The sequence below is a fragment of the Bradyrhizobium sp. NBAIM03 genome (assembly GCF_020194055.1).
GTDB classification, from domain to species: domain Bacteria; phylum Pseudomonadota; class Alphaproteobacteria; order Rhizobiales; family Xanthobacteraceae; genus Bradyrhizobium; species Bradyrhizobium yuanmingense.
On record NZ_JADYVS010000013.1, the window covers coordinates 170,458 to 223,187 of the forward strand.

The following is a 52,730-nucleotide window of genomic DNA, read 5'->3' on the forward strand; positions in this document are numbered from 1 at the left end:
CCTGGTCCGACTCGGACTCGACGGCAACCGCTTCCGCCTGCTGATCGGGCTCGGCTTCCTCGCCATCGTGTTCTGGTCCTCGGACGGCGTCATCGGCCTCTGGCAGCGCTGGCGTCAGCATCAACGGCGCGAGGCGAGCCGCTCCGGTGGAGGGCGCGGCCATGGATAGCGTCGCCCAACGCCTCTCCGCCGTCGGTGCCGGCGCCGCGCTGGAGCTGCGCGGCGTGACGCGGCTGTTCGGCGCGCTCGCAGCGCTGACCGACGTCACCATCACCGTGCGACCGGGCGAGCGGCGCGCCGTACTCGGCTCCAACGGTGCCGGCAAGACCACGTTGTTCAACTGCATCACGGGCGACTTCCCGCCCTCCTCCGGCACCATCCGCTTCTTCGGCGAGGACGTGACGCATTTCCCGCCCTATGAGCGTATCCGCCGCGGGTTGCGCCGCACCTACCAGATTTCGGCGCTGTTCCCCGGCCTCACCGTGCAGGACAACGTCTATCTCGCCTGCCGCGGCGTCTCGCGCGGACGCTTCTCGTTTCTGCGTCCGGGACAGAATGATGCATTGATGCATGCGGCCGACAACCTGATCCAGGCCGTGCATCTGTCCGCCGTGAAGGACCAGCGCGTGGGCGAGCTCGCGCACGGCCAGCAGCGCCAGCTCGAGATCGCGCTCGCGCTCGCCGGTGCGCCGCGCTTCGTGCTGTTCGACGAGCCGGCCGCGGGTCTGTCGCCGACGGAACGGGCCGAGCTGATCGAGATCCTGACCTCCCTGCCCGCGCATATCGGCTACATCATCATAGAGCACGACATGGACGTTGCGCTGCGCGTCGTCGAGAGCGTCACGATGATGCACAACGGCCGCGTCTTCAAGGAAGGCCTGCCGGAAGAGATCCAGTCCGACCCTGAAGTGCAGGAGCTCTATCTCGGAGGCGGCCATGAATGAGATCCGCCGCAGCAATCCGGCGCTCGAGGTTCGCGGCCTCGACGTCTATTACGGCCACTCGCATGCGCTGCAAGGCGTCGATCTCACGTTGGAGAGCGGCGTGTTCTCAGTCGTCGGCCGCAACGGCATGGGCAAGACCACGCTGTGCAAGGCGATCATGGGGCTCGTCGGCGTGAGCGGCGGCTCGATCCGCGTGCGCGGCGAGAATGTCACGCGGCGGCCGCCGGCCCAGATCGCCCGGCTCGGCGTCGGCTACGTGCCGCAAGGACGCCGCCTCTGGCGCTCGCTCAGCGTCGACGAGCATCTGCAGCTCGCCGGCGGTCTGCGTTCGGGCGTCTGGACCGTCGAGCGCATCTACGACACATTCCCGCGCCTCGCCGAGCGCAAGGGCCACGGCGGCGGCCAGCTCTCCGGCGGCGAGCAGCAGATGCTGGCGATCTCGCGCGCGCTGCTCACCAATCCGCATTTGCTCATCATGGACGAGCCGACCGAAGGCCTCGCTCCCGTCATCGTCGCGCAGGTCGAGGAGATGCTGCTGCGGCTGGGCGAAGACGGCGACATGTCCGTGCTCGTGATCGAGCAGAACATCGGCGTCGCCACCGCGATCTCGCGCAACGTCGCGATCATGGTCAACGGCCGCATCAACCGCATCATCGACTCCGCGCGCCTTGCCGCCGATCGCGAGCTGCAGCAGCGCCTGCTCGGCGTCGGGCTTCATGCGGAGCTCGAACCGGATATCGAAATCGCCGCATCCGGCGCTGAAACGAAGCCGGCGCCGGCGCCACGGCGCGACGGGCCTGTACGCATCTACATCTCCAATCCGACGCTGCCGACGCGATGGTCGCAACCGGTGCCGATCGCCCGCATCGAGGCCGCGGCGCGGACGCTCTCGACGCAGGTCGCCCGGCTCGACGAGACGGCGCGGCGCAAGCACGAACCGGTGCCGGCGCAGGCTTCGGGCCCGCCGGTGGTGCTGGTCGTCGGCACGCTCGATACCAAGGGCCAGGAGCTGCGCTACATCCGCGACATCATAGCCGAAAGCGGCCTGCGCACGCGGTTGGTCGACGTCTCGACCAGCGGCAAGCATTCCTCCTGCGATGTCTCCGCGCAGGAGATCGCCCTGAACCACGGCCGCGGCGGCTCCGCCGTGTTCGGCACCGACCGTGGTGCCGCCGTCACCGCGATGGCCGATGCGTTCGCGAATTGGCTGCGGCGCCAGGGCAATGTCGCCGGCGTGATCTCCGCCGGAGGCTCGGGCGCGGCCTCGCTGGTCGCCCCGGGCATGCGCGCGCTCCCAGTGGGCGTGCCCAAGCTGATCATTTCCTCCGTCGCCTCCGGCGATGTCGGGCCCTATGTCGGCCCGGCAGACATCACCATGATGTACTCCGTCACCGACGTGCAGGGGCTGAACTCGATCTCGCGCGCGGTGCTCGCCAACGGGGCCAATGCGCTCGCCGGCATGGTCAAGGCGCGGCTCGACACGCGTGCCGCAACGGCGCGCGAAGCCCGCGGGCTGCCCGCAATCGGCATCACCATGTTCGGCGTTACCACGCCGGCCGTGCAGAAGATCGCGGCCGAGCTGCGCGATGATTTCGAATGCCTGGTCTTTCACGCCACCGGCATCGGCGGCCGGTCCATGGAGAAGCTCGTCGAATCCGGTCAGCTCGCCGGCGTCATCGACCTCACCACGACCGAGATCTGTGACCTCATGATGGGCGGCGTATTTCCCGCCGCCGAGGACCGCTTTGGCGCGATCATCCGCAGCCGCCTGCCCTATGTCGGCTCGGTCGGCGCACTCGACATGGTCAATTTCGGCGCGCCTGACACCATTCCCGAACGCTATCGCGGCCGCAAATTCCACGTCCACAATCCACAGGTGACGTTGATGCGGACGACGGCGGAAGAGAACGAGCGCATGGGCCGCTGGATCGGCGAGCGGCTCAACCAGATGGATGGCCCGGTGCGTTTCTTCCTGCCCGAGGGCGGCGTCTCGGCCCTCGACGCGCGAGGTCAGCCGTTCTGGGATCCGGATGCCGACGCCGCGCTGTTCCGCACATTGGAGCGGACCGTGCGGCAGACCGGCAACCGCCAGCTCATTCGCATCCCCAAGAACATCAACGATCCCGATTTCGCCGCCGCCATCGTCAGTGCGTTCCGAAACCTGTTCGGGCGGACCGGTGTGCGGCGGAGACTCGCGAGGTGACCGATGGCCAGGTTTGAACGCGCGGCGCTGCTGAAAAAGTTTCGCGACATGGCAAGGCGCGGCGAGCCGATCGTCGGCGGCGGCGCCGGCACCGGGCTCTCAGCCAAATGCGAGGAAGCCGGCGGCGTCGACCTCATCGTCATCTACAATTCCGGCCGCTATCGCATGGCCGGGCGCGGCTCGCTCGCGGGCCTGATGGCGTATGGCGATGCCAACGCCATCGTGCTGGAAATGGCGAACGAAGTGCTCCCCGTGGTCGGCCAGACCCCGGTGCTGGCGGGCGTCAACGGCACCGATCCCTTCCGCGACATGGACGTCTTTCTCGACCAGCTGAAGGCGCTCGGGTTTGCCGGCGTCCAGAACTTTCCGACCGTCGGCCTGATCGACGGTACCTTCCGCGCCAATCTCGAAGAGACCGGCATGTCCTACGCGCTCGAGATCGACATGATCGCCAAGGCACACGACAAGGACATGCTGACCACGCCCTACGTGTTCAGCGAGAAGGAAGCGGCGGCGATGGCGATCGCCGGCGCTGACATCATCGTCTGCCACATGGGCCTGACGACCGGCGGCACGATCGGTGCGCAAACCGCCTTGAGGCTCAAGGACTGCCCGGCGCGGATCGACACCTGGGCCAGCGCCGCGCTCAGCGTCAATCCGGACATCCTGGTGCTGGCGCATGGCGGCCCGATCGCCGATCCCGCGGACGCCGATTTCATCATGAAGAACACCCGTCATTGCCACGGCTTCTACGGGGCGTCCTCGATGGAGCGGCTGCCGGTGGAGCGGGCGCTGACGGAACAGGTGCGGCAATTCAAGGCGATCGGCGCGCGATAAGGCCTGATTGGTTCGAGGGAGGGAAAGATGTCAGGGATGTTGGTCGGTGAATTGATCCTCTGGCTGATCGTCGCGATCATCGTAATCGTGGTTGGCGTCTATATCGTGAACTGGCTGTACCACCGCTCCTCCAAGGAGACCTCGTTCGTCCGCACCGGCTTCCTCGGCGAACGCGTGGTGATCAATGGCGGCGCCTTCGTGCTGCCGTTCATCCACGACTACACCCCCGTCAACATGAACGTGCTGCCGATGGGCATCGTGCGTTCGAAGCAGGATGCCGTGATCACCCGCGACCGCATGCGCGTCGACATCGAGGCCGACTTCTATGTCCGCGTGCAGCCGACCCGGGAGGCCGTCTCGATTGCCGCTGCGACACTCGGCCGCCGCACCCTGGAACCCGGGCAGCTCCACGCGCTTCTCGCCGGCAAGTTCATCTCCGCGATCCGCTCGGTCGCTTCCGAGATGACCATGGAGGAGATGCACGAGCGTCGCGGCGACTACGTCGCGCGGGTCAAGACCGAAGCGGCGGAAGCTCTCGCCCAAAACGGCCTCGAGCTGGAATCGGTTGCGATCACCGATCTCGACCAGACCGATCTCGAGTTCTTCAACCCTTCGAACCGCTTCGACGCCGAAGGCCTGACGCGGTTGATGGAGGACATCGAGGCCAGGCGGAAGCTGCGCAACGACATCGAGCAGGATTCGATGATCAAGATCCGCTCCCGCAACCTGGAAGCCGAGCGGCAGGCGCTGGAGATCGAGCGCGAGAGCGAGACCGCACGCCTGGAGCAGGAACGCGACATCGAGATGCGCCGCGCGCTTCAGCGCACCGAAGTCGCCCGCGAGCGGGCCCTGCGCGAGACCGAGGCCGAACAAGCACAGATTTCCGCCCGCGAAGCCATCGAGCGCGCCCGCATCGCCAATGAGCAAGCGATCGCCGAGGCCCGCATCGCCTCCGAGCGCGAGACCCGCCAGAAGGAGATCGAACGGACCCGCACGATCGAGGAGAAGGAGCTGCTGGCGCGCGAGGAGATCGAGAAGACAAGGATCGCCAACCAGCGCTCGATCGATACCACACGCATCGCTTCGGAACGCGAAGTCCGCCAGCGCGAGATCGAGCGGATGCGCACAGTCGAGGAAGCCGAGATCGCCGCGCGCGAGGCAATCGAGAAAGCCCGCATCCAGCAGGACCGCGTCGTCACCGACGCCCGCATCGCCAACGAGGAAGAGACGCGGCGCCGCGAGATCGAGCGGACGCGCGCGGTCGACGAGGCCGAGATTGCCGCACGCGAGGCCACCGAAAAGGCGCGCATCGCCCAGACGCTGATCGTCAATGTCGAGCGTATCTCCTCGGACGAGCGCACCCGCGCGCTGGAAATCCAGCAGGTGCGGACCATCCAGGAGGCCGAGATCGAAGCGCAGCGCGCGGTCGAGGCCGCCCGCATCGCCCGAGAGCGGACGCTCGCCGCCGAGCGCATCGCCGCCGAGCAGAGCACGCGGCAGCTGGAGATCGAGCGCAACCAGGCGCTCGATGTCGCCGGCATTGCGGCGCGCGAGACCACGGAAGCCTCGCGCATCGCCCAGGAGGAGCGCGTGCGCTCCCTGGAGATCGCCCGCAACCGCGCCGTCGAGGAAGCTGACATCGCCTCGCGCGAGGCGATCGAGGCGGCCCGCATCGCCCAGGAAAAGGCGGTTGCGGCCGAGCGCATCCAGGCCGAACGGGAGACGCGCGCGCTCGAAATCGAGCGGACCGGCGTCCTCGAGGCGGCCGAGCTGAAGCGGCGCGACGCCATCGAGCGGCAGCGCATCACGGTCGACCTGGCGCTCGAGGCCGAGCGCATCAATTCCTCCAAGAAGCGCGAAGTGCTCAACATCGAGCAGAAGAAGGCGATCGAGATCGCGGACGAGGACCGCGTCATCGCGCTGTCGACCAAGAAGTCCGAGCGGATCGACGCCGACCGCCAGGTCCGGCAGGCCGAGATCGTGGCGCGCAAGGAGGTCGAGACCACCGACGTTTCGCGCGAGCAGGCGCTGGAGGCCGCCCGCATCGAGCGGCGCCGCGCCATCGAGCAGCTCGAGGTCGCCCGCGTCCAGTCGCTCCAGGAGGCCGAGATTGCTGCGCGCGAGGAAGTCGAGCGTGCCCGCATCGCCTCCGACCGCGGCCTCGACGAGGCCCGCATCGGCCGCGAGCGCGAGCTGCGCAAGCTCGAGGTCAATCGTGAGAAGGACGTCGAGACGGTGCTGATGGAGAAGGCCATCGCCATCCATCAGAAGTCGCTGGAGGAGTCGGCCGCGCGCGCAGCCGCCGAGGAGGCGCGGATCCGGGCGACCGAAGCCGCCGAGCGCGTCGTCACCGCCCGCGAGAGCGAGATCGCCAAACGGCGCAAGACCGTCGAGGTTCTGCTGGCGGAGAAGCAGGCCGAAGAGACCCGCATCGCCGCCGAAGCCGAGCGCGTGCGCGCCGCGGTCGAAGCCGAAGCGCAACGCATGCTGAACGAAGCCGAGAACGTGCTGACCGACCAGGCACGCTACTCGCTGTTCCGCAGAAAGCTGCTCGACCGCATCGAGGGCATCGTGCGCGAGAGCGTCAAGCCGATGGAGAAGATCGAAGGCATCCGCATCCTCCAGGTCGACGGCCTCAACGGCAACGGCCACGGCAACGGCAATGGCGGCCGCAGCGCCACCGACGAGGTGATCGACTCGGCGCTGCGCTACCGCGTCCAGGCGCCGCTGATCGACTCCATCCTGTCCGACATCGGCGTCGAAGGCGGCAGCCTGGCCAAGATGCCGGGACTGATCCGCGAGGCCCGTGACATGCAGGGCATCAAGGAGGCCGCGCGCAAGGGCGGCGGCGGAGGTGGTGGCGGTGGTGACAAGCCGGCCGCCGCTCCGCCTGCGACTGAGGGCGGCGAGCCGCCCGCCGAGCGCGGGCCACGGAAGAAGAGCTGAGGTCTTAAGCAATGGCCCGCGTCTACGTCTCCACCGTCGTCAACGCCCGCAACGACCGCGTCTGGGCGCGGGTGCGCGATTTCAATGGCCTGCCGAACTGGCATCCGGCCATAGCCGAAAGCCGGATCGAGGGCGGCGAGCCCGCCGACAAGATCGGCTGTGTCCGGGATTTCCGCCTGCGCAACGGCGACCGCATCCGCGAGAAGCTGCTCGGCCTCTCCGATTACGACATGTTCTGCACCTACTCGATCCTGGAATCGCCGATGGGCGTCGAGAACTACGTCGCCACCCTGCGCCTGACGCCCGTCACCGACGGCGACCAGACCTTTGTGGAATGGACCGCGGAATTCGACTGCGCGCCGGAACGTGAAACCGAGCTCGTCAACAACATCGGCGGCGGCGTGTTTCAGGGCGGTTTCGACGCCCTGAAACGCGTGTTCGGAGGCTAGCCGTGCCGCATATCGTCAAGAGCACGATCCTGAACGCACCGACGGACGCGGTGTGGGACGTGCTGCGCGATTTCAACGGGCACGACCGCTGGCACCCGGCGGTTGCGACCTCCTCCATCGAACGCGCGCAATCCGCCGACAAGATCGGCTGCGTGCGACGGTTCAAGCTGAATGACGGCTCGGAGCTCCGAGAGCAGCTGCTGGCACTGTCCGACCTGGAACAGACCTTCAGCTATTGCCTGCTCGATACGCCGGTCCCGATGTTCAACTACGTCGCGCATGTCCGGCTGCTGCCGGTGACCGACGGTGACCGCACCTTCTGGCACTGGGAATCGCGGTTCACGACGAAGCCGGAGGACAAGGACCGCATCACCCACATGGTCGCGGAAGACATCTATCAGGCCGGATTCGAAGCGATCCGCCGCCATCTGAAGGAGGCCGCTTAAGCCATGGCCGTGACGGTAAAGACCTTTACGAATGCGAGCGAGGCGGCTGGCGCGCTGTCGTCGGACCGGAGCGCGCGCTATCTCGGCGGCGGCACGCTGGTGATGCGGGCGCTGAACGAAGGCGACGTCTCGATCTCGACGATCGTCCGGGCGCAGGACCAGGCGCTGACCCGGATCGATGCGTCCGGTCCGCGCATCACGCTCGGTGCCGGAATCACCTTCGCGCGCGTGCTCGCCGAGCGCGACCTCGCCTTCCTGCATGCGCCTGCCCGATCGATCGGCGGTCCCGCCGTGCGCAACATGGGCACGGTCGGCGGCAATCTGTTCGCGCCGAACCCTTACGGCGATTTCACCGTGGCGCTGCTGGCGCTGGATGCCACGGTCGCCGTGCAAGGCGGCTTCGGCTCGCGCGATATTCCGATCGAGGAGTTTCTGCAGGGGCGCGAGCGTCAGGCCGGAACTTTGGTGCTGTCGGTGTCCTGCACGCGGCCGGCAAGCAGCGAGGCGTTCCGATATCGCAAGATCGCGCGCATCAAGCCGAAGGGCGGCTCGGTGATCACGCTTGCCGCGCATCTGCCGGTCAGCGGCGGACGGATCGCGGGTGCACGGATTGCGCTAGGCTCGATGGCGCCGACCCAGATCCGCGCTCGCGCCGCCGAGCGCGCGCTGGAGGGCCGCTCGCTGGATGCGGCGACCATCGCAGCTGCGGCCTCTGCCGCCACAGAAGGAACATCGCCCTCAGACAACGCGCTCGGCAGCGCCTGGTATCGCCGCGAGATCGTCGGCGTGCATCTGCGGCGCCTGCTGTCGGGACAGGAATAGCTCGCCATGACAAAAATCCCTCTGCAGTTTCGCCACAACGGCCGCGACGTCGCGATCTTCGTCGACGGCGGCACCAACCTGCTCGTCGCGCTGCGCGAGCTGATCGGCGACATGACGCCGAAATTCGGCTGCGGCCAGGGTGGCTGCGGCACATGCAGCGTGCTGATCGATGGCGAGCTTCACCTCTCCTGCCTGACGCTCGCCGAGACGGTCGCGGGCCGCTCGGTCGAGACGCTCGACGGCATGAAGCAAGGCCCGAACCTGCATCCGCTGCAGCGCGCCTTTGCCGACAATTTCGCCGCCCAGTGCGGCTATTGCACGCCGGGCATGCTGATGGCCGCAAAGGCGCTGCTCGACCGCAATCCCGCCCCAAGCCGCGCCGACGTGATCGAGGCGATTTCCGGCAATATCTGCCGCTGCACCGGCTACGAGCCGATCATCAATGCCATCCTCGCCGCCGCGGGCGGCCGGGCAAGCGCCTGAGGTCAGACCATGCTGGAACTGCGCAAGGACATCTTCGCCGACGAGCGCGACGACAATCTCAAGGAGATCGGCAAGGGCACGCAGCGTCAGGACATGCTCGGCCACATCACGGGCACGTCCAGCTATTTCAACGACCACAAGCTGCAGGGCATGCTGCACCTGAAGGTCGTGCGTTCGACCCAGGCCCATGCAAGGCTGCGCCGCATCGATACCACCGAGGCCGAGCGCTCGGCCGGCGTGCGCCGGATCATCCGCGGCGCGGACGTGCCGCGCAATCTCAACACGCTGCTCAGCCTGATCAACTTCGGCAAGGATGACGAGCCGTCGCTGGCGGTCGACAAGGTCCGCTACAAGGGCGAGCCGATTCTCGCCATCGTCGCCGACAGCGAGCGCGAGGCGTTCGAGGCGATCGCAAAGATCAAGATCGACTACGAGCCGCTGCCGACCGTGTTCGACGTCGAGGACGCGCTGAAGCCCGGCGCCCCTGTGGTCAACGAGACCTATCCGAAGAACGCCTTCATCTATCACGACGTCTATGATCACCAGCGCCTGCGCTTTGGCGATGCCGATGCGGCGCTCGCGGCCGCCGACCACGTGCTCGAGCAGCGCTACCAGATGTCGCCGATCGAGCACGCGCCGACCGAGACGAACGGCGCCATCGCCGCACCCGACACCAACGGCCGCTACATCGTCTACACCTCGACGCAGGCGTTGTTCTTCTCGGTCGACACCTGCGCCAAGATTTTGGACGTGCCCTCCAACACCTTCCACTTCATCGGCGGCACGGTCGGCGGCGGCTTTGGCGGCAAGGTCGATACCTTGACCGAACCGCTCGCGATCCTCGGCGCCATGCTGACAGGGCGCCCGGTGCGCTACGTGTTCGGTCGCGAGGAGGAGATGCAATACGGCCCGCCGCGCGGCGCCGAGCGCATCTACATCAAGGACGGCGTGATGCGCGACGGCCGCATCGTCGCCCGCAAGATCCGCGCCTATTTCGACAGCGGCGCCTATACGCGGCTGTCGAGCTATGCCGCCGTGAAATGCGCCGCGCACCTGCCGGGCCCCTACACCATCCCGAACGTCTATGGCGACGTCTATTGCGTCTTCACCAACCGCACGCCGGCGACCGCCATGCGCGGCTTCGGCGTCACTGCGATGGACTTCGCCATCGAATGTCAGATGGACAAGCTCGCAAACCTCGTCGGCGTGGACCCGATGGAGTTCCGGATCCTGAACGCCTATCGCGACGGCGACATGAAGGCGCACCGGCGCGAAGCCAAGAACACGGCTCTGATCGAGTGCGTCCAGGTTGCGGCGGAAAAAGCCAAATGGCCAATCCGCGACGAGTTCAGGCGCGCCTCCTCGCGCAAGGACGGCGGCGGCAGCCGCGCCGTGATCCCGCCCACACCGACGGATTCGCGCAGCCGGCCCGCTGCGCCTGCGCAGCAGCGAACGAGCTATGACCGCGCCCCGATGACGGCGACACGGGAGCCACCGCGCGAGCCACCGCCGCCGGCGCCGCCTCCTCCCGCGCCGCCTCCTCCCGCGCCGCCTCCTCCCGCGCCGCGCCCGGCCGCGCCGTCGCACGGCGCCACCCGTTTCTCCTCCGTCTTCGGCACCAGGAGGCGCTAAATGACCCGGCATCGCGGACGCGGGATGGCGTCGATCAATTATCCCATCGGCATGAATCTCGGCGGCGATCCGAGCCAGGCGCTGGTGCATTCCAATCCCAGCGGCAAGTTCACCGTAGCGCTGTCGTCGATCGACCTCGGCCAGGGCATGAAATCGGTGACGCGGCAGATCTGCGCGGAGACGCTCGGCGTGCCGGTCGAGGACGTCTATGTCGACACCGCGGATTCCGACACCGGCCCGCATTGCATGGGCTCGTTCGCCTCCCGCGGCACCCATCGCGTCGGCAACGCCGTGATGGCTGCGGCGCGCGAGGCGCGCGGCGTGATGATGGAGGCCGCCGCCGAGGAGCTCGAGGTCAACGCCGCCGATCTCGAGACCGACGGGCGCGGCAACATCCATGTCAAAGGCGCGCCGCACCGCTCGATCTCGACAAAGGACGTGGCCATTGCCGCGCAGTTCAAACAGGGCAAGACCATCTCCGGCCGAGGCATCTTCCTGGTGCCGCTCTCCAACGTCGACCCTGAAACGGGCGAGATGTCGCCGGCAACCTGCTATGCCCATGCCTGCCTTGTCGCCGAGGTCGAGGTGGACGATGAGACCGGCGAGGTCGCGATGGTCCGGATGGACTCGGCTTACGAGCTCGGCCGTGCGCTCAATCCGCGCCTCGTCGAGCAGCAGCTGGTCGGCGGCGCTTGGATGGGCGTCAGCCACGCCCTCTACGAGACGCCGGAGCCGTACTATCCCGATCCTGTCCACGGGCCCCGCGACTTCGTCGAATATCTGATGCCCGGTCCCGGCGACATCTGTCCGCATGATATCGCCGTGCTGGAGCGCCCCGCCCCTGACGGTCCGTTCGGGGGAAAAGGCCCTGGCGAGATGTGCGCCAATCCGGTGCTGCCCGCGGTGGCGAATGCGATCTTCAACGCGGTCGGCGTGCGGATCGACGACCTGCCGATCACGCCCGAGAAAGTGCTGCGCGCGATCAAGGCCCAAGGCGGCGCGCGGCCGCAGGCGCGGCGTTAGAGGATCGGCCGTGGCGGTTCGCAGCAACATCGTCGGCATCGACAGCCCGGAGGCGCTGGAGCGGGCGCTGCGGGCGGCCTATTATCTCGCCGACGAAGGGCTCGCGACCGCCGCCTATCTCGGCCTCGCGCTCGGCAAGCCGCTGCTGCTCGAAGGCGCGCCCGGCGTCGGCAAGACGGAGGCCGCCAAAGCCATCGCCGCCGTGCTCGGCCGCCGCCTGATCCGCCTGCAATGCTACGAGGGCATCGACGCCTCTGCCGCGCTCTATGAGTGGAACTATCCACGCCAGATGCTGGCGATCCGTCAGGCCGGGGACGAGAGCATCGACATCTATGGCGAGACGTTCTTGATCGAGCGGCCGATGCTGGCGGCCCTGCGCGCACCTGATTCCACCGTGCTCCTGATCGATGAAATCGACCGCGCCGATCAGGAGTTCGAGGCCTTCCTGCTCGAATTCCTCTCCGACTTCCAGATCTCGATTCCCGAGCGCGGCACGGTCCGCGCGGCCGAGCGGCCGGTGGTCGTGCTCACCTCGAACCGGACCCGCGATCTGCACGAAGCCTTGCGCCGCCGCTGCGTCTATCACTGGATCGATTATCCGACGGCGGAGCGCGAGGCACGCATCATCATGATGCGCGCCTCCAGCGTCGCCGAAACCACGGCCCGCGCCGTCGTCGCGGCCGTCGAGAGATTGCGGCGTGAACCGCTGAGCAAGGCCCCCGGCATCGCCGAAGCCGTCGACTGGGCCGAGGCCGCGACCCTCCTCAACAAGGGCGGCGCGCGCTGGCCTGATGCCTTCAAACGCTCGATCGGCGTGGCGCTGAAGGACGAAGAGGACCTGCACTTCATCGCGCCGCGGATCGATGCCATGCTCGCGGAGGCGACCGCATGAGAAACGAGCCGCAGCTCCCGCGCGCTGCCCGCACCTTTGTTTCCTTCGTCGCCCTGCTGCGCGCCAACGGCTTCGCCGTCGCGCCGGAGCAGACCACCGCGTTCCTCGCCGCGATCGCGCTGCTCGGACCGCGCAAGCTCGAGGACATCAAGCAATCTGCGCTCGCCACCCTCGCCCCTCCGCCCGAGCGCCGCGCCACCTTCGATCGGCTGTTCGACCTGCATTTCCGCGGCAGCGAGGCGATCGAGCGTGCCGACGACGGCGAGGACGACGAGACCGTCCGTCTGCAGGAGGAAGGTCGCGGCGACGAGGAGCCCCTGCTCTCCGACGAGGCCAACGAATCCGGCCTGACTGCATCGCGCACTGAGGTGCTGGTCGAGCGCCGCTTCGTGCAGCTATCCACGACCGATGCCCTCCGACGCCTGGCACGCGAGGCCCCGCGGCGCCTGCCGCGGCGGCGCGGGCACCGCCGCATGCGGGCGCGCCGCGGCCCCTTTGCCGACCTCCGCCGCACCTTACGCGACTCTGTCCGCAGCGACGGCGAGATCCTGCGGCTCGGCCACATGAAGCGGCGGCAACGGCCGCGCAAGGTGTTGCTGCTGATCGACGTCTCCGGCTCGATGAAAAGCCGCACCGAGGAGAATATGAAGCTTGCGCATGCGCTGGTGCAGGCCGCGCCCAATGTCGAGGTCTTCACCTTCGGCACGCGGCTGACCCGTGTCACGCGTGCACTGCGTCTGAAACGGCGCGAGCAGGCGCTGAGCGCCGCGGCACATCTGGTCAGCGACTGGGACGGCGGCACTCGGATCGGCGACGCGCTGCAAGCGTTCCTGGCGGTCCCGCGGTTCGGCGGCTACGCCCGCGGCGCCGCTGTGATCATCATCTCCGACGGGCTCGAGCGTGGAGAGCCGGACGCCCTTCGCGACGCTGTCGCGAAACTATCGCGGCGGGCCTGGCGCCTGAGCTGGCTGACGCCGCTCGCGACAGGCCCCGCGTTCCGTCCGCAGACAGAAGCGCTGGTCGCGATCGAACGCTTCGTCGACGATCTCGTGGACGGCGGGTCGAGCGCATCGATCGTCGCCCACGTCCTGGCACTGGGAAGGAGAGCTGCGTGAGCAAGATTGTCGACGGCCATCATCACATCTGGCGGCAGGCCGATCTGCCCTGGCTGACCGGTCCCATGCAGCCCCGCATCTTCGGACCGTACGAGCCAATCCGGCGCGATTATCCGATCCAGGAATATCTCGACGATCTCAAGGACAGCGACGTCACCCGTTCCGTCTATGTGCAGACCAATTGGGCGCCCGAGCATTTTGAGGAGGAAGCAGCGTGGGTACAGCGTACCTCCGACGAACATGGCTGGCCGCACGCCATCGTTGCCTACGCCAATTTCGCGGCCGAGGACGTCCGTCCGCAGCTCGACCGCCTCAATCGTTATCCGCTACTGCGCGGGGTGCGCATGCAGCTGCATTGGCACGAGAACCCGCTCTATCGCTTCGCAGCGCGTCCGGATCTCTGCACCGACCCGACGATCCGTCGCAATGTCGCACGTCTTTCCGATTACGGCTGGAGCTTCGATTTGCAGGTGTTCACGCCGCAGATGCCGGATGCTGCGCAGCTGGCCGAATCCTGTCCCGGCGTGACCTTCATCCTCCAGCATGCCGGCATGCTCGAGGATCTCTCGCCGGCTGGACGGGCGGCCTGGCGCGCCGGGATGGCCCGGCTCGCGAGTTGTCCGAACGTGGTCTCGAAACTGTCCGGGCTCGGCACCTTCATCCATCGCAACGATCCCGCGCATATCGCCGCCGTGCTCACTGATACCGTCGCGATCTTCGGCGCCGAGCGCTGCCTGTTCGGCTCCAATTTTCCGATCGAGAAATTGTGGACCAGTTATCGCGAGCTCGTCGCAGCCTTTCGCGACGCCGCCGCCCCGTTCAGTGCGGAGCAGCAGGATGCGATCTTCAGGACGACGGCGACGCGCGTCTATCGGCTTTGACAGACAAGAAACGAGACGGGAGGGAAACGAATGGCGCTGGAGATCAAGATCCTGGACTACGGCGATATCGAGCTGGAATCGAGCTTCCTGGTGCTCGGCCGCGACTGCGGCCGCACCCGCCGCGTCCTCACGCTCGGCTTTTTGATCCTCGGCGGCAAATATCCTGTCGTGGTCGACACCGGCTATCGCTCCAACCAGATCATGGAGACGCTGGGCATGCGCGGGCTCCAGTATCATGAGAACATGATCGAGAACCAGCTCGCGCGCCACGGCGTTCGCATGGGCGACGTTCGCTTCGTCTGCCACACGCATTTGCATATCGACCATGCCGGCAAGGACGACCTGTTTCCGATGAACACGACCGTCGTGCTCAACCGCAAGGAGCTCGAATATTCCGTCTCCGGCCTGATGCATCCGCAATATCCCGCGCCAGACATCAAGCACCTGATCGACCGGCTGCATACCAAGAGCGCACTGCGCTTCCTGGACCTCGAGATCACCGGGCCGATCGAGCTGATGCCCGGCGTCTATTGCGACGCCGCCAACGCGCACACCGAGGGCTCGATGAACATCATCGTCGAGACCGCCGACGGCATCGCCACCATCTGCGGCGACGTGATCTACGACTTCAACGACCAGATCGTCACGCCCTTCCATGAGATCCACGATTGGGAGCCGCGTACCACCGGCAACCATGGCACCACCAAGCGCGCGGAAAAGGCGGCGATCAAAAAGCTGCTGAGCAGCTCGCGTTACCTGCTCCCGGTCCACGACCGTCCCGCCAAGATCGAAGGCGGCAATGTCGTGGGGCGTCTGCACGATCAAGTCCCTGGCCCGATCGTGCAGTCGCTGCCCGAGCGCAACTGGTTCCCGGCTTGACGTTGTCGAGGATCGACCGATGACGCATGTGACGTTGCGAAGCGAGTTCGAAACCCTGATCGACCCCTATGCGCCGGTCGCACAGATCGGCACCGGCTTCGACTTCACGGAAGGGCCGATCTGGCATCCGGTCGATCATTATCTGCTGTTCTCGGACATGCCGGCCGACGTGCGGCGGCGCTGGGATGCGCGGCGCGGGGTCGTCGAGGTCAAACGCCCGTCGAACAAATGCAACGGCATGACCTATGACGCCGAGCTCAATTTGATCGTCTGCGAGCACGCGACCTCGTCGCTGATCCGCGAACGCCCGGACGGACGGCGCGAGGTGCTGGCCTCGCATTTCGGCGGCCAGGAGCTCAACAGCCCGAACGACGTCTGCGTGCACTCATCCGGCGCGATCTATTTCTCCGATCCATGGTATGGCCGCATGCCGGTCTATGGCGTCGAACGGCCGCGCCAGCTCGGCTTCCAGGGCGTCTACCGCGTCGTGCCGGGCGGCGAGCCGAAGCTCGTGGTCGAGCGCAATCTGTTCGACCAGCCGAACGGGTTGTGCTTCTCGCCGGACGAGAGGCTGCTCTATGTCAACGACACCGTGCAAGCCCTGATCCGCGTGTTCGACGTCAACAGCGATGGTTCGCTGTCCAATGCGCGCGTGTTTGCGAGCGGCATCAAGTCCGAGCTCGAGCTCGGTCTGCCCGACGGCATGAAGTGCGATCAGCACGGCAATGTCTGGGTCACCGCGCCCGGCGGCGTCTGGGTCTATTCGCCGCGCGGCGAACTGCTCGGCAAGGTCCGCGTGCCGGAGCTGGTCGCCAACCTCGCCTGGGGCGGGCCGGATTTCCGCACGCTCTATCTCACCTCGACGCACTCGGTGTATGCGATCCCGACCCGGGTCGGCCCGCGGCATGAGCCCTATATGAGCGGCAGGCGCGCTGGCGGCGGAACAAGCCCGGGCTCATCGCCAGCCGCACCTATTCTGACCGAGGGCGAGATGCGCCTCGATCCGCAACGCTGCGCCATGATCATTCAGGATCTCCAGAACGACGTCATCATGGACGGCGGGGCTTTCGCCGAGTCGGGCGCGCCGGGTCACGCCAAGCAGCAGCATGTCGTGGAGAATGTGCGGCGCCTGGCGGAAGCCGCCCGCGCCCGCGGCGTCACCATCATCCATGTCTGGTTCGTGGTCGAGCCCGGCGCGCCCGGCGTCACACTGAACGCTCCGCTGTTCGAAGGTCTCGTCGACAGCAAGGCGATGGTGCGCGGAAGCTGGGGCGCGGCTCCCGTTTCAGGTCTCGAGCCACGGCCCGGCGATTTCGTGGTCGAGAAGATGCGGATGAGCGCCTGGGAAGGCACGCGGCTGGAGACGATCCTGAAAGCGACCGGCCGCGACATGATCATCAATACCGGCGCCTGGACCAACATGTCGATCGAGCACACCGCGCGGACCGGCGCTGACAAGGGCTATTTCATGATCGTGCCCGAGGATTGCTGCTCGACCATGAATGCCGACTGGCACAATGCCTCGATCAACTTCGCCATGCAGAACGTCGCGGTCGTGACCAGGGCCGACGCCGTGATCCGAGCGCTGGGATGAGCTGTGGCAAAGCTCCTGCACTTGTCCTGCTCGCCGCGTGCCGAGGCCGAATCGACAGCCGGCGCGCGGGTCTTTCTCGATGGCTTCCGCCAGGCCCGGCCGGATTGGGACATTGATGTCGTGGACATCTGGCGTGAACGGATGCCGGAATTCACAGGTCCGATCGTCGAGGCCAAATACGCGCGCATGAAGGCTCAGGTCTTCACCGATGCGCAGCGCGACAGCTTTGCCGAGGCCGAGCGAATGGCGTTGCGCTTCTCGCTCGCCGATCGCGTGCTGATCTCGACCCCGATGTGGAACTTCGGCCTTCCCTACAAGCTCAAGCAGTGGTTCGACATCATCGTCCAGCCCGGTCTCACCTTCCGGTTCGATCCGTCGCAGGGATATCTGCCGCTGCTCAAGGACCGGCCGACGCTGGTGATCATCGCCAGCGGCAGCGATTTTGCCACCGGCATGAACCGCGGCCGTATCGATATGGCAACGCCCTACTTACGGGAGATCCTGCGCTTCATCGGGATCAGCAATGTCCGCTTCGTGCTGATCGGTCCAACCACGGGACCACAAGCGCCGATCGATGCCGCCCGCGAACGGGCCCATCAACGTCTCGCTGCAATGGCCGCGACGTTCTGAAGCGCGATGGCGGCGTGTCGAGCCGGATCAGATCAGGCTCGACTTGCCCCGGCTCAGCACCTGGCCTGCGCCTTTGGCGCCGACGATCCGGCCCTCGCTGCAGACCACCTCTCCCCTCGCGATCGTCGTCACCGGCCATCCCGTAACCTCGAAACCTTCCCAGGGCGTGTAATCCGCGCCGTGATGCAGATCGGCCTGCCGGATCGGCTTCTTCAACTTGGCATCCCAGAGAACGATGTCGGCATCGAAGCCGACGCCGATCGAGCCCTTCCGGGGATAGAGACCGTAGATGCGGGCGTGGTTGGTCGCGGTCAGCTGGACGAACTTCTGCAGGGTGATGCGGCCCTTCGAGACGCCTTCGGAGAACAGGATCGGCAGCCGCGTCTCGACGCCGGGGATGCCGTTCGGCACCCAGCGGAACGAGGTACGGGCGTTCGGCGTCAGCTTGCCCTTGGGATCATCGTAGCGGAACGGGCAGTGATCGGACGAGAAGGTCTGGAACACGCCCGACGTAATGCCCTCCCAGATCGCCTCCTGGCTCTCGACATCGCGCGGCGGCGGCGAGCAGACGTATTTCGCGCCCGTAATGTCCATGTTGAGGCCCTTCATGTCGTCGGCCGTCAGCGTGATGTATTGCGGGCAGGTCTCGGCATGAACGGGCAGACCGCGCTGCTGCGCCCAGCGTACCTGCTCCATCGCCTCGCGTCCGGAGACGTGCACGATCATGATGGGAACGCCGATCACCTCGGCATGGCTGATGGCCCGGTGCGTCGCCTCGCGCTCGACCGCCTGCGGCCGCGAGGTGCCGTGATAATACGGCGCGATATGACCTTCGCGCTCCAGCTTGCTGGTCAGGAAACGGATGGCGTCGTAGCCCTCGCAATGGACCATGACCAGCGCCTCCTCGCGGCGCGCGACCTCGAACACTTCGAGCAGCTGCTTGTCGCTGAGCACGAGGTCGTCATAGGTCATGAACACCTTGAACGAGGTGTAGCCGTCCTTGACCAGCGCCGGCAGCTCCTGCCCGAGCACCACGGCAGTCGGATCGGAGATGATGAGATGGAAGGCCGTATCGATGTAGCACTCACCTTCGGCGAGCTTGCGATAGTTCTCGACACAGCTGCGCAGCGAGGTGCCTTTCTCCTGCAGCGCAAAGGGCAGCACCATGGTGTTGCCGCCGGCTGCGGCTGCGCGCGTCGCCGAGGCAAAATCGTCGGCCATCACCACGTCGGGGCCCGAGGGCTGGGAAATATGGACGTGGCTGTCGATGCCGCCCGGCAGCGCCAATAGGCCCGACGCATCGATCTCGCGCGCTGCGCCCGCGATGCTATCGGCGATGCTGACGATGCGGCCGTCGCGAATTCCGATATCAGCGCGAAACTCGTCGCTGGCCGTCACGATGGTGCCGCCGCGGATGGCGAGGTCGAGCTGCGTCACTGATGTCTCCGTCACCTGATATTTGGCATTGTCTGGAAGATCCGTCCCCATTGCGCAAGGGCCGTCACATCGCCGCCGGCGAGGCAGAGGGTCCGCCACAGCGTCACCGCGACCGAATCGAGCACGGCGATATCCAGCTCCCGCTCCAGCGTGGCCGCAAGCGCCGCACCATCGAGATTGGTGCAGAGGATGACGATCGCGTCAGTCCCCTCCGCCGCCACGGCGCGGATCATATCCGTGATCGTCGACGGCGCGACTTCGCCAAAGGAAAAGTTGTCGCGCAAGCCGAGATGCCGCTCGGCATGCGGGGCGATCCCCTCCTCAGCCCAGACGTCGGCAATGCGCCGCTGCACGTCGTCGGTATAGGGCGAGACCAGGCCGACGCGCCTGGCGCCGAGCGCGCGGGCGGCATCGATGCAGGCCAGGGTCGATGTCGTCGCCGGCACATTTGTGCGGGCCGTGATCGCCTCGCACAGGCTGCGGTCGCGGCCGATGCCGAGCCAGCTTGCGGACGTTCCGTTCCAGGCGATCGCGTCGACCTTGGCATCGGCCAGCAGATCTGCCGCCGGCAACATCACCGAGGCATCGAACTGGCTCAGCGCGGCGGCATCGAGCGCGATCTGGGTGACGCGGAAGCGAGAGAAATGCGCGGTGACGCCGGGGGTGCCCGCCAGCATGGCGCTGGTGACGGGCTCGAGCACCGAGTTGGAGGACGGCGTGATCATGCCGAGGCGCTTGCGCATGGCTGACATCGATCACAGTCGCTCCGTTGCCGCAGGGAGCATCAAACGCTCCCTCGAAACGATCATCGGCATCCCCGGCGCCGTGCGCAACCCGCAATTTGCATACTGCATACAATTTGTTCGATATGCATTTGTTTTGCGCCACATACGTCGCCTATTTGAGCATCGCGTTCGGCTCGGTATGGCTAGGATGAGTTGCAAGCAGGAAGCCTCGCGTGCAGCAAAAATCCGAAACGAACCCGGCGCGAAAGTCGCCCAAGCTCAAGCGGATGGGCCTGCATGAGCGCGCCGCCGCGCGGATGCGGACGATGATCATTCGCGGCGAGCTGCCGCCGGGCTCGCAGACTCAGGAGACCAAGCTGTCGAAGGAGCTCGGCGTGTCGCGCACGCCCTTGCGCGAGGCGATGAAGGTGCTGGCGGCGGAGGGCTTGATCGAGCTGCGTCCGAACCGCAGCCCGCGCATTGCCGATATCGCGGTCGACGGCATCTCGGAATTGTTCGAGGCGCTCGCCGGCATCGAGCGGCTCGCCGCCGAGCTCGCCGCGGAGCGTGCCACCGAACGCGATCTCGCCCGCCTGCGCACGCTGCAGACCCGGATGGAGGGTCATCACCGCAGCGGCAAGCTCGACGATTATTTCGCCATCAACGGCGAAATCCACAACACCATCGTCCGCATGGCGCGCAATACGCCGCTGCGCGAGGCGCACGAGACGCTGATCTTCCGCGCCGAACGTGCGCGTTATCTCGCGCTCGGCGCCGACAGGCGCTGGAGCAATTCGGTCGACGAGCACGCCGACATCCTGGCCGCCCTCGAAGCGCGCGACGGCGAAGCGGCCGGCCGGCTGCTCGGCGCGCACGTCGCGCGGACTGGCACGGCGCTGCTGGAAGTCCTCGCCGCCTCTCAGGCCAAGCGGCCGGCGGCGTGATCATGAAGCTGCTCCTGCTCAACCCAAATACCAGCGCCGAGGTCACGCAGCTGATGCTGGGGGTCGGGCGGCGCGCCGCCTCGGCAGGTACCGAGCTGATCCCCTGCACCGCGACCCGCGGCGTGCCCTATATCGCCACGCGCACCGAAGCGCAGATCGGCGGCGCCATCGCGCTGGAGATGCTTGCCGAGCAGCACAAAAAGGTCGACGCCGCGATCATCGCGGCCTTCGGCGATCCCGGCCTGTTCGCCGCGCGCGAGACCTTCGACATTCCCGTGATCGGCATGGCGGAAGCCGCGATGCTGACCGCGTGCATGGCCGGACGCCGCTTTGCCATCGTCACCTTCGCGCAGGCGCTGGGGCCCTGGTACGAGGAATGCGTCCGCGCCCATGGGCTGTGGGAGCGCTGCGCCGGCATCCGCATGCTGGATACGCCGTTTCAGGCGATCTCCGAGGTCGGCACCGAGAAGGAAGACATGCTGGTCGAGCTCGCCCGGCGCGCCATCGTCGAGGACGAGGCCGATGTGCTGATCTTTGCCGGCGCCCCGCTCTCGGGCCTTGCGGAGCGCGTTGCCGACCGCATCTCCGTCCCCGTGGTCGATCAGGTCATAGCGTCAGTGAAGCAGGCCGAGGCGCTGCACGCGCTGCGTTTGCGCAAGGCCGTGGCCGGCACCTTCCGCCGCTCCGCCGCCAAGCCGACCATCGGCCTTGCCGATGCGCTCGCCGCCCGGCTCGAGCATCGCGACAGCTGATCAGAGAGGCGGCCGGCGATGCGAAAAACCCAATTCGTTCTCGAGCACGCGGCCGAAGGCAAACAAGCGGGATTCGCATCCCGGCGGTGCGACGATCTGCATGCCGAAGGGCAGCACATTCTCCCCGCACGGCACCGGCACGGTCAGCACCGGGAAGCCGACCAGCGACACGATGAAGGTCACGGCGAGATAGTCGATCGGCGTCTCCAGCGCGGCCCCATCGATGGCCGTGACGTCGGCGATTTCATTCGGCCAGGGCAAGATGGACGCGGCCGGCGCGACCAGGAAGTCGGCGCGATTGAACAGCTGGCGAAAGCTGCGGTAGATCGCGGTGCGGCGCCGCTCGGCGTCGAGGTAGTCCTGCACGGACAGGTTTGCACCGGCTTCGATATTCCAGATCACGGTCGGCGTGAGCTCCGCACGCCGCGTTCTCAGCAACTCGCCGTAAGCGTTGGCGATGTGCGCGGCGCGCAAGGTGCGGAAGGCTTCGATCGCCCCGCCGCAATCCGGCGAGGACGGCACGACATCGGCAACACGCGCGAACGCCTGGCAGGCCGCAGCGAAGCGGGCACGAGCCTCGCGCGCAACCGGCGCCACACCGAAATCGGGCGTGACCGCAATCCGGGCACGGTCGGGGACCGGTCGATCATCATCGGTACTGCCGAGCGAGAGCGGATCATTCGCATCGTCTCCGGCGCAGACCGACAACGCGAGTTCGAGATCATCGACACCGCGGGCGAGGAAGCCGTGGGTCGCCAGCATGTCCCAGCCGAGCGGCCGGCGCGGCGATGCAATGCGGCCGGGTGTCGGCCGGATCGAGGCGACACCACAGAAGCTGGCGGGCGTGCGCACCGAGCCGCCGAAATCGGTGCCGTGCGCCAGCGGCACCATGCCGGATGCGACCGCGACGGCAGAGCCGCCGGACGATCCGCCGGAGGTCAGCGCCAGATCGAAGGGGTTGCGTGTCGGCCCGCGCAATCTGTTGGTGCAGACCGCGCCGAAGCCGAACTCCGGCGTGTTGGTTTTGCCCAGAATGACCGCGCCGGCACGCCGCAGCCGCGCCACGACGAGATCATCCTCGGCCGGGACGTGATCGCCGAACAGCAGGGATCCGTAAGTCGTCGCAAGTCCCGCAGTGTCAGTGAGGTCCTTGACCGCAATGGGCACGCCGTGCAGCGGGCCCATCGGCGCAGAGGCGGCATCGCACATCTGCGCTGCACGGCGGGCACCATCCGCATCCACCGTCACGAATGCCGCCAATCGGCTGTCGAGGCTCGCCATCCGCGCCAGATGCGCTTCGACGGCCTGGCGGGAGGACACTTCGCGCCTTGCAATGGCGCGCGCGAGCTCTGTCGCCGTGAGGTCGCATATCGATCGATCCGATGTCATGGGGTCACCATGCCAAAACGCTCCGCGAAAAGCGACAGTCGCGGGCACGAGACTTGCTTTCTCCTCTGGGGCAACGGGAGGCAACACCATGGTTGATGCGCCAAGCAGCCGATCGCTTGTCGTCGATGCGGTCACCCACCGGTATCCGAGTGGCGCGCTTGCGGTCGAGAACATCAATCTCGACATCAAGGGCGGCGAGATCATTGCGCTGCTGGGTCCGTCCGGCTGCGGCAAGACAACGCTGCTGCGCATCATCGCCGGCTTCATCGCGCAGACGCAAGGGAGGATCATCATCGGCGACGACATCGTCGATGCGCTGCCGCCGAACAAACGCGCCGTCGGCATCGTGTTCCAGAACTACGCGCTGTTTCCGCACCTGTCGATCAGCGAGAACGTCGCCTACGGCCTCGCCGCCCGCGGCATCGACAAGGCGACGCGCCAGCGCGAAGCGCAGCGCCTGCTCGAGCTGGTGCAGCTACCGGCTATGGCCGAGCGGCTGCCGCGGCAGCTCTCCGGCGGCCAGCAGCAGCGCGTTGCGCTCGCCCGAGCGCTCGCGATCAAGCCGTCGATCCTGCTGCTCGACGAGCCCTTCGCCGCGCTCGACAAGAATTTGCGGCTGGACATGCAGATCGAGGTCAAGCGGCTGCAGCGCGTCTCCGGCATCACTACGCTGATCGTGACACACGACCAGGAAGAAGCGCTGTCGATGGCCGATCGTGTCGCCGTGCTGAGCCATGGCAAGCTCGAGCAGTTCGGCTCGCCATCGGACGTCTACGATCGTCCGCAGACGCTGTTCGTCAACACCTTCGTTGGCTCCACCAACCGCATGCCCGGCATCGTGGTCTCAGCGGACCGCACGGCGGCGAAGGTGCGCCTCGATGCCGGCGCGGAGATCATCGCGCGTCCCGCAGGCGGTGCGCTCAGCGAGGGCGGCCGCGTCACCGTCTGCATCCGCCCCGAGCACCTGCAATTCGTCGGCGACGAGACCGGCTTTGCCGGCGTCGTTGGCATGTCGCTGCCGCTGGGCGCCACCGTCGTGCACGAGGTCACCACGGCCGATGGCTCCGGCGTCAAGGTTTCTCAGGCGCGCATCGGCGAGACGCGCGCCCTGGAGAGCGGCGCTGCGGTGCGCCTCGCACCGCTCGCCCCATCGCTCGCCAACGCCTTTCCCACAACGCTTTAGATCCAGTCTTTGTCCAGAGGGGAGTTTGATATGATCATGAATCGCAGAAGCCTGCTGACCACGGCGCTCACGCTCGGGGCCATGAAGGCGTTTCCAGGCCTGAGCTACGCCCAGGCGCGTCCGCTGGTGTTTGCGACCTTCACCGGCAGCTGGGAGGAAGCGCACAAGGCCGTGCTGGTGCCGGCGTTCCGCAAAGCCAATGCGGACGCCGCGATGGTGCTCGATCCCATGCTCTCTGTCGACCAGATCGCCAAGGTCAACGCGGCGAAAGCAAATCCGCCGATCGACGTCATGCTGCACGACCCGGGTCCTGCCCTCGTCGCCGTCGGCCAGGATCTGGTCGAGCCTTATCCGGTCGAGAAGAGCGCCTACTACAAGGACCTGATCGCCGAGGCACAGGAACCGATGGGCCCCGCCCCGTTCTTCCAGGTTGTCGGCCTCACCTACAATCCGGAAGCGGTCAAGACGCCGCCAACGTCATGGGCCGATCTCTGGAAGCCGGAATTCAAGGGCCGCGTCGGCATCACCAACCTCAACTCGACACTCGGCACCGGCTGGCTGGTCGAGATCGCCAAGATGCGCGGCGGCTCGGAGGCCGATGTCGATCCGGGCTTCAAGGCACTGGAGGAGCTCAAGCCCAATCTCGCCGCGGTCGCCGCCAATCCCGGCGCGCTCGCGACCCTGTTCCAGCAGGGCCAGATCGACATCTCGCCCGGCAATTTCAACGCCATCCAGATCCTGAAAGCGCGCGGCGTGCCGGTCGAGTTCGTGGCGCCGAAGGAAGGCGCCATCGCCTTCAAGACCACGATCCACATCGTCAAGAACTCGCCGAACCGCGAGCTCGCCTTCAAGCTGATCGAGGCGGCGCTGACGCCGGAGGTGCAGACCACGCTGATGAACCCGCCCTACCTGATCGTGCCGACCAATTCAAAGGTGACGATGGGCGGCGAGATCGCGCGCGTGCTGGCCAAGGACACCGCCGAGCTGAAGAAGAAGTTCGTGTTCCAGGACTGGAAGAAGATCAACGAGCAGCGCTCGGCCTGGATCGAACGCTTCAACCGCGAGATCAAGATCTAAAACCTCGAGGTTCAAGCCATGGGCGCAGCGCCGGCAGCACGGGACGTGACGTCCTACGGAATGGGATTGGCAGCGCCGCTGGCGCTGTTCTTCCTGGTCTTCTTCGTCGCGCCGCTGCTGCAATTGTTCTGGCTCTCGCTGCACAACGACACGGCCGGGCTCCATTGGGGGCCCGGCCAGTACCTGCACTTCCTCACCGATCCCTTCAGCCTCGGCGTGCTCGGCTCGACGCTGCTGCTGGGCGCCGAGGTGACGGCCGTCTGCCTCGTGCTCGGCTTTCCCATCGCCTGGCTTTATCAGCGGGTCGGGCCAAAACTTCAGACGGTCATCATCCTGATCGTGCTGCTGCCGCTTCTGACCAGCGTCGTGGTCCGCACCTTCGCCTGGATCGTCATCCTCGGGCGCCAGGGCATCATCAACGCGACGCTGCAATCGCTGGGCCTGATCGATACCCCGCTCAAACTGCTCTACACCCAGTTCGGCGTGGTAATCGCGCTGGCACAGGTGCAGATGCCCTTGATGACGCTGCCGTTGATCACCGCGCTCGGCCGCATCGATCCCAATCTCGACGATGCCTCCTGCTCGCTTGGCGCCGGAAGCTGGCGCACCTTCTTCCGGATCTTGCTGCCGCTGTCGCTGCCCGGAATCATCGCCGGCTGCACGCTGACCTATGCCGCCGCGATCACCGCCTTCATCACCCAGTCGCTGATCGGCGGCGGGCAGATGCTGTTCATGCCGATGTATCTCTACCAGCAGGCCTCGACGCTGCAGAACTGGCCGTTCGCGGCCGCGATCTCGATCATCTTCCTGCTCGCCGTGCTGGCGGTCGTCTCGGTCTTCACCACGCTCGGCCGCCTATCGCGCGGCTATGGAGGCGCATGATGAGCGGCCGCAAGCGCACGCTCGAGGCGATCAGCTTCGAGCTCGTCATGACCCTGATCGCGGTGATCGCGCTTCTCATCATCATCGCGCCATCGCTCGTGGTGCTGATCGTCTCCTTCACCAGCGGCTTCTCGCTGCGCTTCCCGCCGCCGGGCTATTCGCTGCGCTGGTACGTCGAGCTGTGGAATGCCTGGCAGCTGCATTTCGCCGCCAAGAACAGCTTGATCGTGGCGCTGTGGGCGACCGGCCTGTCCGTCGTGTTCAGCGTCGCCGCGGCGCTGGCGATCTCGCGGTCGCGGACACTGTCGGCGCGGCTGCTCGATTCGCTCTTCATGTCGCCGCTGGTGCTGCCCACTCTGGCCTTTGGCCTCGCCGCGCTGATGCTGTTCTCGCTGGTCGGCCTGCCGGTGTCGCCGCTGACGCTGGTGATCGGCCACACCGTGGTCTGCGTTCCCTATGTCGTGCGCAACACGGTCGCGGCCCTCGCGCAGCTCGAGCCGACCCTGCTCGAAAGCTCGGCCGTGCTCGGCGCGAGCCGGCTCTACACGTTTCGCCGCATCGTGCTGCCGCTGATCCGGCCGGGAATCATCGCCGGCGCGTTCATCGCCTTCATGTCTTCCTTCGACAACGTGCCGGTGTCGCTGTTCCTGCGCGACGCCGCCACCGACATGCTGCCGATCCGGATGTGGCAGGATCTCGAAGGTAAGCTGGATGTCACCATCGCGGCCCTCTCGGGCGTGCTGATCATCGCGACCGTCGCGCTGGTCGCGGTGATGGAGCGCGTCACCGGCCTGTCGCGGCGGCTGACCAACTGATCAGGCGCCGCGGAACAGCGAATAGCCCCAGCGCGTGAATTTCAGCGGCAGATGAAAATGCTCGTCAACGTTCTTGATGCGAAAGCGGAACGGCGTCACGGTGAGGAAGCCGTCGCGCTCGCCAAAGAACTCGCCGAGATGAAACAGCACCTCGTACTCGCCTTCCGTCACACCGGCACCTTGCGCGACGGCATGATCGAGCACGCCGTTGGCGCCGAGCCGCCCGTCGGCGATGCGCTGGGACTCCGGATCGATCCGCCAGATCTCGACGCGCAGCCCCTGCGCCGGACGCCCGCTCGCGACATCGACCGCGTGAATGGAAATACCGCCTGCCACAATGTTCCTCCCATGAGCACTCCGCCATGGTAGACGGAAACACGGCCGCTCGGCCAGCACCCGCGCTGCTGCCGGCCCTGGGCGCGATGACCGCGCTTCAGGCCCTGGTCGCGCTGGCCTTGTTCGCGCCCGGCGTGGTCGCCCCGCGCGCCCATATCGAGGTCTGGCAGCTCTCGATGTTCTCCGCCGCCGTGTTCGCGGTCGGCATCCCCGCCTCGTTCTGGGGCGGCGGCTTCATCGCGCGCCTTGGCTCGCTGCGGATCGCGAGCCTGTGCGCGGCGGCCATCGTCGTCGGCATGGCCCTGGCTTCGCTCGGAACGAGCGCCGCCCTGCTCGCCGCAGGCCTCTGCATCGGCTTGGCCATGGGGCCGGAGACGCCGGCGAGCGCGGCGCTGCTGGCGCGCCTCGTGACCGCCGAGCGACGTGCCTTCGTGTTCTCGGTGCGCCAGACCGGCAACCAGATCGGCGCCGTTTGCGGCTCGCTGGCGCTGCCCGCGATCGCCATCGCGTTCGGCCCGATGTGGTGCTATGCGGCCGTTGCTGCATTGGCGCTACTGGCGATCGCGCTGTTCGAACGGTTGCGGCCGGCCTATGCCGGCAAGGTCGCCCCGCCGCCAAAGCTCGATCTCCGCGCGCGGGTGGCGCTGGTGATCGCGGACCGGCGGATCGCGATGCTGGCGCTGGCCTCGATGCCGTTCAGCGCGATGCAGGTGTCGCTCAACACGGTCTTCGTCACGCTCGGCACACGCGAGCTCGGCCTTAGCCATATCGAATCCGGCATGGCGCTCGCCTGCGCGCAAGCCGGCGGACTGATCGGCCGTCTCGGCTGGGGCTATGTCGCCATGCGGCTCGATGCCTCGCGCGCCGTCCTCGTCGTCATCGGCCTCGGCATGGCCTTCTGCGCCGCGCTGCTCGGCCTGAATGGCGCTTCGCTCGGCCGCAGCGGACAATTCATCATTGCCGCATTGTTCGGCCTGACGGCGTCGGGCTGGAACGGCGTCTTTGTCGCCGAGATCGCCCGCCTCGCCCCGCAGGACCGGATCGGCGAGACCACCGGCGCGGTGCTGACCGCGTCCTATGCCGGTCTCCTTGCCGCGCCCGCGCTGGTGTCGATCCTGGATGGCGTGGCCAGTCTCGGCATGGCCTTCTTCGCCCTGGCGTGCCTTGCCCTTGGCGGTACATTGGCGTTGATCTGGGGAGGCCATGACAACGCGGACAAATAACGCGCGCGAGATCGCTGCCGCCGTCAGCGCCGGGCGGACCAATGCCGTCGAGACTGCGAAAGCAGCGCTCGGCCGCATCGAGGTCGCCAAGGCCTTGAACGCGGTCGTCACGATCGATCCTGCGCGCACGCTGTCGGATGCTGCGGCGGTCGATGATCGCCTGCGTATGGGCGAGATCATGCCGCTCGCCGGCGTTCCCGTGATCGTCAAGGACAACATCTGGGTCGGCGGCTGGCGCGTGACGCAGGGCTCGCGCCTATTCTGCGATTTCATCGCGCCGCGCGATGCCATCGCGGTCGAGCGGCTGCGCAAGGCCGGTGTCGTTGTCGTCGGCATCGGCGCGACCTCCGAGTTCGCCTGCAAGGGCGTGACGACCTCGCAACTCTACCGGCCGACGCGACATCCGCTCGATCCCGCGCTGACGCCCGGCGGCTCATCGGGTGGCCCGGCCGCAGCTGTTGCAGCCGGCTTGGTGCCGCTCGCGATCGGTACCGATGCGGGCGGCTCGAGCCGCAGGCCGCCGGCGCATGTCGGGGTTGCCGGCTTCAAGCCGTCCTACGGCGCGATCCCCTATGGGCCAGGTTTCGCCGAGCCCTTCTTCGGCCTCTCCGTCATCGCGCCGATCGCATCGGACGCGGCCGATATCGCGCTGGCGTTTGAAGCCATGGCCGGCGCCGACCCGCGCGATCCGGAGTCTGCCGTCGTGGTGCAGCAGGCCAAAGACATCGGCAGTCAGCGCATCGCGTTCTCGCCGCGCCTTGGTCTCGACGTCGCGATCGACGACGTCGTCGCGAATGGCCTCGCCGCCGCCGTCGACCGGCTTTCCGCAGCGGGTTTACGCATCGCGCGACGCGATCCTGTCTGGCCGGCAGATGCCACGGAGGATGCGATCATGCCGCTGCAGCATGCGGGTCTCGCGGCGCTCCACGGCGATAGCTTTCGCAAGGATCCGACTGTCTTCGATCCTGACATCGCCAAGCAGATCGAGCGAGGTTTCTCCTGGTCGGGTGCGGAGGTCGCCGCGGCGCTGCTCGCGAGCACCGCGATCGCCAATGCCTTCGCCGCGTTCTTCACTGAGGTCGACCTCCTGCTGGCGCCGACCGTCCCCTGCGTCGCCTGGCCGCTGACGCAGCTCGGCCCTGATATGATCGGCGGAAAGCCCGCAAGCCCGCGGGCCCACGCGGTGTTCACGCCCTTCGTCAATCACGCCCGCCTGCCGGCGATCTCGATTCCGTGCGGAACGGATCGGCGCGGGCTTCCCTTCGGCCTTCAGATCATCGCGGCGCGCGGGCAAGACCGCTCGCTGCTCGCAGCAGCGCAAGAGATCGAAGCGATCTTGCGCAGTGCCTGACGCAAACGGAGACTCCCATGGTTGAGAACGCTCATTCGACAATTCGACCGCTCGACCCCCGCGACCGGTGGTCCGAGCTGTCTCGGGCGGAACGCAGTGCCGCCTATGACAACAACGCGGCGGTCAAGAACAGCCCCGCCCTGATCGCCGAGCGCAACGAAGCCTCAAGCCGGCTGCGGGGCTCGCTCAAGTCCCATCTCGACCTGCCCTACGGCGAGCGGGCGAATAACAAGATCGACCTCTACCCGGCCGCAAAGCCTGATGCGCCCTGCCTGGTGTTCCTGCACGGCGGCTACTGGCAGCGCAACTCGCGCGAGCTGTTCGCCATGCTGGTCGCAGGCGTCGCCGCGCATGGCTGGTCGGTTGCGATTCCCGGCTATTCGCTGGCGCCCGAGGTGTCCCTCACCGACATCGTCGCCGAGATCCCGCGCGCGCTCGACTGGCTCGCGGCGCACGGCGCGTCCTATGGAATTGCCGGGCCGGTCGTGCTGTCGGGCTGGTCCGCCGGCGCCCATCTCGTCGCAATGGCGCTGGATCATCCGCGTGTCCATGCGGGGCTCGCGCTCTCGGGCGTCTACGATCTCGCGCCGATCCGCGATACGGGGCTGAACGATGCGCTGAAGCTGACGGACCAGGAGATCGCCACGCTGTCGCCGTTGCGCCTGCCCGTCACCCAGAAGCGCCTAGACATCGCCTATGGCAGCAGCGAGCTGCCGGCACTCGTCTGCGATTCCATCAATCTCTACGACAGGCGCGTGGCGGCGGGAGCGCCGGGCAAGCTCATCTCGGTCGAAGGCGCCGACCATTTCACCATTCTCGAGGCTCTGCGCCGACCGGACGGAGTCCTGGTGGAGGCTGCGCGGCGGCTGCTGGACTAAAAGTGCGAAAAACAACCCCATGCACAGTAGCGATGTCGTTGTTTGCAAAGGCGAATTGTTTGAGGGTCGATCGACACCGCCTTTGCCGCTTTGACTCGTCGGGCAAAACAGGGGCATGATGGCATCATCGCCCCGGCTGCCGCTCCTGCATCTCAATCCAGATTCGCTTGCCCGTGATCCGCACCGGATAAAGCCGCAGCGGCCGGCTCGGCCATCCCGCACTGATCTCGCCATCGCGCAAATCGAACGACGCCGCATGGCGGGGACAATCGAGGCGCCCTGCCGTCACCTGCCCCAAGGCCAGATCCGCCTGCTCGTGCGGGCACGCACGTTCGCAGGCGACGACGTTGCCCTCGTTCCAGATCACGAGCAGGTCGCGCCCGGCGACGCGGACGATCGTCTCCGCCTTCAGTCGGTCGAGATCGCAGACGTCGATCCACCCGGCCTCGTCACCCACCAAGATAGGCCTTGCGCACATGCTCGTTCGCGATCAGCTCGCTGCCGGCGCCCGATAGCACGATGCGGCCGTTCTCGAGCAGATAGGCGTGGTCGCACATCTCGAGCGCAGCGAAGGCGTTCTGCTCGACCAGCAGCACCGTGGTGCCGGCATCGCGAATGCCGCGGATGATCGCAAAGGTGCGCTCGACGATATTGGGGGCGAGCCCGAGCGACGGCTCGTCGAACATGATCAGGCGCGGCCGCGACATCAGCGCGCGGCCGATCGCAAGCATCTGCTGCTCGCCGCCCGACAGCGTGCCCGCCGCCTGCCGGCGCCGCTCGGCGAGCCGCGGGAATTCCGAGTAGATACGGTCGCGGTCGGCCGCGATCTCGCCCGAACGACGCCGGAGGTAAGCGCCCATATCGAGATTTTCCTCGACGCTCATATGCGGAAACACGCGCCGCCCTTCCGGACAATGCGCGATGCCGCTCGCCAGCACGCGCGGCGGCTTCGCGCCGGTGATGTCGATGCCCTCGAACTTCATCTGGCCCGAGCGCGGCGGCACCAGGCCGGAAATCGCGCGCAGCGTCGTGCTCTTGCCGGCGCCGTTGGCTCCGATCAGGGCGACCAGCTGGCCGGCCTTCACGTCGAGCGAGATGCCGCGCAGCGCGGTGACGCCACCGTAGCCGCAGACCATGTCGCGGATCTCAAGCACGTCCTGCTCCATGTCCAAGATAGGCTTCGATGACAGCAGGATCGTTGCGGATCACATCGGGCGTCCCTTCGGCGATGATGCGGCCATAGTTGAGCACCACGATACGGTCCGAGACGGTCATCACCATCGGCATGTCGTGCTCGACCAGCAAAATCGTGATGCCGCGGTCGCGGATGCTGCGGATCAGCTCGACGAAACGGTGCGTCTCCGAGGCGTTCATACCGGAGACGGGCTCGTCGAGCAGCAGCATCGACGGCTCCGCCGCCAGCGCCAGCGCGACACCGACCAAGCGCTGCTCGCCGTAGGAGAGCGAGCCCGCCGCATCGTGGGCGCGGCGTTCGAGGCCGACCCATTCGAGCAGCTCGCTCGCGCGCTGCCGCAGCTTGCGCTCCGAGGCGCGGGCGCCTGGCAGGCCGAGGATGGCATCGAGCAGCCGGACCCGGCCCTGCCGGTGCAGGCCGATCAGGAGGTTGTCATAGACGGTGTCGTTCGGGAATACGCTGGTGCGCTGGAAGGTGCGGATCAGGCCGAGATCGGCGATCTCATGCGGCTTCAATCCGGCGAGCGCAGTGTTGCGATAGGTCACGCGGCCTGCGCTCGGCGTCAGGAAACCGGTCATGACGTTGAAGGCGGTGGTCTTGCCGGCGCCGTTCGGCCCTATCAGGCTGACGATCTCGCCCTCGCCGACCTCAAAGCTCATGTCGGAGATCGCGACCAGCCCGCCGAAGCGGACCGCGACCTGATCGATGGTCATGGCGATGCTGCGCGCCGTCATCACGCCGGCTCCTTGGCGCCGGTTTCAGTGAGCGTCACCGGTGCCAGCGCCGTCGTCCCGCTCCGTCGCCGGGTCAACCGCTGCGCCAGCGACGGCACGATGCCGCGCGGCAACACGAACAGGATGGCGATGAGCACGCCGCCATAGGCGATCCACTGCGCTTCCGGCGCCATCACAGGCCGCAGCGCGACCGGCAATAGGCCGAAGATCAGGCCGCCGACGACGGGACCCGCCAGCGAGCCCTTGCCGCCGCTGATGACCATGATCACCATGGTGACGGTGTTGATGAAGGCGAAGACTTCAGGGTCGATGATGCGGATGTAGTGCGCATAGAGGCTCCCGGCCGCGCCGGCGATCGCGGCGGAGATCACCGCAGCAATCGTCAGCGTCCTGGTCACGTCGATGCCAACGGAGACGGCGAGCGTTTCGTTCTCCATCAGGCCACGCATGGAGCGGCCGAAATGGGAATGAACGAGGCGTGCGATCAGGAGATAGGCGATGAGCGCAACGACCAGGACGAGATAATAGTTGTGGAATTTCGTGCGCAGCGTCAGCTCGCCAAAGCCGGGCAAGGGCAACGCGACGGACGGAATATTGGTCAGCGCCAATGGACCCTGCGTCAGCTCGACCCAGTTCAGCGCGACCAGCCGGACCACCTCGGCAAAGGAGATCGTCACAATGACGAAATAGGCGCCGCGGACGCGGAACGACAACAGACCGACGAAATAGCCGCACAATCCTGCAATCAAAATTGCCAGCACGAAGCCTACGATCGGCGGCCATGGTGTGTGGACAAGACGAAAACCCCCTAGCAGGCCGATGTCGAAGCCGAGCGATGTCAGCGCGCTGACATAGGCGCCGATGCCGAAGAAGGCGATATGACCGAGGCTGAGCTGGCCGGTGAAGCCAAGCAGCAGATTGAGGCTCATCGCGCCGATGACGAAGATGCCGGTCGTGATCAGCGCGTTGAGCAGATAGGGATCGCGCAGCCAGAGCGGCACCGAGGCCAGCGCCGCGACGGCGAGAATGGTGACGATCGTCTTCATCCGACGCGCTCCGCGCGCGCGAACAGGCCGGTCGGCCGGAAGATCAGCACCGCGATGATGATGAGAAAGCCCATGGCATCGCGGTAGCCTGACGAGACGTAGCCGGCGCCGAGCTCCTCGGCCAGCGCCAGGATGAAGCCGCCGATCACAGCGCCCGTGATGTTGCCGAGGCCGCCGAGGATGACGATGGCGAAAGCCTTGACCGCGGCGAGATCGCCCATCTGCGGGAAGATCACGTAGACCGGCCCGAGCAGCGCGCCCGCGGCGGCGGCGAGGCTAGAGCCGATCGCAAAGGTCGAGGTGTAGATCATGTCGACGTTCACGCCCATGAGGGACGCCGTGTCGTGATCCTGGAACGTCGCCCGCATCGCGCGGCCGAGGCTGGTCTTGTTGATGAGCAGATACGTCACAAGGATCAACATGGCCGCAGCGGCGAGCACGAACAGGCGCAGCCATGAGACGGAGACCGAGCCGAGCACCAGCGGCGCCTCCGGGAATGGCGTCGCCACGGATTTCGCGACGCCGCCCCAGATCCACAGCGTGCCCGACTGCATCGCGATCCAGGCGCCGATCATCACCAGCATGGTGGTGTCGATGTCGGAGCCGCGCAGCGGACGCAGCAAGGTCAATTCGATGGCCGCACCCAGCAGCCATCCGGCCAGCACGGCCACGGGTAGCGCGAGAAAGAAGTTCAGCCCGAACTGCTGCACCACGATGAACATGATGTAGGCGCCGAACGTGTAGAGCACGCCATGCGTGAAGTTCACGACGTTCATGATGCCGAAGATCAAGGTCAGCCCGATACCCAGCAGCGCATAGGTGCCGCCGAGCACGAGTATGTTGATCAAATGCTGGAGGAATTCGCTCAAGGCCGTTCCTGGATATTCTGGATGCCGGCGAGGGCCGCGATGTGCCGCCCTCGCCTGCGAACAAGCGCGTCAGAGCGTCTTCATCTCGATCTTGCCGTCGGCTATCTCGATGAGATAGACGTTCGGCTGGCTCTGACCGCTTTCCTTGCCCTCGGGGCCCGACTTGCGGAACACGATGTCGCCGTTCAGCCCCTTGATGTTGATGTTCCAGAGCGCCGCCTTGATCGCGGCAGGCTCGGCCTTGCCGGCCTTCTCGATCGCGGCGGCGACGGTGCGGATGCCGTCATAGCCGCGAAAACTCTCGGTGCAGCCGGCGAAGTCGAAGCCGCGCTTCTTCCATTCCGCGATGAAATAGTTGGTGGCTTCCGGGTTCGGCGTCTTGTCCGGGAACCAGGGCAGGAAGGTCGTCAGATGCATGGTGCCGTTGGCGGCCGCTCCCGCCTGGGCGATGATCTGGTCCGGGTTCTGCGAGCCGCCGGTGGTGATGATGCGCTTCTTCAGGCCAAGCGCGGCGGCCTGCTTGAAGATCAGCGTGAGCTGGTCGACGGCGGTGGTGACGATGACGGTCTCGGAGTCCGAGCTCTTGATCTTGGACAGCTGCGCGCTCATGTCCTGCGCGCCCTGGTCCATGGTCTCGACCAGGCCGATGCCGATGCCCTTCTCCTTCATCATCTTGCTGAAATCCTCGGCGGTGCCGCGGCCCCAGTCGTTGTTGATGACAAGGAAGTCGACCTTTTTCAGCGCGAGCTTGTCGACGATGTTCTTGAACGCGGCCGCCTCGATCGCGGAGGGCGGCGAGATGCGGAAGATGAAGGGATTGCCCGTCGTCGTGATCTTGCCGGAGGACGAGGTCTCCACCACCATCGGCGTCTCGTATTCCATCAGCTTCGGCATCACCGCGAGCGTCAGGCTCGAGCCCCAGGCGCCCATCAGGACCGGCACCTTGTCGCTGGTGATGAGCTTCTCGGCGACGGCGGCGGCCTCCGTCGGGTTGCTCTTGTTGTCCTCGATGACGAGCTCGATCTTCTTGCCGAGGATGCCGCCCTTGGCGTTGATCTCGTCGGCGGCGATCTTCGCACCGTTGACGACGTAGGTGCCTGAGGCCGCGAACGCGCCGGTGAGCGGCTCGTTGACGCCGATCTTGATGGTCTGCGCCCCCGCGGCGCCGCCGAACAAGGCCGTCGCCAACGCGATTGCCGGAACCAGTCCGAGTGTTCGTGTCATGTTTGTCTCTCCAAATCCCACGCTGTTGATGTCAGGGCAGTCCAGGCTTCGTCACTCCGCGGCGCCGGTTCGCCGATCATTCCGCGCCACCTCTTCCGAAGGTGCGGCGAAATATTTGCGCGAGCCGGGCTCGCAAGACGTCCGATGCAATCGACCAGAAGCTGAGCTCCGCCGGACCTGCCTGCCCCGACGAGGCGCCGGACATGTGGCGGTCGAGATTGGCGACGAACTCCGCAACGAGACGTTTTGCAAGGTCTCGCACGAGGCCGGGACGACCGACCTGAGCCAGCATTCCCGTGAGCGTGTAGCCGATCGACAGTTCGACCGCGGTCGCCGCGCCGCCTTCGAGCGGCAGCAGGCGGTAACGGATCTCGCCCTGCGTCGCGGAATGGCTGCGCTGGTCGGTACCGATGCCGACGATGCGCCCCGAGAGTGTCGCGGGATCCCGCTCGACACGCGCGGCCCCCTCGAAGCTTGCTGCGATCGGACCGAGCCTGACGCGGATCGATCCTTCGACGCGCTCCGGCTTTGGCGTCGACGACAGCGATACGCCAGGGAGGCAGGCGGCGATGCCTGCGATGTCCTCGAACATCGCGAACACCTTTGCCGGCGGATACGGCAGCGTGAAGCGCTGATCGAGCACGGTTGCCGGCGTGAAGTCGGGGATGCTGCTTGGGGTGGCACTTTCCGGTGCCGGAGCTGGCGCGTGCCGCGCAGGCCGCAGCTCGTTCCGGGCGGTTGCCGCTCGCCCCGAGCCGGCAGGACCAAGGACGGTCCGGCCTCCATCCGCCACCGGCGCGACGTTGCGCGCGCGCCTTGCCTCGATCACGGACTGCACCGCGCGCACAATGCCGACATAGCCGGTGCAGCGGCAGAGATTGCCGCTGAGGCCGATGCGAATCTGGCGCTCGTCGGCGTCGGGCAGACGCAGCACCAGGTCGCGCGCCGAGACCAGCATGCCGGGCGTGCAATAGCCGCATTGCAGGGCATGCTCGCGGGCGAAGGCAGCGCGCAGCTCGGTCGTGATCTCGTCCTCGTCGAGGCCTTCGATCGTGGTGACATCGGCGCCCTCGCAGGCCGCCGCATAGGTGATGCAGGAGCGCGCCGGCACGCCGTCGAGCAGCACAGTGCAGGCGCCGCAGACCCCATGCTCGCAGCCGAGATGCGTGCCGGTGAGATCGAGCCTGTCGCGGACGAAATCGGCAAGGCTGGTGCGCGGCTCGGCGTGCAGCTCCACCGCGCGGCGATTGACCTGAAGCGCGATCGTGGTCATGCCGCGGCCTCCAGAACGGCGCGCTTCAGCACGCTGACATGGATGTGGCGCTGCGCGGCATCGTCGATGCCGGCGCTTGCGAGCAGGGCATCGGCGGCACGGACATCGAAGCGCTGCTTGTAGTCGGCGGCAATCCGGCCGCCGAACAGCTCGGCGGCATCGGTGATGACGATCGGCGTCGTATCGATGGCACCGATCACGATACGCGCCGAGGCGGCAGCGGGATCGACCAATATCGCGCCGATGGCATGGGCGAATTCGCCGGTCTTGCGGCAGCTCTTGGCATAACCCCAATGCGCAGTCGCCGATCGCGCCGGCACGTGGACCGCCTCGACGATCTCGCCGGCATGCAGCGCAGATTCCAGCGCACCGACCACAAACGCTTCGACCGCCATCGATCGCACACCGGCAAGACTGCGCAATGTCACGCGCGCACCCAGGGCCGCCAGCGCCGAGATCCAGTCCGCGGCGGGATCGGCATGGCTGAGCGAGCCGCCGATTGTGCCGCGATTGCGCACCGCACGATAGGCGATGTTGGCAGCGACAGCCCGCATGGCACCCCGGGTCACGTCGGCGGTGCGGCCGTCCTCGATGTCGGCATGGGTGATAAGAGCGCCGAGCACGAGCTCGCTGCCGGAGACTTCTGCGCGCTTGAGCTCGGCAAGGCCGGAGATGTCGATGATCAGCTCCGGCTGCACCAGCCGCAGATTGAGCATCGGGCCGAGCGACTGGCCGCCGGCGATGATCTTCGCCGATCCGCCGCTTGCGGCCAGCATCGACAGGGCCGCATCGAGGTCGCGCGGGCGCTCGTAAGCGAAGGGCGCCGGTTTCATGCCGCGCTCCTCTCAGCCGCACGCGCGGCCAGCACCGCCGCGACGATGCGATGCGGCGTGATCGGCGACTGCATCAGCTCGACGCCGAGCGGGCGCAGCGCGTCGTTGACGGCATTGGCGATTGCGGCGGGCGGTGCGATGGCGCCGCCCTCGCCGATGCCCTTCACCCCGAATTGCGTATAGGGCGACGGCGTCTCCATGTGGTCGAGGCGCGCGGCCGGGACCTCGGTCGGGCCGGGCAGCAGGTAATCCGCGAGCGTCGTCGCCAGCGGCTGGCCGGAGGCGTCGAACGGCATTTCCTCGTAGAGCGCGGTGCCGATGCCTTGCGCGAGGCCGCCATAGATCTGGCCGTCGACGACGAGCGGATTGACCAGCACGCCGCCGTCCTCGACGATCACATAGTCGAGGATCTCGACCTCGCCGATATCAGGATCGACCGCGACCACGGCTGCATGCGCGGCATAGCTGAAGGTGCCGCTGTCGCGCACGGGCTTGTAGCCTTGGGTGACCTCGAGCCCGCCGGGATCGACGTCTGGCGGCAAATCCTGCGGGCGGCGGTACCAGGTGTGGGCGATCGCCTTCAGGCTGACGCTGCCGTTGACGCCGCGAACCTCGCCGTTCTGCAACACCACGGAGGCCAGATCGTGCTGCAAGAGTTTCGCGCCGATGCGGCGCGCACGTTCGCCGAGTTCGCGGCAGGCCGTCGCGACCGCACCACCCGCCATCACCATCGAGCGCGAGCCCCAGGTGCCGGTCGAATAGGGCGTCATCGCGGTGTCGCCGAGGACGATGCGGATGTTTGCGACATCCACGCCGAGGATTTCGTGCGCGACCTGGGCGAGCGTCGTCTCCATGCCCTGCCCGTGCGAGTGCACGCCGACGCGCAGTTCAAGGCCACCGTCCGGCGTCAGGCGCGCCGAGGCCTGCTCATGGCCCGGCACCATCGGGATGCCCCAGCCGGAATAGACCGAGGTGCCGTGCGCGGCCTGCTCGCAATAGATGGAGATGCCGACGCCGATGCGGCGGCCGTCGGCCTCGTCCTGCTTTTGCCTGGCGCGGATGGCGTCGATGTCGATGGCCGCGAGCGCGCGGCGCATCGCTTCCGGATAATCGCCGCTGTCGAAATGCTTCTTGGTGATGTTGTCGAACGGCATCTGTTCAGGGCGCACCAGATTGCGTAGCCGCACCTCGCCGGGCTCAAGGCCGGCTTCCGCCGCCACGAGGTCGAGCATCAATTCCAGCGCAAAGCAGACGCCGGTGCGCGCGACGCCGCGATAGGGCAGGATCGGGCATTTGTTGGTGGCGACCGAGAAGGTGCGGCAGCGATAGGCCGGCATCTTGTAGGGACCGGGCAGGATGCTGGCGACCTGCGCGGCTTCGAGACACGCGGAGAACGGATAGGACGAGTAGGCGCCGGAATCCACCGTCGCTTCGCAATCGATGCCGCGCAGCGTGCCGTCACGGTCAGCATAGACCGTGATTTTGTAATGATGTTCGCGGCAATTGGAGCTGGCGACGAGATGCTCGCGGCGGTCTTCGAGCCAGCGGACGGGATGGCCGCAGCGCATCGTCAGCCAGGACAGGCAGACCTCTTCGGGCAGCAAAATTCCCTTGTGACCGAAACCACCGCCGACGTCGGGCGAGATGACGCGGATCTGGCCCTCCTCCATGTCGAGGCATTCGGCGAGGCCGCTGCGCGTGATGTGCGGCATCTGGGCCGCCGAATGCAGCGTGAGCTGGTCGAGCCTCTTGTCGAAGTTCGCGACCACGCCGCGGCCTTCCAGCGGCGACATGCATTGCCGCGCCGTCGAGATCTCGCGCGTCACCTTGATCGGCGCATCGAGCGCGGCGGAGATGTCGACCTCGTAATTGGTCTCCAGGAAGACGTTGTCGCCCCAATGCTCGTGCACCAGCGCCGAGCCGGGCTCGCGCGCCTTCAGCATGTCATGGATCGCCGGCAGCTCCTCCAGATCGAGCGTCACGGAGGCCGCGATGTCCTCGGCCTCGGCGCGGGTCGGCGCGAGGCACATCGCGACGAGCTCACCGACCTGGCGCACCTTGCCGGTGGCGAGCACCGGCTGCTCCGAGATCTTGAAGCCCGGCAGGCCCGACACCGCACGGATCGGCTTGATGCCGACGAGATCGGTCGCCGTGAACACGCTGCCGCGATGGCGTTCGGGCACATGGATGCCGCGGATGCGCGCATGCGCCAGCGGGCTGCGCACGAAGGCGACGTCCTGAAGGCCGGCGAGCCTGACGTCGCCGACATATTGGCCGCGGCCGCGCATCAGGCGGTCGTCTTCCTTGCGCGGGAGCCGCGCGCCAACGCCCTGCCCCGTCTTTCCGTCCGGAAATTCTCGCTCGCTGCGCAACTTCGCGTTCTCCTCCACCGCCCGGCCTTATGCCGCGACGGCCTGCGGCAGGATCGGCGCGACCGCATCGAAGCGGGTGCCGGCGCGCAGGCAGAAGGCTGGCTGCAGCAGGCGCTCGGCAATCACCTCGTTGTTCTCGTTGTCCTTCAGGACGAAGCGGCCGTTTCTCTCCGTGAGCACGGAGACGTCGGCGTCCATGCCGATCTTGAGCGCGCCGATCTCGTGGCTGCGGCCAAGCATTCTTGCGGGATTGGCGGTGACCATCGGCACCACCTGCTCCAGCGACAGGCCGAGCGCCATCATCGAGCTCATCGCCTGGACCAGGCTGAACTTGGCTTGTCCCGCGAAGGGATGGTTCTCATCGTCCTCGTGCTGGTCGGGCGTTCCGGCCGGCGCGGGCACATGGGTGTTGTAGCCGTGGATGTCGGCGCCGAGCGTGGTCGGAATGATGCCGGCAGCGATCGCCTTCTTCGCGAGCCGATAGGAGAAATGGCTGCCGTGGCCGACATCGACCTTGAGGCCGCGGTCGAGCGCGGCCTGGATCACCGGATGCACCTCGCCCTCGCGATTGACGAAGCCGCCGGGATGGCGCGTGAAGGGATGAGCGAGGATGTCGCCCTCGCGCAAGAGCGGGATCACGCGGGTGAGGATGGTGTCGGCATCCTCGCCATTGGCGCCGCTCTCGGGCAGGCCCCAGAGTTGGCCGAAATGCACATAGACCGGCAGGTCGGCGCGCTTGCCGATCTCGGCCGCCATCTCGATCACGCGAATGCCCCAGCGCGCGAAGCCGCCGATCTCGGCATGGGCCTTGATGCCGCGCACGAGATCGAGGTTGGCGGTTGCCGCCTTGACGGTCGCATCGATGTCGACGCCGTCGGGGCTGTAGAGCTGCGGATAGAAATGGCCCTCGAGGCCGCCGACGAGATAGGCGGAGATAAACGCATAGACGCGCGAGGCCGAGGCTTCCGCGATGAAATGGCGGAAACCCGGCAGCGTCATGCAGGACGGACCGCCCTGATCGACCAGCGTCGTCACGCCGGACTGCACGCCCACCATGTCGGGGTTCATGCCGAAACGGCCGGAGACATATTGATAGACATGGGCGTGGGTGTCGATCAGCCCGGGCAGCACCAGCTTGCCGCTGACATCGACGACCTCCTTCGCGCTGGTCGGCAGAATGTCGGATGCGACCGCCGCGATCTTGCCATTGCGGATGGCGACGTCCTTGAGGCCATCGATGCCGGAGGCCGGACAGATCACGCGGCCACCCCGGAGCAGAAGATCGAAGCTGGCAGTGACGGACATGGCGCTCTCCTCTTCTTGCGAGGGGCGACGGCTTCGTCCCTCGAATTACGAAGCATGCTTCGCATTTTGACAAAAGCAAGCATCGTGCCATGATCCCGATGTGGCAGGCGCACTCGAATCGAGCTAAGCGCGGCAGGGTTTCGGCTTGGGAGTGTGTGCATTGCGGCAAGCGAAGACACGTCGCGGCGGGACGCGGCACCGCCCCTGGCCCTTGTCGGAACGGCCCGGCTATCTGATCCGCCGGCTGCACCAGATTCACGTCGCGCTGTTTCAGGAAGCCTGCGGCGAATTCGAGGTCACGCCGCTGCAATACAGCCTGCTCTCGGCGCTGGCGGTGCGAGAAACCGCCGATCAGACCACTTTGGCGGCCGATATCGCGCTCGATCGCACTACGACGACCGGTGCGTTGAAGCGCCTCGCGGCGCGCAACCTTGTCGAGCGCGCGGTGAACAAGGACGATCGGCGCGCGCGATTGTGCCGCCTGACGCCGGCCGGCGCCGCGCTGCTGGTTAAAATCGAGGGCGCGGCACGGCGGGCGCATCGCGCAACGCTCGGTGATTTGAGCCAGCGGGAACAGGCGCTCTTCATCGAGATGATGCAGCGCATCGTGGCCGGCCATCCCAGTCGCGACAGCGCCGCTGCCCTATTCGACTAGAGGCGAGTGCTGCGCTTTTGAGTTGGGCTGCTTAATTTATCATCGTACCGCTGCCCGGCCGTGCATCGAGCGCCACTATCCGGCGGGTCCGGTGTGCCGCGGCAGGCCGGCGCGTCGGCATGCCCCGCGCTCGAAAACGCAGTCGCATTCGAGGCGAGCCTCGCTGCGTCCGGCATCGAAACGCGCCCGGCCCGGCCGCTCCGCGACCCATGGCACGATTTATGCTGCGATGATGCGAAGCGTGCTTCGTATTGGGGGATGCCATGACGGATTCCGAACTTCGCGCTGATATTCACAGCATCGAGCCAATTCCCGACGCGGACCGGGACTCCTCCGGGCCGCAGCAGATGTGGATCTGGGCCGGCGCCAACATCGCGCCGGTGAACTGGGCGCTCGGCGCGCTCGGCATCATCCTCAAGCTCGGCCTGATGGAGACAATCGCGGTCATCGTGCTCGGCAACATCGTGGGCTGCGCGATCTTCGCGACCTTCACGGTGATGGGACACAAGACCGGCGTCAACCAGATGGTGCTGAGCCGGTCCGCCTTCGGCGTCCGCGGCGCCTACCTGCCGAGCATCCTGATGTTCCTGATGACGCTGGGCTGGATCGGCGTGAACACCTATTTCCCGGTCAAGGTCTCGATGGGCATCCTCGGCCAGTTCGGCGTGCCCGACACCTGGCTGGTCGAGATGATCGTCATCACGCTGGTGATGGCGGTGCAGGTGATGATCGGCGTCTACGGCTTCTACGCGATCCGCACCTTCGAGAAGTACACGGTGCCGCCGACCATCGCCATCATGGTGCTGATGAGCGTGCTGGCCTGGACGCGGCCCGGCGTCGTCAACTGGAACCTGACCACCTCGCTGCCACCAGGCGCGCATCTGGCGATGCTGACGATGCTGATGACCGCAATCGGCGTCGGCTGGGGGATTTCCTGGGTCACCTGGGCCTCCGACTATTCGCGCTTCGTGCCGCGCTCCACGCCGTCGAAAGCCGTGTTCTGGTACAGCTATGTCGGTATGTTCGTGCCGACGGTCTGGCTCGGCATTCTCGGCGCGACCATTGCCTCGACGACGCTGGACACGGATCCCGCCAAGATGGTCAGCGCGGTGTTCGGCGGTCCCGTCAGCATCCTTGTCCTCCTGATGGTGCTGCACGGCCCGATCGCTACCAACATCCTCAACGTCTATTCGGCGGCGCTGGCCGCCTTAAGCGCGGGGCTGAAACTCTCGCGCTTCTGGCTCACCGTCATCGTCGGCGTCGCCGGCTATCTGGTCACCCTCTACTTCATCTTCGCGCCGTCCTTCGCGAAGGCGTTCGACCATTGGATGATCAGCCTGCTGTTGTGGATGAGCCCGTGGGCCGGCGTGGTGCTCGCCGACTTCTACATCAAGCGCAAAGGCAAGATCGAGGTGGCCGAGCTCTATCGCTCGCCGGAGAGCAGCGCCTATGGCGACATCAACTGGGCCGGCATGATCGCGTTCTTCGCCGGCCTCGTTGCCGGATGGCTGGTGCAGGACGGCCTCGTCAGCGCGCTGCAGGGGCCGATCTCGATCTATCTGCTCGGCGGTGCCGATCTGAGCTGGCTGTTCGGAATCGGCGTGGCGGGCCTCGTCTATCTTGGGCTCGGCAAGTTCGCGACCTCGCCCACACCGGCCGTCGCGAGCCGTGCCGGCAGCTAGCCTGAGAGCGCTGAACCTCGTCTGTCGTCAGCGCTTGCGGCCAAGCCTCACGATCATGTCGCCGGGCCCAAGTGCTCCGGCGTCATGAGAGTGCAACCGCCACAGGCTCTCGCCGTCGACCAGCGAGGGCATCGGCAGTTCGAGGTCGGCGAGATTGGCGACAATCTGCAGAACGTCGCCCTGCTCGGTCTGCCAGCGCACATCCACGCCGCCCATGCTGGGATCCGCGCCGAGCAATTGTCGCTGCGCCGAAACGAACCCGCGTTTGACCAGCGGCACGATCTTCTCGCGCCGGATCGTCAACAACTGCGTCGTCAGTGCTCGGAACCTGGTGCCGGAAGGCGATTGCTCGATGCTGGACCAGTCCAGCTTGGAGGCGAGGAAGGTTCTTTCGTCGCACGGGTCCGGGATTCCGGCGCGCGTTTCGGGCGTCGCGAACGCCTTGAAGTGCGAAAACTCCTTGCGGCGGCCTTCCCGTGTCAGTTCGGCGGCTTCGCCCGTCCAGTCGGCGAAGAACAGGAAGGGCGTTTCGGCTGCCGCTTCCTCGCCCATGAACAGCATTGGAATATGCGGGCTGAGCAGAACCAGTGCGAGGGCCAGCTCCAGCTTGTCCGGACCGACCAACCGCGACAGCCGCTCCCCGAAGGCGCGGTTGCCGACCTGGTCGTGGTTCTGGGCGAAGAAGATGGTCGCTTCGGGCGGCAGATGAGCACTCGGCTCGCCGCGCGGCGCCTGGTGCAGGGGAAACACCTCGCCCTGATAGGCAAAGCCCTCGGTGAGGGATCGCGCCAAATGCTCGAGCGGCTTGTCCGCAAACGCCCGGTAATAACCTTCGTCCTCGCCCGTGAGCAGGACGTGAAGCGCGTTGTGGAAATCGTCGCCCCATTGCGCATCGTAGTACGTCGCTCGTCCCTGCGAACGCGCGAGCAGGTGCGCCTGATTGGCCTCGTTCTCCAGCATCAGATGGATGCGCCGGCCCGCCAGCTGGCTGCGCAGGGTCTCGGCGAGCTCGACCAGGAAATGACGTTTCGAGTCGTCCTTCAGCGCATGAACGGCATCGAAGCGCAGGCCGTCGAACCCATAATCGCGCAGCCACATCAGGGCATTCTCGATCAGAAACCCGCGCACGAACGCGCCGTCGGCTCCTTCGAGGTTGACGGCGGGCCCCCACCCGGTGGTGTGGCGCGGGTTGAAGAAGTTCTCCGCATAGAGATGCAGATAGTTCAGCTGCGGCCCGAAATGGTTATAGACGACGTCGAGATAGACCATGAGGTCAAGGGCATGCGCCGCGCGCAGCAGCCGCTTGAGATCCTCCGGCCGGCCATAGCGGGCATTCGGCGCGTTCAGGAGCACGCCGTCATAGCCCCAATTGTGCCGCCCGGGGACGTCGTTGAGCGGCATCAGCTCGATGGCGGTGATGCCGAGATCGCGAAGATAAGGCAGCTTCTTCTCGACGCCGGCATAGGTCCCCTCCTCGCTGAACGTGCCGACATGCAGCTCGTAGATCACGGCTTCCGCCCAGGGACGGCCCGGATAGAGCACCGGGTCCCTCAACGCGGCCATGTCGACCACCTCGCTCGGCGCGCCGACGTCGTCCGGCTGGAAGCACGAGGCGGGATCGGGCACGACGAGGTCTTGGTTGATCCTGAACTGATAGCGCGTGCCGGCGCGCGCAGTTTGGCTCAATAGCTGATACCAGCCGTCCGCATCGCGCGGCATCTTGCGTGGCGGCTGGCCGATTTCGAACAGCTCGACCGATCGCGCCGTCGGCGCCCACAGGTTGAACGAGACCCCATGATCGACGATCTGAGGACCATGGCGCCGACTTTGCTCGGCCATTCCCAGTCTTTGACTCAAGCCCATCCCCTTTCGCGGCATGCCCACTTCGGCGTGCAATTGCGCGCGTCGGGGCGACAAAGCGGAGCCGTGTGCGTTCGTTCCTCCACGGCGCCGACGCCGGACATTTGCAGCGCAACGGGAACGGAATCAGCAGCGCGACGGTTACCACCCCAGACAGGAGCCGTGGCCATGCGCCGCCCGAAGCCGCAACTGATCCGCAACAAGCTCGACCTGACCGACCGCGCCCAGGTGCGCCTCGTCAAGAAACGGCTCGGACTTTCGGACGCTGAGCTGATCGCGATCGTCGGGCGGATCGGCAACTCCATTCCGGCCATCAGCAAGGAGGCGGCTCTGCAAAAAGCCAACGCGCCGTCCAAGCCGGCCGACGTGGAGCCCACCGCCGCGACTGCGCCGACATCCTGACGGGCAACCCGGGGGCGGAGATGGACCAGCCAGCACATTCAGACGAGGCCCTGACGCGGACGGCCTCACGCCTGCGCCGCACCCGGATCACCGAAGGCAGACCTTTCCCGCTCGGCGCCACCTGGGATGGCCTCGGCGTCAATTTCGCGCTGTTCTCCGCCCACGCCACCAAGGTCGAGCTCTGCCTGTTCGACGATACCGGCGAAGCCGAGCTCGAGCGCATCGAGCTGCCCGAATATACCGACGAGGTCTGGCACGGCTATCTGCCCTCCGCCCGTCCCGGGACCGTCTACGGCTATCGCGTCCATGGTCCTTACCAACCCGACGCCGGCCACCGCTTCAATCCCAACAAGCTCGTGCTCGATCCCTACGCCAGGCAGCTGGTCGGCCAGCTCCGCTGGGGGCCGGAGCTGTTCGGCTACCGGCTGGATCACGCCGACAAGGACCTGTCCTATGATGAACGCGACAGCGCGCCCTTGATGCAGAAATGCCGCGTCATCGATCCCGCCTTTACCTGGGGCGTGGCGCGCAAGCCGGAAGTGCCGTGGGAGCGCACGATCGTCTACGAGATGCACGTCAAGGGCTTCACCCAGCTGCATCCGCTGGTGCCGGAAGCCGATCGCGGCACGTTCTCGGGGCTCGCACATTCGGAAATCCCGGCTTACTTGCGCTCGCTCGGCATCACCAGCGCCGAGCTATTACCGATCCATGCCTTCGTCGACGACAGCTATCTGGTCGAGAAAGGCCTGCGTAACTACTGGGGCTACAACTCCATTGCCTTCTTCGCGCCGGAGCCGCGTTACCTGAAAGCGACATCGGCCAACGAATTCAAGGCCATGGTCAACCAGTTTCACGCCCATGGCATCGAGGTTATTCTCGACGTCGTCTACAATCACACCGCCGAAGGCAACGAGCTCGGCCCGACCCTGTCGTTCAAAGGCATCGACAATGCCAGCTATTACCGCCTGCTGCCGGACGAGAAGCGCTACTACATCAACGACACCGGTACCGGAAACACCGTCAATCTCTCGCATCAGCGTGTGCTGCAACTCGTCGCCGATTCCTTGCGCTACTGGGCGACCGAGATGCGGGTCGACGGCTTCCGTTTCGATCTCGCCACCATCCTGGCGCGCGAACCCTATGGCTTCGATGAAGGCGGCGGCTTCCTCGACGCCTGCCGCCAGGATCCCGTGCTCTCCAGCGTCAAGCTGATCGCAGAACCCTGGGACATCGGGCCCGGTGGCTACCAGGTCGGTCAGTTCCCGCCGGGCTGGGCCGAGTGGAACGACAAGTTCAGGGACACGGTGCGCGCCTTCTGGAAGGGCGATCCGGGCACGCTGGCCGACGTCGCCAAGCGCGTTTCGGGCTCCGGCGACCTCTTCAACAAGCGCGGACGCCGGCCCTGGGCCAGCGTCAATTTCGTCACCGCGCATGACGGCTTCAACCTCAACGATCTCGTCTCCTACAACGACAAGCATAACGAGGCGAATGGCGAGGACAATCGCGACGGTCACAGCAACAACCATTCCTGGAATTGCGGCGTCGAAGGGCCGACCAACGACCCCGAGATCACCGCCTTGCGTGAGCGCCAGAAGCGGAATCTGCTGGCGACGATGCTGCTGTCCCACGGCACGCCGATGCTGCTCGGAGGCGACGAGTTCGGGCACACCCAGAACGGCAACAACAACGCTTACGCCCAGGACAACGAGACCACCTGGCTCAATTGGATGGGCATCACCGCGAACGGCCGCAGCCTGCGCGAGTTCGTGCGCAAGCTGATCGCCACCCGCAAGGCGTTTCCGATCCTATATCGCAGCCGCTTCCTGGTCGGCTCGCACAACGAGGAGCTCGACGTCAAGGATGTCACCTGGCTGTCGCCGTCCGGCGAGGAGATGACGACGGAGCAATGGCAGGACGGCAACGCCAAATGCTTCGGCATGCTGCTCGACGGCCGCGCGCAGGAGACCGGGATCAAGCGCCGCGGCTCGGATGCGACCATGCTGCTGGTCTACAACGCGCACCACGACGTCGTGAATTTCACCCTGCCGGAGGTCACCGAAGGACACAGCTGGCTCGGCCTGATCGACACGAATCGGCCCGACGCGCCGATGGCCGAGTTCGAGTTCGGGCATGCTTACGCGGTGACCGCGCGCTCGCTCGTGGTGTTCGGCCTTGCCAACGACAGCATCGCGACGCGGCGCCTCCGCCAAGGCCTCGGCGCGCTGCTGGACATCGCCGACACGCCTCTGCCGGAGTAGCCGCGTTGCCGTCCGTTCGCGATCACGGGACAACCGCAGCCGAGCGCCCTCTCACGACCGTCGCATTCTCCGGCGGCCTCGGCCTCGGTGCTTATCATGGCGGTGTGTTTGAAGCCTTCACCTCTCTTCGGCTGCCGATCGACTGGGTGACGGGTTCGTCGGCCGGGGCCATCACGGCCGCGCTGATCGCGGGGAGCGCGCGCGACGACCGGCTGCAGACTCTGCGCAGCTATTGGCATGCACTAAGCAGTCCAGCCGACGTGCCGAACGCGGGCCGCCACGCGTTTGCGTGGCTGAGCTCGATCAGTACGCGCGTGCTGGGTCATTCGGGCTACTTCCATCCCCGCCTCCCCATTCCGGCTTCTCACTACGGGGGCCTCTACGATCTCGGCCCGACCCGGCAACGCCTGCAGCGCTTGATCGATTTCGGACGTCTGAACGGCGGCGATCTGCGGATCACGATCTGCGCCACGGACGTCGAGAGCGGCGATGCCGTGCTGTTCGACTCCGCGTCGGAGCGGATCGAAATGGACCATATCCTGGCCAGCTGCGGCTTTCTCCCCGAATTCGCTCCGGTGCAGATCGCCGGCCGCTGGCTCGTCGACGGCGGGTTCTCGCTGAACGCGCCGTTCGATCCGATCCTGGAGACTGCAGGCCCGCTCCGCCTCTATGTGATCGATCTGTTTCCGCGTGATGGCAAGGTCCCTGACGGACTCGAGGCCGCCTCCGAGCGCAAGAGCGACCTGACCTTCGGCAACCAGACCTTCCAGCGCCTCGGCTACGCGCTGGAGGCCCGTCAGCTTCGCGCCGAGCTTCAGGACCTCCACTACGAGGACGAGGTCTATCTCCTGAGCTACCGCCCGGGCCGCGAGGAAGCCGGGCCGGAAAAATCCTTCGACCTGTCGGAGACGGCCATGGCGCAGCGCTGGCGCGCCGGCTTTCTGGACATGCAATATGCCGCGAGCCTCACGCCAGCCCCGAACGAGATCTGCAGCGTGCGGCGGCCCTAGCGATGTCTCTCGGTGTCGGGACCCGAGCTAGGCACTGTCCTGCCGTCACGCCGCTCGCGAATGTCGCGCAGCAACCGCCTGAGACCGTCATCGGCAGCCATGCCGTCGGGCGGGGCGATCGTGGTAATGCCCCAGTTCGCGAGCACGGCCTCCTGCACCGGATTGCGCTGCGCGACGAACACGAAGGATCTCGGCCGGTCCTGGCTGTGCCCGGACTCGTCCCAGATCTGCCAGATCCGGTGCAGCAGCAGCCGGATGTTCGGATCGGACATGCTGTATCCGACGAAAAGCAGTGTGCTTCCCAGCGCATCGGCGCGAAAGCGGATATCGAGCGGGGAATTGAAGGCGAGCCGGTTCAGAAAGTCGGTCTCGGTCAGAACTAGCGAAGCATCGTCGTCGAAGTCGCCGTGAAACTTGATGATGTGGGTGACACCGGCACGCGCGCTCGCGATCTCCTTCGCGTTGCTGATCTTCGCAAAGGGCTTGTTCAGCACGTCGAACGCGGTTTCCAGGTTGCGGTCGTAATTGGTGGTGTAGATGACCGGAAAATCCAGCTCGACGATCATCCGGTGCAGCTCTGAAGCGGCGATCTTCTCGGGGTCGACACGCCAATTGCGGTCGAGCCAGCTGCGCAGCGGGCCGATCCCGCCGCGCTTGATCCGATAATATTCCGCGAGCATCTGATAGCCGCCATGCATTCCATCGATGACGTTGCGATCGAGGCCGAGATCGTCAAGGAGATGATCGATCAGGGACTGCCAGGACGGCAGGCCGACGGCCATCGAGACACCGGCGCCCACGAACAAGACGGCGCGGCGTCGCTCGATCGCCGCTGCCAGGATGTCGTGAGGCGGCCGCTCCTCCGATATGAGCCCCGTGTTTTGTTGGTCCATCAACCTTGAATGATTGGGCGCGCGACGCGTTCCTAATCCCGGACGACCCCTCACCGGCTCAGCGGCGAGGATGTCTCGCGCGCCGTCTGCGCCGCGAACCGGGCGATCAGGCGCCGGAGCTGCGCCTTGTGCACCAGGCGCGCCGCCGTCTTCGGCGAGACCCAGATTGCCTCCCGCTCGCCCTTCTCGGGCCACCAACGCTCCCGCCCGTGCACCTTCATGGGGAAGACGGCAACGTTCATGGTCCACTTGCGATCACCTTTTCGCTTGCGATGCTTGAAGCTGCCCAGTGCGCGCGTGGCCACGACACCGACCAGGCCCGCCTCCTCATAGGCTTCGAGCGCAGCCGTCAGGTGCGGCTCCTTGTTGCGCATCGGCGATCCCTTTGGGACGCTCCACCTGCGCTTGCGCCTGGTCGTGATCAGCATCACCCGCAGCTCGGACTTGTCCAGACGAAACGGCAGAGCGGCAAATTGCTTCTTTCCCATCAGGCGCCTCCAACTCGCGTCTGATAAGCGAACGCCGCAGCCATGGTTCCTGTTTTGCGAAGTGGCGCCTCGCGTGTGGGCGCTGGAATTTCTAGGAAGCCTGAACTCCACCATGGTCACCTCCGCGCTCAGACCGGCGAAAAACAGCGCAACTGCAAGAGATCGTCGACGGAGAGGCCGAACAGCACTGGCCGAAACGCTGGTGCCGTCGCGAGCACGAGCAGCAGCAGAAAGATCACGTGGACCAGAGCCGGCGGCGTGTTTCTAACGACCCTGTAGACTGCCTTTCGCATGCACTCCCTCCTGCGCCCCCACGCGTGCCATGGCAACGCCCATTCCGATCATCGCAGCTCCCCACAGCAGGAAGCCGATATCCCAGAAAATGCGCTGGCCGTCGGGCACGGTCTCGTTCACCTGATGCAATCTCAGGATCTGGTGATCGACCACGCCTTCAGCGAGATTGAAGATGCCCCACCCGATCAGGATCGTCCCGAAACACTGCGAGCCGGACCACCGCGGCGCGCTTCGGCGTGTCCGCTGCCACATCAGGAAAAGCCCGGCGAGCACGAGGACGTAGGCGGTACTGTGAAAGATGCCGTCCCAAGTCGTATTGAGGGTGATGTTCTCGATGGAATTAAGCGGATACCAGCCGCTTAACATATGATGCCATTGCAGCAGCTGATGAAAGACGATGCCGTCGAAGAATGCGCCGAGGCCAAGTCCGAGAAGGACGCATGCGGACGTCGGGAAATTGCTTTGTCTGTCTTCCATGTGGTGAACTCGTGCGCGGCTCGGCACTTCCGATACGGAATCAAGCCATGCCACACGCGCACGTTCCTATGGCGATCAGCAGGTCACTGGGATCGAGCTTGCGATCAATCGTGCCAATTCATCGAGACTAACATGCGTTAAGACGAGCCAGACATTCGTCGGCACGCGTGCGCGATTGGTTATCGGCTTCATTCCCGATAGGAACGTTCGGTATCAACGCTGCGTCTGTCGCTCACATGTTGGAGATGCACATGCCGAGAAGATCGTTCTTGCTTGCTTTGAGTGGCCTCGGATTGTCGACCCTGAGTCACCTCAGGGAAATCGCATAGTGCGTAGCGACGGAAGCCAGAGAGGCGATCATGGCATACGCCCTGTTCAAGGACGGAGAGAAGATGAGCCGCACGTTTCCGACCAAGGAGGAAGCGCTGGAGAAAGCCGATGAGGCGGGGTTGGTCGAGCATGCCGAGGGCGAGGCGGTGCTCGAGGACGAGTTGAAGATCAGGCCTTGCCCGGCCGACCCCGAGCCTTGCGATGATGCGGACCTGGACTGGACGCCGGTCAAGCCGGCGTCCTGATCAGGGGCAGCGCAAATCGCATATGACTTGTGGCGGCGGTCTGCGCGCACGCCTCGTCCTTCGAGACGGCGCTGACGCGCCTCCTCAGGATGAGGCTAATCGGTGTCAGTGCCCGTTGAAACTGCTGCCGCGCACTCCGACCTCATCCTGAGGAGCCCGCCTCAAGCGGGCGTCTCGAAGGATGGCCGCAGGGAAAATCTCAACTGCGATAGCCCTGCTGATCGGGGTCAGCATCATGGGCTCAGCATCCCCTGCAGATGCCTTTGATCTTTCGATCCGCCTCGGAATCGCGGGAGGTCTCCGAACGAATCTGGTCGTCGCCCTGCAGCGAGGGTCCGGGCGTGACGGTCCCATCGATGCGTCCGATATTGGTGCCGCCTGCAGGATTGCCGGGTCGGCCGACGGTCGTCGATCCCCGTGGGCCGGAGCCGCCGCTCGATTGCGCTGTCCCGGCCGAGTTGGTCCCGGGCGCCGACGACGTGCTCCCGGCCGCCCCGCCACCGGCGCTCCCTCCCCC

51 protein-coding genes and 1 pseudogene (1 of these 52 running past the window's edge) are annotated in these 52,730 nt (G+C 66.3%); 32 read left to right on the plus strand and 20 right to left on the minus strand.

All coding sequences use genetic code 11. The annotated features are described in order from the left end of the window. The 17 genes in view from I6F21_RS20885 to I6F21_RS20965 are tightly spaced (at most 30 nt apart) and all read left to right on the plus strand, a layout consistent with a single transcriptional unit that may run on beyond the window. Positions 1-169 carry the final stretch of a branched-chain amino acid ABC transporter permease gene (locus tag I6F21_RS20885; RefSeq protein WP_225143094.1) on the plus strand. The gene continues 914 nt to the left of window position 1, outside the view, so only the last 169 of its 1,083 coding nucleotides appear in the window; the start codon falls outside the window, past its left edge; it ends in the stop codon at positions 167-169. Next, positions 162-944, plus strand: coding sequence for an ABC transporter ATP-binding protein (locus I6F21_RS20890; protein ID WP_225143096.1), 783 nt, complete (start codon positions 162-164; stop codon positions 942-944). The genes I6F21_RS20885 and I6F21_RS20890 overlap by 8 nt, the downstream gene beginning before the upstream one ends. Next, positions 937-3,147: an ABC transporter permease gene (locus I6F21_RS20895; RefSeq protein WP_225143099.1), complete on the plus strand. Its 2,211-nt coding sequence runs from the start codon at positions 937-939 to the stop codon at positions 3,145-3,147. The genes I6F21_RS20890 and I6F21_RS20895 overlap by 8 nt, the downstream gene beginning before the upstream one ends. 3 nt (positions 3,148-3,150) lie before the next feature. Continuing rightward, entirely contained in the window at positions 3,151-3,984 is an 834-nt protein-coding gene (locus I6F21_RS20900) for a phosphoenolpyruvate hydrolase family protein (protein ID WP_225131401.1), read from the plus strand. Between the two features lie 27 nt (positions 3,985-4,011). Beyond that, positions 4,012-6,930 (plus strand): flotillin family protein, encoded by a 2,919-nt coding sequence (locus I6F21_RS20905; protein ID WP_225143101.1) that lies wholly within the window; start codon positions 4,012-4,014, stop codon positions 6,928-6,930. Between the two features lie 11 nt (positions 6,931-6,941). Then, positions 6,942-7,379 (plus strand): SRPBCC family protein, encoded by a 438-nt coding sequence (locus tag I6F21_RS20910; protein ID WP_194462973.1) that lies wholly within the window; start codon positions 6,942-6,944, stop codon positions 7,377-7,379. Between the two features lie 2 nt (positions 7,380-7,381). After that, positions 7,382-7,825: an SRPBCC family protein gene (locus tag I6F21_RS20915; protein WP_225125945.1), complete on the plus strand. Its 444-nt coding sequence runs from the start codon at positions 7,382-7,384 to the stop codon at positions 7,823-7,825. 3 nt (positions 7,826-7,828) lie between these two features. After that, positions 7,829-8,647 (plus strand): FAD binding domain-containing protein, encoded by an 819-nt coding sequence (locus I6F21_RS20920; RefSeq protein WP_225143103.1) that lies wholly within the window; start codon positions 7,829-7,831, stop codon positions 8,645-8,647. 6 nt (positions 8,648-8,653) lie between these two features. Next, positions 8,654-9,130: a (2Fe-2S)-binding protein gene (locus I6F21_RS20925; protein ID WP_036023772.1), complete on the plus strand. Its 477-nt coding sequence runs from the start codon at positions 8,654-8,656 to the stop codon at positions 9,128-9,130. Positions 9,131-9,139: 9 nt separating this feature from the next. After that, complete coding sequence (locus tag I6F21_RS20930; RefSeq protein WP_225143105.1) at positions 9,140-10,762, plus strand: molybdopterin cofactor-binding domain-containing protein; 1,623 nt, start codon at positions 9,140-9,142, stop codon at positions 10,760-10,762. Beyond that, on the plus strand, positions 10,763-11,785 hold the full coding sequence (locus I6F21_RS20935; protein WP_036013333.1) for a molybdopterin cofactor-binding domain-containing protein: 1,023 nt from the start codon (positions 10,763-10,765) through the stop codon (positions 11,783-11,785). It abuts the gene before it with no gap. Between the two features lie 10 nt (positions 11,786-11,795). Next, positions 11,796-12,677, plus strand: a complete 882-nt coding sequence (locus I6F21_RS20940) for a MoxR family ATPase (protein WP_225143106.1) — start codon at positions 11,796-11,798, stop codon at positions 12,675-12,677. Beyond that, a complete protein-coding gene (locus I6F21_RS20945) occupies positions 12,674-13,792 on the plus strand; it encodes a VWA domain-containing protein (protein ID WP_225143108.1) in 1,119 nt (372 codons plus the stop codon). The genes I6F21_RS20940 and I6F21_RS20945 overlap by 4 nt, the downstream gene beginning before the upstream one ends. Next, the gene (locus I6F21_RS20950) at positions 13,789-14,673 is read left to right on the plus strand and encodes an amidohydrolase family protein (RefSeq protein WP_225143110.1); all 885 of its coding nucleotides are present in this window, start codon (positions 13,789-13,791) and stop codon (positions 14,671-14,673) included. Before I6F21_RS20945 ends, I6F21_RS20950 begins: the two co-directional genes overlap by 4 nt. A gap of 30 nt (positions 14,674-14,703) precedes the next feature. Further along, positions 14,704-15,552, plus strand: a complete 849-nt coding sequence (locus I6F21_RS20955) for an MBL fold metallo-hydrolase (protein ID WP_036023756.1) — start codon at positions 14,704-14,706, stop codon at positions 15,550-15,552. A gap of 19 nt (positions 15,553-15,571) precedes the next feature. Further along, positions 15,572-17,146: an isochorismatase family protein gene (locus I6F21_RS20960; RefSeq protein ID WP_225143112.1), complete on the plus strand. Its 1,575-nt coding sequence runs from the start codon at positions 15,572-15,574 to the stop codon at positions 17,144-17,146. Between the two features lie 3 nt (positions 17,147-17,149). After that, positions 17,150-17,776 carry an NAD(P)H-dependent oxidoreductase gene (locus I6F21_RS20965; RefSeq protein ID WP_036023751.1) on the plus strand — a complete coding sequence of 209 codons (627 nt, stop codon included), beginning with the start codon at positions 17,150-17,152 and terminating at the stop codon, positions 17,774-17,776. Between the two features lie 27 nt (positions 17,777-17,803). Here the strand turns inward: I6F21_RS20965 and hydA are convergent, their stop codons facing one another. Both hydA and I6F21_RS20975 read right to left on the minus strand, forming a co-directional pair. Further along, positions 17,804-19,264: a dihydropyrimidinase gene (hydA, locus tag I6F21_RS20970; protein WP_225143114.1), complete on the minus strand. Its 1,461-nt coding sequence runs from the start codon at positions 19,262-19,264 to the stop codon at positions 17,804-17,806. Then, positions 19,225-19,965 carry an aspartate/glutamate racemase family protein gene (locus tag I6F21_RS20975; RefSeq protein WP_225143116.1) on the minus strand — a complete coding sequence of 247 codons (741 nt, stop codon included), beginning with the start codon at positions 19,963-19,965 and terminating at the stop codon, positions 19,225-19,227. The genes hydA and I6F21_RS20975 overlap by 40 nt, the downstream gene beginning before the upstream one ends. A gap of 206 nt (positions 19,966-20,171) precedes the next feature. Here I6F21_RS20975 and I6F21_RS20980 point away from each other — a divergent pair, with 206 nt between their 5' ends. Continuing rightward, positions 20,172-20,882, plus strand: a complete 711-nt coding sequence (locus I6F21_RS20980; protein ID WP_225143118.1) for a GntR family transcriptional regulator — start codon at positions 20,172-20,174, stop codon at positions 20,880-20,882. Positions 20,883-20,884: 2 nt separating this feature from the next. Then, positions 20,885-21,634: an aspartate/glutamate racemase family protein gene (locus I6F21_RS20985; protein ID WP_225143120.1), complete on the plus strand. Its 750-nt coding sequence runs from the start codon at positions 20,885-20,887 to the stop codon at positions 21,632-21,634. On the opposite strand, the gene I6F21_RS20990 is transcribed toward I6F21_RS20985, so the two are convergent. Then, complete coding sequence (locus I6F21_RS20990) at positions 21,635-23,023, minus strand: amidase family protein (RefSeq protein WP_225143122.1); 1,389 nt, start codon at positions 23,021-23,023, stop codon at positions 21,635-21,637. An 88-nt stretch (positions 23,024-23,111) separates the two neighbouring features. Between I6F21_RS20990 and I6F21_RS20995 the strand changes: the two genes are divergently transcribed. The 4 genes from I6F21_RS20995 to I6F21_RS21010 are packed head-to-tail and all read left to right on the plus strand — an operon-like array spanning position 23,112 to position 26,980. Next, positions 23,112-24,206 carry an ABC transporter ATP-binding protein gene (locus tag I6F21_RS20995; protein ID WP_225143124.1) on the plus strand — a complete coding sequence of 365 codons (1,095 nt, stop codon included), beginning with the start codon at positions 23,112-23,114 and terminating at the stop codon, positions 24,204-24,206. A 30-nt stretch (positions 24,207-24,236) separates the two neighbouring features. Continuing rightward, positions 24,237-25,283 carry an ABC transporter substrate-binding protein gene (locus I6F21_RS21000; protein WP_225143126.1) on the plus strand — a complete coding sequence of 349 codons (1,047 nt, stop codon included), beginning with the start codon at positions 24,237-24,239 and terminating at the stop codon, positions 25,281-25,283. A gap of 18 nt (positions 25,284-25,301) precedes the next feature. Beyond that, the gene (locus tag I6F21_RS21005; RefSeq protein ID WP_225143128.1) at positions 25,302-26,165 is read left to right on the plus strand and encodes an ABC transporter permease; all 864 of its coding nucleotides are present in this window, start codon (positions 25,302-25,304) and stop codon (positions 26,163-26,165) included. Then, positions 26,165-26,980: an ABC transporter permease gene (locus I6F21_RS21010; RefSeq protein WP_225143167.1), complete on the plus strand. Its 816-nt coding sequence runs from the start codon at positions 26,165-26,167 to the stop codon at positions 26,978-26,980. Before I6F21_RS21005 ends, I6F21_RS21010 begins: the two co-directional genes overlap by 1 nt. Here the strand turns inward: I6F21_RS21010 and I6F21_RS21015 are convergent, their stop codons facing one another. After that, complete coding sequence (locus tag I6F21_RS21015; RefSeq protein ID WP_225143130.1) at positions 26,981-27,316, minus strand: hydroxyisourate hydrolase; 336 nt, start codon at positions 27,314-27,316, stop codon at positions 26,981-26,983. Between the two features lie 26 nt (positions 27,317-27,342). Between I6F21_RS21015 and I6F21_RS21020 the strand changes: the two genes are divergently transcribed. Genes I6F21_RS21020 through I6F21_RS21030 form a run of 3 tightly spaced genes read left to right on the plus strand, consistent with a single transcriptional unit; the run spans position 27,343 to position 30,768 of the window. Next, a complete protein-coding gene (locus I6F21_RS21020; protein WP_225143133.1) occupies positions 27,343-28,539 on the plus strand; it encodes an MFS transporter in 1,197 nt (398 codons plus the stop codon). After that, entirely contained in the window at positions 28,520-29,890 is a 1,371-nt protein-coding gene (locus tag I6F21_RS21025; protein WP_225143135.1) for an amidase, read from the plus strand. The genes I6F21_RS21020 and I6F21_RS21025 overlap by 20 nt, the downstream gene beginning before the upstream one ends. 17 nt (positions 29,891-29,907) lie before the next feature. Further along, positions 29,908-30,768: an alpha/beta hydrolase gene (locus I6F21_RS21030; protein WP_225143137.1), complete on the plus strand. Its 861-nt coding sequence runs from the start codon at positions 29,908-29,910 to the stop codon at positions 30,766-30,768. A gap of 124 nt (positions 30,769-30,892) precedes the next feature. Here the strand turns inward: I6F21_RS21030 and I6F21_RS21035 are convergent, their stop codons facing one another. From I6F21_RS21035 to I6F21_RS21080, 10 genes are all read right to left on the minus strand, one after another. Then, positions 30,893-31,246 carry a Rieske (2Fe-2S) protein gene (locus tag I6F21_RS21035; protein ID WP_225143139.1) on the minus strand — a complete coding sequence of 118 codons (354 nt, stop codon included), beginning with the start codon at positions 31,244-31,246 and terminating at the stop codon, positions 30,893-30,895. Next, the gene (locus I6F21_RS21040; RefSeq protein ID WP_225125971.1) at positions 31,218-31,922 is read right to left on the minus strand and encodes an ABC transporter ATP-binding protein; all 705 of its coding nucleotides are present in this window, start codon (positions 31,920-31,922) and stop codon (positions 31,218-31,220) included. The genes I6F21_RS21035 and I6F21_RS21040 overlap by 29 nt, the downstream gene beginning before the upstream one ends. Beyond that, on the minus strand, positions 31,915-32,697 hold the full coding sequence (locus I6F21_RS21045) for an ABC transporter ATP-binding protein (protein WP_157287726.1): 783 nt from the start codon (positions 32,695-32,697) through the stop codon (positions 31,915-31,917). The genes I6F21_RS21040 and I6F21_RS21045 overlap by 8 nt, the downstream gene beginning before the upstream one ends. Then, positions 32,697-33,743, minus strand: a complete 1,047-nt coding sequence (locus I6F21_RS21050) for a branched-chain amino acid ABC transporter permease (RefSeq protein WP_225143141.1) — start codon at positions 33,741-33,743, stop codon at positions 32,697-32,699. Before I6F21_RS21050 ends, I6F21_RS21045 begins: the two co-directional genes overlap by 1 nt. Further along, positions 33,740-34,612: a branched-chain amino acid ABC transporter permease gene (locus I6F21_RS21055; RefSeq protein ID WP_225183395.1), complete on the minus strand. Its 873-nt coding sequence runs from the start codon at positions 34,610-34,612 to the stop codon at positions 33,740-33,742. Before I6F21_RS21055 ends, I6F21_RS21050 begins: the two co-directional genes overlap by 4 nt. Positions 34,613-34,681: 69 nt before the next feature. Then, positions 34,682-35,836, minus strand: a complete 1,155-nt coding sequence (locus tag I6F21_RS21060) for an ABC transporter substrate-binding protein (protein WP_036004998.1) — start codon at positions 35,834-35,836, stop codon at positions 34,682-34,684. A 76-nt stretch (positions 35,837-35,912) separates the two neighbouring features. Then, entirely contained in the window at positions 35,913-37,109 is a 1,197-nt protein-coding gene (locus I6F21_RS21065; RefSeq protein WP_225143144.1) for a 2Fe-2S iron-sulfur cluster-binding protein, read from the minus strand. Beyond that, positions 37,106-37,942: an FAD binding domain-containing protein gene (locus I6F21_RS21070; protein ID WP_225114756.1), complete on the minus strand. Its 837-nt coding sequence runs from the start codon at positions 37,940-37,942 to the stop codon at positions 37,106-37,108. The genes I6F21_RS21065 and I6F21_RS21070 overlap by 4 nt, the downstream gene beginning before the upstream one ends. Further along, positions 37,939-40,332: a xanthine dehydrogenase family protein molybdopterin-binding subunit gene (locus I6F21_RS21075; RefSeq protein ID WP_225143146.1), complete on the minus strand. Its 2,394-nt coding sequence runs from the start codon at positions 40,330-40,332 to the stop codon at positions 37,939-37,941. The genes I6F21_RS21070 and I6F21_RS21075 overlap by 4 nt, the downstream gene beginning before the upstream one ends. 9 nt (positions 40,333-40,341) lie before the next feature. Beyond that, the gene (locus tag I6F21_RS21080) at positions 40,342-41,619 is read right to left on the minus strand and encodes an amidohydrolase/deacetylase family metallohydrolase (protein ID WP_225143148.1); all 1,278 of its coding nucleotides are present in this window, start codon (positions 41,617-41,619) and stop codon (positions 40,342-40,344) included. Between the two features lie 160 nt (positions 41,620-41,779). On the opposite strand from I6F21_RS21080, the gene I6F21_RS21085 reads away from it, so the two are divergent. Both I6F21_RS21085 and I6F21_RS21090 read left to right on the plus strand, forming a co-directional pair. Further along, entirely contained in the window at positions 41,780-42,274 is a 495-nt protein-coding gene (locus I6F21_RS21085; RefSeq protein WP_225114753.1) for a MarR family transcriptional regulator, read from the plus strand. A gap of 263 nt (positions 42,275-42,537) precedes the next feature. Further along, a complete protein-coding gene (locus I6F21_RS21090) occupies positions 42,538-43,956 on the plus strand; it encodes a cytosine permease (protein WP_057030087.1) in 1,419 nt (472 codons plus the stop codon). A 27-nt stretch (positions 43,957-43,983) separates the two neighbouring features. On the opposite strand, the gene treZ is transcribed toward I6F21_RS21090, so the two are convergent. After that, on the minus strand, positions 43,984-45,795 hold the full coding sequence (treZ, locus tag I6F21_RS21095) for a malto-oligosyltrehalose trehalohydrolase (RefSeq protein ID WP_225143150.1): 1,812 nt from the start codon (positions 45,793-45,795) through the stop codon (positions 43,984-43,986). A 189-nt stretch (positions 45,796-45,984) separates the two neighbouring features. On the opposite strand from treZ, the gene I6F21_RS21100 reads away from it, so the two are divergent. Genes I6F21_RS21100 through I6F21_RS21110 form a run of 3 tightly spaced genes read left to right on the plus strand, consistent with a single transcriptional unit; the run spans position 45,985 to position 49,486 of the window. Continuing rightward, complete coding sequence (locus I6F21_RS21100; RefSeq protein ID WP_036005232.1) at positions 45,985-46,218, plus strand: DUF3606 domain-containing protein; 234 nt, start codon at positions 45,985-45,987, stop codon at positions 46,216-46,218. 20 nt (positions 46,219-46,238) lie between these two features. Then, on the plus strand, positions 46,239-48,476 hold the full coding sequence (gene glgX, locus I6F21_RS21105) for a glycogen debranching protein GlgX (RefSeq protein ID WP_225143152.1): 2,238 nt from the start codon (positions 46,239-46,241) through the stop codon (positions 48,474-48,476). A 5-nt stretch (positions 48,477-48,481) separates the two neighbouring features. After that, a complete protein-coding gene (locus tag I6F21_RS21110; RefSeq protein WP_225143154.1) occupies positions 48,482-49,486 on the plus strand; it encodes a patatin-like phospholipase family protein in 1,005 nt (334 codons plus the stop codon). On the opposite strand, the gene I6F21_RS21115 is transcribed toward I6F21_RS21110, so the two are convergent. The 4 genes from I6F21_RS21115 to I6F21_RS21130 form a co-directional block, all read right to left on the minus strand. Further along, entirely contained in the window at positions 49,483-50,379 is an 897-nt protein-coding gene (locus I6F21_RS21115) for an SIR2 family protein (protein WP_225143156.1), read from the minus strand. The two genes, I6F21_RS21110 and I6F21_RS21115, sit on opposite strands and share 4 nt — an antisense overlap. 50 nt (positions 50,380-50,429) lie before the next feature. After that, positions 50,430-50,867, minus strand: a complete 438-nt coding sequence (locus I6F21_RS21120; protein WP_225143158.1) for an NUDIX hydrolase — start codon at positions 50,865-50,867, stop codon at positions 50,430-50,432. A 128-nt stretch (positions 50,868-50,995) separates the two neighbouring features. Then, complete coding sequence (locus I6F21_RS21125; protein ID WP_225143160.1) at positions 50,996-51,160, minus strand: hypothetical protein; 165 nt, start codon at positions 51,158-51,160, stop codon at positions 50,996-50,998. Further along, entirely contained in the window at positions 51,132-51,638 is a 507-nt protein-coding gene (locus tag I6F21_RS21130) for a DUF2243 domain-containing protein (protein WP_225143162.1), read from the minus strand. Before I6F21_RS21130 ends, I6F21_RS21125 begins: the two co-directional genes overlap by 29 nt. Before the next feature lie 359 nt (positions 51,639-51,997). Between I6F21_RS21130 and I6F21_RS21135 the strand changes: the two genes are divergently transcribed. Further along, the gene (locus tag I6F21_RS21135; RefSeq protein ID WP_036005032.1) at positions 51,998-52,213 is read left to right on the plus strand and encodes a hypothetical protein; all 216 of its coding nucleotides are present in this window, start codon (positions 51,998-52,000) and stop codon (positions 52,211-52,213) included. 241 nt (positions 52,214-52,454) lie between these two features. Here I6F21_RS21135 and I6F21_RS21140 read toward each other — a convergent pair. Next, positions 52,455-52,730, minus strand: a pseudogene (locus tag I6F21_RS21140) (hypothetical protein); the annotation flags it as partial.

Bases quoted from the DNA above. Each gene is read 5' to 3' on its own strand.
- I6F21_RS20955 (WP_036023756.1), top strand. From the start codon at position 14,704: ATGGCGCTGGAGATCAAGATCCTGGACTACGGCGATATCGAGCTGGAA.
- I6F21_RS20990 (WP_225143122.1), bottom strand. From the start codon at position 23,023: ATGACATCGGATCGATCGATATGCGACCTCACGGCGACAGAGCTCGCG.
- I6F21_RS21065 (WP_225143144.1), bottom strand. From the start codon at position 37,109: ATGACCACGATCGCGCTTCAGGTCAATCGCCGCGCGGTGGAGCTGCAC.
- I6F21_RS20975 (WP_225143116.1), bottom strand. From the start codon at position 19,965: ATGTCAGCCATGCGCAAGCGCCTCGGCATGATCACGCCGTCCTCCAAC.
- I6F21_RS21050 (WP_225143141.1), bottom strand. From the start codon at position 33,743: ATGAAGACGATCGTCACCATTCTCGCCGTCGCGGCGCTGGCCTCGGTG.
- I6F21_RS20945 (WP_225143108.1), top strand. From the start codon at position 12,674: ATGAGAAACGAGCCGCAGCTCCCGCGCGCTGCCCGCACCTTTGTTTCC.
- I6F21_RS21135 (WP_036005032.1), top strand. From the start codon at position 51,998: ATGGCATACGCCCTGTTCAAGGACGGAGAGAAGATGAGCCGCACGTTT.
- I6F21_RS21060 (WP_036004998.1), bottom strand. From the start codon at position 35,836: ATGACACGAACACTCGGACTGGTTCCGGCAATCGCGTTGGCGACGGCC.
- I6F21_RS21000 (WP_225143126.1), top strand. From the start codon at position 24,237: ATGATCATGAATCGCAGAAGCCTGCTGACCACGGCGCTCACGCTCGGG.
- hydA (WP_225143114.1), bottom strand. From the start codon at position 19,264: ATGGGGACGGATCTTCCAGACAATGCCAAATATCAGGTGACGGAGACA.
- treZ (WP_225143150.1), bottom strand. From the start codon at position 45,795: ATGGCCGAGCAAAGTCGGCGCCATGGTCCTCAGATCGTCGATCATGGG.
- I6F21_RS20895 (WP_225143099.1), top strand. From the start codon at position 937: ATGAATGAGATCCGCCGCAGCAATCCGGCGCTCGAGGTTCGCGGCCTC.
- I6F21_RS20930 (WP_225143105.1), top strand. From the start codon at position 9,140: ATGCTGGAACTGCGCAAGGACATCTTCGCCGACGAGCGCGACGACAAT.
- I6F21_RS20995 (WP_225143124.1), top strand. From the start codon at position 23,112: ATGGTTGATGCGCCAAGCAGCCGATCGCTTGTCGTCGATGCGGTCACC.
- I6F21_RS21045 (WP_157287726.1), bottom strand. From the start codon at position 32,697: ATGACGGCGCGCAGCATCGCCATGACCATCGATCAGGTCGCGGTCCGC.
- I6F21_RS21115 (WP_225143156.1), bottom strand. From the start codon at position 50,379: ATGGACCAACAAAACACGGGGCTCATATCGGAGGAGCGGCCGCCTCAC.
- I6F21_RS21070 (WP_225114756.1), bottom strand. From the start codon at position 37,942: ATGAAACCGGCGCCCTTCGCTTACGAGCGCCCGCGCGACCTCGATGCG.
- I6F21_RS20900 (WP_225131401.1), top strand. From the start codon at position 3,151: ATGGCCAGGTTTGAACGCGCGGCGCTGCTGAAAAAGTTTCGCGACATG.
- I6F21_RS20910 (WP_194462973.1), top strand. From the start codon at position 6,942: ATGGCCCGCGTCTACGTCTCCACCGTCGTCAACGCCCGCAACGACCGC.
- I6F21_RS21025 (WP_225143135.1), top strand. From the start codon at position 28,520: ATGACAACGCGGACAAATAACGCGCGCGAGATCGCTGCCGCCGTCAGC.
- I6F21_RS20925 (WP_036023772.1), top strand. From the start codon at position 8,654: ATGACAAAAATCCCTCTGCAGTTTCGCCACAACGGCCGCGACGTCGCG.
- I6F21_RS21020 (WP_225143133.1), top strand. From the start codon at position 27,343: ATGGTAGACGGAAACACGGCCGCTCGGCCAGCACCCGCGCTGCTGCCG.
- I6F21_RS21120 (WP_225143158.1), bottom strand. From the start codon at position 50,867: ATGGGAAAGAAGCAATTTGCCGCTCTGCCGTTTCGTCTGGACAAGTCC.
- I6F21_RS20890 (WP_225143096.1), top strand. From the start codon at position 162: ATGGATAGCGTCGCCCAACGCCTCTCCGCCGTCGGTGCCGGCGCCGCG.
- I6F21_RS21010 (WP_225143167.1), top strand. From the start codon at position 26,165: ATGAGCGGCCGCAAGCGCACGCTCGAGGCGATCAGCTTCGAGCTCGTC.
- I6F21_RS21035 (WP_225143139.1), bottom strand. From the start codon at position 31,246: ATGTGCGCAAGGCCTATCTTGGTGGGTGACGAGGCCGGGTGGATCGAC.
- I6F21_RS21125 (WP_225143160.1), bottom strand. From the start codon at position 51,160: ATGCGAAAGGCAGTCTACAGGGTCGTTAGAAACACGCCGCCGGCTCTG.
- I6F21_RS20960 (WP_225143112.1), top strand. From the start codon at position 15,572: ATGACGCATGTGACGTTGCGAAGCGAGTTCGAAACCCTGATCGACCCC.
- glgX (WP_225143152.1), top strand. From the start codon at position 46,239: ATGGACCAGCCAGCACATTCAGACGAGGCCCTGACGCGGACGGCCTCA.
- I6F21_RS21080 (WP_225143148.1), bottom strand. From the start codon at position 41,619: ATGTCCGTCACTGCCAGCTTCGATCTTCTGCTCCGGGGTGGCCGCGTG.
- I6F21_RS20935 (WP_036013333.1), top strand. From the start codon at position 10,763: ATGACCCGGCATCGCGGACGCGGGATGGCGTCGATCAATTATCCCATC.
- I6F21_RS21130 (WP_225143162.1), bottom strand. From the start codon at position 51,638: ATGGAAGACAGACAAAGCAATTTCCCGACGTCCGCATGCGTCCTTCTC.
- I6F21_RS21090 (WP_057030087.1), top strand. From the start codon at position 42,538: ATGACGGATTCCGAACTTCGCGCTGATATTCACAGCATCGAGCCAATT.
- I6F21_RS21005 (WP_225143128.1), top strand. From the start codon at position 25,302: ATGGGCGCAGCGCCGGCAGCACGGGACGTGACGTCCTACGGAATGGGA.
- I6F21_RS20920 (WP_225143103.1), top strand. From the start codon at position 7,829: ATGGCCGTGACGGTAAAGACCTTTACGAATGCGAGCGAGGCGGCTGGC.
- I6F21_RS20905 (WP_225143101.1), top strand. From the start codon at position 4,012: ATGTCAGGGATGTTGGTCGGTGAATTGATCCTCTGGCTGATCGTCGCG.
- I6F21_RS21100 (WP_036005232.1), top strand. From the start codon at position 45,985: ATGCGCCGCCCGAAGCCGCAACTGATCCGCAACAAGCTCGACCTGACC.
- I6F21_RS20985 (WP_225143120.1), top strand. From the start codon at position 20,885: ATGAAGCTGCTCCTGCTCAACCCAAATACCAGCGCCGAGGTCACGCAG.
- I6F21_RS21030 (WP_225143137.1), top strand. From the start codon at position 29,908: ATGGTTGAGAACGCTCATTCGACAATTCGACCGCTCGACCCCCGCGAC.